Raw genomic sequence first — 56,182 nt, forward strand, 5'->3', positions numbered from 1 at the left:
TGTCCGTCTCGGTCAGCCCCGCCGCCCGGCCGGCGGCGCGGTGCGCCTCGCGGCAGGTGCCGCAACCGATCCACTCCTGGACGGCGAGCGACAGCTTCTCGCTCAGGGCGCGCGGGATCTTCACCCGCTTCATGGCCCGGGACAGGTTCAGATAGCCGTCGAGCAGCGCGGGCGAGTGTGCCATCGTCGACACCATCTCCCCGACCGAGCCGTGCCGTTCGGCGATGTCGGCGAGCAGCTCGCCGGCCCGGCCCGGCGCCTGGTCGGGGGTGAGCGCGGTCAGTCTTCTCGTGGACATGAAGCCTCCTTCGGGGTGCCCTCTGCATACCCTTGGGGGGTATGACGAACGGGAGGCGGGTCAGGTTCCCGGGGAAGATCACCCGGCCGGAGGGACGGCCCTCCCATCGACGCCCCCACAGATGAGGGTGAATCCGGCCGCTCGTGGCTCTCGCCGAGAGGTGGCCCTGACGGGGGTGAGGGCGTCTCGCCCTCGGGGCGCGTACGAACGGCAGGGCCGCCGCATCCGCTCGGCAAGGGCGTCCCGCCGCTGGGACCAGCGGAAACAGTGATCGGCGTGGCACACGCGCCCGGCCGCCCCACGGGGGGCGCCGGGCTGGCCGAATCGTCTCGTCCTGAGGCGGTACCAGCCCTCGGAATCGACCTGCTGGGCGGCGACCGGACGGGCCCGGAGCCCGTCCTCGTTCCGTACGTCCCCCAGGGCGCGGCCAGTTGTCGACAGGGTCGCCTTCGCGCCCGCCCGAAGGAGCGCCCGCCGGTGGCGGCCCCGCCCGCGTGGGCCCGTCACCCGACCGTGCGGGCCGCGCACTCCAGGAGCGTCGGGACCGCCGCCGCCAGGGCGTCCGTCCCGTGCGCGTACGGCAGGCGGAGCCTGTCCCGGAAGCCGTCCACCGGCGAGAAGGCCGAGCCCGGCACCACCGAGACGCCGTGCCGCCGTGCCAGCTGGGCGAGGGCCTCCGTGTCGGAGCCGGGGACCCGCACCCACAGTGCGGGACCGCCCGCCGGCCGGGTCCACTCCCAGTGCGGCGCCGTCGCGCGCAGCAGCGCCTCCGCCGCGTCCCGCTGCCCCCGCAGTTCCGCCCGGCGACGCGCGCGTGCCTCCGGAAGACGGTCGAGCAGACGCACGGCGACGAGCTGGTCCACGACCGAACAGGACAGGTCCACCGAGGTCTTGATCTTCGCCAGCCGGGACACCACCTGGGGCGAGGACCGGACCCAGCCCACCCGCAGACCTCCCCAGAAGAGCTTCGACAGCGTGCCGACGGTCACCGTCGACCCCATCGGAAGCTCCGCCACGAGCGGCACGGGAGCCGCGTCGTCCCGGGACGCCGTTCGCGGGCCGCCGACGCTCCCGCCAGGGCCGCCGTCTCCCTCATCGCCCAGGGCGAGTTCGGCGCAGGCCGTGTCCTCGACCGCGAACAGCTCCAGGTCCGTCAGGACCCGCTGCCACTCCCTGCGCGCCGCGCCGTCCAGACTGCGCCCCGTCGGGTTGTGCACCGTCGGCTGGAGGTACACGAGCCGGGGGCGGCCGTGGGCGCACAGCCGGCGCAGCGCCGCCGGGTCGGCTCCGTCCGCACCCCCGCCGGGACCGTCCCCGCCCACCGGGACGAGTCGGGCGCCACGCGCGCGCAGCGCCTCCAGGGCGCCCCGGTAGGTGGGGTTCTCCACGACCACCGTGTCGCCCGGCTCGACCAGTGCCTGCGCCACCAGCCACACGGCCTGCTGCGAACCCGAGGTCACCAGGACCTGGCCCGCCTCCGTCGGCACCCCCGCCGCCCGGTAGTACGCGGCGATGCCCTCGCGCAGGGCCGGGATGCCGTACGGGTGGTAGCCGTCGTCCCCGAGCAGCGCGCCCAGGTCGCCGCCGCTCAGGGCGTCCACGGCCTCGCCCACCGCGCCGAGCCCCGGCAGCGCGCCGCTCGACAGGTCGGCGGTGCCGGCGGTCCGCGAGCGGGCGTCGAAGCTCACGAGCCGCCCCTCGGACACGTACCCGTCGAGCGCCCCCGACCCCCGCAGCCGGGAGCCGCTGCCCCGCACGCTCTCCAGCCAGCCCTCGCTCTCCAGGAGCCCGTACGCGGCCGTGACGGTGGACCGGCTCACTCCCAGCACCAGGGCCAGTTCGCGCTGCGAGGGCAGGATGCTGCCGCCCACCACGTCGCCCCGCTCGGCCAGCTCGCGCAGGGCGTCCGCCAGCCGCCGTGGCAGCGGACCGGGCCCCTCCGACGACCAGCCGGTGAGCAGTCGGGACAAACGGGTCGAAGCAATCCTGGCCATGGCACCCATAGTGCGCCACGACGCAGGCCAATCCGGCCCGACTGGTCGTTGTCGCCGCAGGTCACACGACGGAGGATCGACGACGGCGGGACCGGGTCACGGGCCCGGGAAGCGGGACCGGAGAAGGGTGAGGGCATGGCGACCGTCGTGCTGGTCGGCACACTGGACACCAAGGGCGAGGAGTACGCCTGGCTGCGCGAGCGGCTCAGGGAGTACGGCAGCGACGTCCTGCTCGTCGACACCGGGATCATGCCGCCACCCGCCCACGCGCCGGTGGCGGACGTCTCCGCCGATGTCGTCGCGCGGGCCGGGGGCCACGACCTCGCCACACTGCGGGCCGCCGGGGACCGCGGTGCGGCCGTCGCCGCGATGGCCCAGGGCCTCAGCCGGGTCGTCGTCGACCTCTACCGCAAGGGCCGGCTCCACGCCGTGCTCGCCGCCGCGGGCAGCGGCGGCTCCGCCATCGCCGCACAGGCCATGCGGGCCCTGCCCATCGGCGTACCGAAGGTGCTCGTCAGCACCATGGCCGGGGGCGACGTCTCCCCGTACGTCGACAGCAGCGACCTCACCCTGATGTACAGCGTCGTCGACATCTCCGGCCTCAACTCCGTCTCCTGCCAGGTCCTCGGCAACGCCGCCGCCGCTGCCGCCGGCATGGCCCGCCGCTACGAGCGCAACCACGACGAGCCCGCGGGCCGGGGGCGGCCGGTCGTCGCGGCCACCATGTTCGGCGTGACGACCCCGGCCGTCGACGTGGCCCGCGCCCGGCTCGCCGAACTCGGCTACGAGGTCCTCGTCTTCCACGCCACCGGCGCGGGCGGCAGGGCCGTCGAGAAGCTAGCGAAGGACGGCATGCTCGACGGCGTCCTCGACCTCACCACCACCGAACTCGCCGACGAACTCGTCGGCGGCGTCCTCAGCGCGGGCCCGTCCCGGCTCACCGCGGCGGGCACGGTCGGCATCCCGCAGGTCGTCGCCCCCGGGGCCCTCGACATGGTCAACTTCGGCCCGGCCGCGACCGTTCCCGAGCGGTTCGCCGGGCGACAACTGCTCGTCCACAACGCGACCGTGACGCTGATGCGCACCACCGCCGAGGAGATGGCCGAACTCGGCACCGCCATGGGCCGCAAGCTCCGCGCCGCACGGGGCCCGTCCGAGGTCTTCTGGCCCCTGCGCGGCATCTCGGCCGTGGACGTGACCGACGGGCCGTTCGCGGACCCGGAGGCCGACCGGGCAGGCCTGGACGCCCTGCGCGCCGCAGTCCGTGGCGGCGAGGTCCGCGTCCACGAACTCGACGCCCACGTCAACGACCCCTCGTTCGCGGTCGCCATGGCCGACCGCCTCCACCGGCTGATCACCGAGCACGCGCGCGTGGCTGCCCACTGACCGGACGGGGAACCGCGTAACAGCCCCCGAAGAACCCCGAAGAACCCCGAAGAACCCCGAACAGTCCCGAAGAACCTCCGAAGCGCCCCCGCAGACCACCGAGGAGTGATCACCGTGACCACCATCAGCCGTCAGGACGTACTCGACCGGCTGCGCGCCCAGGTCGCCGCCGGCCGTCCGATCGTCGGCGCCGGGGCCGGCACCGGCCTCTCCGCCAAGTGCGCCGAGGACGGCGGCGTCGACCTGCTGATCATCTACAATTCGGGCCGCTACCGGATGGCCGGGCGCGGCTCGCTCGCGGGACTCCTGCCGTACGGGGACGCCAACGCGATCGTCAAGGACATGGCCCGCGAAGTGCTGCCCGTGGTCCGCGACACGCCCGTCCTCGCGGGCGTCTGCGGCACCGACCCCTTCCGCCGCATGGACCTCTTCCTCGACGAGCTCAAGGCCATGGGCTTCGCGGGCGTCCAGAACTTCCCCACGGTCGGCCTCTACGACGGCACCTTCCGCGTCAACCTGGAGGAGACCGGCATGGGGTACGGCCTGGAGGTCGACATGGTCCGCGCCGCCCGCGCGCGCGACCTGCTCACCGCCCCGTACGTCTTCGACCCGGAGCAGGCGGCCGACATGGCGCGTGCGGGAGCCGACGTGCTCGTGCCGCACGTCGGCCTCACCACCAAGGGAGCCATCGGCGCCGGGACGGCCCTGACCCTCGCCGCCGCCGCCGCGTCCGTCCAGGAGATGCACGACGCCGCCAAGCGCGTGAACCCCGACATCCTGGTGCTCTGTCACGGCGGGCCGATCGCGGAGCCGGAGGACGCGCGGTACGTCCTGGAGCACACCACCGGTGTCGTCGGCTTCTTCGGCGCCTCCTCCATCGAGCGCCTGCCCACGGAACGGGCCATCACGGAGCAGACCCGCGCGTTCAAGGCGCTGACCACCGGCTGACCCCGTCCGGCCGGCCCCGTTCGACGACCGCCGGACGTCAGTCCTTGCGGGGGCGGCTCTCCGTCACCCGGCCCTTCGCGTCGGCCTTCAGATAGACGGAGCCGTACGCGTCGGACAGGTACACGGTGATCCCCGCCTCGTTCCCGGCCAGCGTCGAGGCCGGGACGATGACGACGTAACGACTGGTCGGCTTGTCGACACCCAGTTCCTTGTCGGCGCGCTGGAGCAGCGTCGGCAGGGCGTCCCAGTTGAACGCGTCGAGGTCGGCGGGGACCGTGCCGGGGAAGGACGTACCCGATCCCTGACGGACCGCAACGTCCTCGCCCCGGTAGAGGAAGCGGTCATAGCGCTTCGTACTGCCCTTGACCAGGGACTCGGCGACCGCGTACTCCGGGTACACGACGAAGCCGGTGGCCTTCGTACCGCCCGAGGCCGCCTTGACGGCGGCGATGGCCGCGCGGACGCCGGCGGGCGTCAGCAGGTTGCGCGGGACGGGATCGGCCTCCGCCGTGGGCGTGGGCTGCGGCGTCGTCCGGGGACGCTGGGCGACCGGGCCCTGCTGCGAGGGAGCGCTGCTCGGCCCGCCGCCCGGATCGGCCGGCCGCCAGTCCCAGGTCATGGCGGCGACGGGAATGCCGACGGCGAGCACCACCACGGCGGCCGACCCCAGGAACCGGCGGGCGAACCCCCGCCGCCGGCCGTCGGCCCCACGGGCCGGGGAGACAGAGGCAGCCGAGGGCACGGTCACCGCACGGGGGTCGGGCGGGGCCGGTACCGGTGCAGGGGGTGGGGTCAGTGCGGATGCGGGAGACTCCGAAGGCGCGGGAGATTCCTGAGGCGCCGGAGACGGAGAAGACGCACGAGCCTCCGGAGGCGCCGGAGACGGAGAAGGCGTGGGAGTCTCCGGAGGCGCCGGAGTCGGCGAGAGCGCAGGAGTCGGCGAAGGCGCGGCAGCCGGGGGCGGCGCCAGCCGGAACGACGTGGCCTCGCTCCCGGCCTCCTCCTCTCTCTCCTCCTTCTTCTCTTCCTCCGCCTTCTCACGGCCGTCCGCTTCCCGAGCCCCGCCCTCCCCGCCCCACGTCGCCCTCTCGCCCAGCACTCGTTCGAGTTCCTCCGCGTCCGGCCGGGCCGCCGGGTCCCGTACCAGGAGGCGCGTCAGTACGTCGGTCAGCGCACCGGCCCGCGTCGGCGGCGGTACGTCGTCCGAGAGGACGGCCGCGAGCGTCGCGAGGGTGTTCTCGCGGCGCAGCGGGTGGTAGCCCTCCACCGCCACGTACAGGAGCATGCCGAGCGACCACAGGTCCCCCGCCGGGCCGCTGGCGGCCCCGCCGCGGATGCGTTCGGGTGCCATGTAGTCCGGCGACCCGATGATCGAGCCCGAGGCCGTCAGGACGGTCGACTCGTGGATCGCCGCGATGCCGAAGTCGGTGAGCACCGGCCGCCCGTCGGGGCGCAGCAGCACGTTGGCGGGCTTCACGTCGCGGTGCTCGATGTCCCGCGCGTGGGCGGCCCGCAGGGCGGCGAGCAGCCCGCAGCCGACGGCGGCGGCCTCGGCGGGCGTCATGGGGCCACGGTCGAGCCGGTCCTGCAGCGAGCCGCCGGTGACCAGCTCCATCACGAGCCAGGGGTAGGTCCCCTCGCCCGCGTCCACGATGTGGTGGATGGTCACCACGTTGGGGTGGTCGATCCGGGCCAGGGCGCGGGCCTCGCGCAGGACACGCGCGCGCAGCGTGCGGGCGCCCTCCACGTCGTGCTCGGCCATGGCGGGATCCGGCGGGCGTACCTCCTTGAGCGCCACGTCACGGTGGAGGGCCAGGTCGCGGGCGCGCCAGACCGTTCCCATGCCGCCGCCCCCCAGCCGTTCCAGCAGCTCGAAACGGCCGTCGATCACTCTGCTCACGCGCACACCCCTGTACTCCGATCCCCGGAGCGGCGGCCCACGGCCCGGCCCCGCCCACTTCGCCGTACACGTCCGTCCGACAGCGCCCCGCCGAGCTCGCGGACCTGCCCCCCCCGGGGCGTCGCGAGCGGCTTCGGCGGCTGTGACGGGCACGACCGTACCGCGTGGGGACGACACCTCCGCCGCCAGCCGATCGGCCGCACTGCGCAGCGCCCCCGGCCTGGTCCTCGGATAGGGTGATTCGGTAGGGATTGCACCCCCTGGGGCAGGCCGAGGCGTAGGGCGATGCGTTGGAGACTGACCAGTCGTCGAGCAGGGTTCCGCAGCCGCCCCGGGCGGCCGTCGGTGACGCGGGCGTGCTCCGTGAACTGCTGCCGATCGCCCTCTGGCGGGAGGACGCGGACGGCCGCATCGTCGAGTGGTCGCTCGCCGCGCAGGACCTCCTCGGCCACCGGCCGGAGCATGTGCTCGGGCGGCTCGCCACACCGCTGCTCGTCCCCGACGCCAACCGCGAGCTCGCGGACAAGCTCACCGACCGCGTCCAGGCGGGCGAGACCATGGTCGGCACGCTCCCCGTCCGGCACCGCGACGGGCACACGGTCGCCATGGAGATGTGGATCGTGCCCGCCGCCGACCCGCAGGGGCGGCCGGGGGCGATGCTCATCGCGGTCGAGACCTCCGAGGTCCTGCGGATGCGGGAGAACCTGGCGGCGATGGAGAGCCTCTTCACCCAGTCGCCGATCGGCCTCGCCCTCCTCGGCCCCGACCTGCGGTTCCTGCGGGTCAACGACGCCCTGGCCCGGATGAACGGGGTGACGGCGGCCGAGCACGTGGGCCACCGCCTCACCGAGGTCGTCCCCGGCGTCAACGCCGTCTCCCTCGAATCCCTGATGCGCCAGGTCCTCGACAGCGGGCACGCCGTCGTCGACGCCCGCCGGGTCGGCCGCACCCCCGCCGACCCCGACCGCGACCACATCTGGTCCTGCTCCTACGCACCCCTCGTCGACCGCACGGAGCGGCGGTCCCTGGGGATCATCGCCTCCCTCGTCGACATCACCGAGAGTCAGGAGGCGCACAGCGAGGTCGAGCGCGCCCGCCACCGCTTCGCGCTGCTCGCCGAGGCCGGGGCCAGGATCGGTACGACCCTGGACCTGCGGCAGACGGCCGAGGAGGCCGTCCGCTTCCTCGTACCGCAGCTGGCCGACTCCGCCGACGTACAGATGCTGGAGTCCGTCCTCGCACCGGACGACCCGGTCGCCTCCACGCGCGGGGTGCTGCGCCGGCTCGCGGCCCGCTTCCCCGACCCGACCGCCCCCACCTCGCTGCTCGCCGACGGGCAGACCTTCCAGATCCCGCTGGATTCCGTGTACGAGCAGGTCGTCGCGCGCGGACGCCCCACGAACCTCTACGCCTCCGACCTCCCGGAGCTCTTCACCGACCCGCGCACGGAGGCGCTCCGCGCCTACTTCGCGACCCGCATCGGTTCGGCGCGGCTGGTCCCCATGGTGGCCAGGGGAAAGGTGCTCGGTGCGGTGACGGTGACCCGGCTGCGGACCCGCGAGCCCTTCGACGCCCAGGACTGCGTCCTCATCGACGAGGTCGTCGCCCGCGCCGCGCTCAACATCGACAACGCCCGCCTCTACACCACCCAGCGCGAGGCCGCCCTGACCCTCCAGCGCAGCCTCACCAACAGCGCGCTGCCCGCCGTCACCGGGCTCGAACTGACCGGCCGCTATCTGCCGGCGAGCGCCCATGACGTCGGCGGCGACTGGTTCGACGTCATCGCGCTCCCCGGCGGACGGACCGGTCTCGTCATCGGCGACGTCATGGGGCACGGCATCCACGCGGCGGCCGTCATGGGCCAACTGCGCACGGCGGTACGGACCCTGGCCCGCCACGACATCCCGCCCGCGCGGATGCTCAGCTCGCTCGACGCCGTCGTGGCCGACCTCGGCGAGGACACGATGGCGACCTGCGTCTACGCGGTCCACGACCCGGCCACCGGGGGCTGGGGCATCGCCCGCGCCGGTCATCCGCCGCCCGCCGTGGCCACCCCGGACGGGTCGGTCACCTTCCTCGACGGACCGCCGGGAACCCCGCTGGGCACCGGCGCCCACGACTTCGGTACGCAGGAGGTGGCCCTGCCCTCCGGCGGGCTGCTCGTCCTCTACACGGACGGCCTCATCGAGGCCCGGGACCGGGACCTCGACGAGGGGATGCGGCAGCTCGGCCGGGCGCTGCGGCATCTCGACCGCCCCCTGGACGCGCTGTGCGACGAGATCCTGGGGCAACTGCTCGCGGCGCCCGCGCAGGACGACGTGGCGATGCTGCTGGCCCGTACGACCCGCTGAACTCCCTTACGGGAAAGGGAACCGCTTCCCGGGTCAGGCGCCCGGGTGCTGGACGCGGAACAGATCGCGGAGCAGCGCGATCTCCGCCCCGTGGTGCAGCAGCTCCTGGTTCATCCACCACACGATCTCCAGGAACGGGTTCTCGGCATCGCTGCCGTGGGGGTACGTGCTGTGCCCGATGGTGTCGAGCGCGGTGTCGTCCGCGGACACCAGCGCCGCCCGCCAGGCGTCGGCCGCCGTGTCGAAGGCGGCGACGGCGGTCGCGGCGTCGCCGCTGATCTCGTAGTCGTCGCGGGTCAGGCTGCGGGTGCCGGTCGTGTGGTCGGCGCGCAGCGCGAGCATCTCGCTGAGGTGGCTCAGCCGCCAGGCGATCGTCGTGAACGGCGGCGGGACGGGGTGCGGCGGGGACGCGGTCTCCCGGCCCCACGCGCCTACGCCGGTCAGGAGGGCGGCGGCGGGTCCCGGCCCCTCGCTGTGGAGGCGGACGGACCAGCAGCCCGGACCCGGTTCCCAGAAGTACTCCGCGTCGGTCATCGGACCGACCGCGACGTCCGTGCCGTTCCCGCTGTCCACCACCGGGCCCGTCATACGGTCGGTCAATCGCTGCCGGGCGAAGTCGAACTGCTCTAGGAGGGGCAGGAGTCGGGCAGGCAGGGCCATCGAACGCTCCGGGTCAGAGGGGCAGGGCGGTCGTACCTTGCCACAGGCCGTTCGTGTCCGCCTTCGATTTTCGGCCGGGTGTTCACGACCGAGCGTCCGGAGCGGATGGTGCGGCGGTGAGGGCCCGGAGAGGACGGTGCGGCGCCGAGCGCCCGCGGCGGACCGTTCGGGGCCGAGCGCCCGGACTGTATCGTTCGGGGCCGAGCGCTCAGGGCCGGTCGATGTGCACGCTGGTCGACTTCACGCGGGCGGTGGCCTCCACGCCGACCTCAAGGCCCAGCTCCTCGACCGCCTCACGGGTCAGCAGCGACACGAGCCGGTGCGGCCCCGCCTGGATCTCGACCTGCGCGGCGACATCGCCCAGTTTGACCGCCGTCACGATCCCGGGGAACGCGTTGCGCGCCGAGGTGTACGTCAGGTCCTCGTCGCCCTGCCCGCCCTGGCCGACCTCGACCGCGAAGGCGGCCAGATGGGGCCCTTCGATGAGGCGCCGGCCGTTCTCGTCGCGCCGGGTCGTCACCCGGCCGGCGTCGGCCCAGCGGCGTACGGTGTCGGGACTCACGCCCAGCAGACGTGACGCCTGCCCGATGGTGTAGGACTGCATGGGCGCCACACTAAGCGGTGCGAGAGCGCCCGACCGCTTCGACCAGCGGCAGCAGCCGATGGGCCACCCGCTCCCGCAGCGCGATCTCGGTGCGCGTGCGGACCACGCCCGGCAGCTGGATGAGCCGCTGGATCACGTCCTCCAGATGCCCGGCGTCCCGGGCCACCACCCGGGTCAGCAGGTCGCCGCCGCCGGTGATGGAGAAGGCCTCGACGATCTCCGGCACCCCGGCGAGCGCGTCGCCGACCTCGTCCAGATACCCCTGCGTCACCTCGACGTGCACGAACGCGAGGACCGGGTGCCCCAGCGCGGCGGGGGAGAGGACCGGACCGGTCGCGGTGATCACCCCGTCCCGCTCCAGACGGTCGATCCTCGCCTGCACGGTGCCCCGCGCCACGCCCAGCACGCGCGCGTACTCCCGCACGCTGGTCCGGGGCTGCTCGATGAGCAGCCGCAGGATCCGGGTGTCGAGCTCGTCGACCGCCATGCTCCGTCGTCCTCCTCCAGTACGGAAACACCCCATTCTGGTACGGATTCCACCGCGCGCCGAACTCGGGTGAGAAATTCCGTCCGGGGATGTCGAGAACCCGCGCCGTGCTCCGTCCCCGAGGTGAACGCGCCCACAATGGGCCGTACCGGCACCGAGGAGAACCATCATGGCCAAGTACCTGCTCCTGAAGCACTACCGCGGCGCTCCGGCCGCCGTGAACGACATCCCCATGGACCGGTGGACGCCGGAGGAGATCTCCGCCCACATCGCGTACATGAACGACTTCGCGGCCCGTCTGGAGAAGACCGGAGAGTTCGTCGACGGCCAGGCGCTCGCCCCCGAGGGAACCTTCGTGCGGTACGACGGAGAGGGCCGCCCGCCGGTCACCGACGGTCCCTTCGCGGAGACCAAGGACCTCATCGCCGGCTGGATGGTGATCGACGTCGACAGCTACGAGCGAGCCGTCGAGCTGGCAGGGGAGCTGTCGGCCGCCCCCGGGGCGGGCGGAGAGCCGATCCACGAGTGGCTCGAACTGCGCCCCTTCCTCTCCGCGCACCCCACCGCCACGGAGTGACCCCACGAAGGAGCGAAGCGCCGCTGTGACCTGCCCGACGACCGAGGACCCGCTGTGACCACTCCGCTGGACGAGGCCCTGCTCCGTGGCCTCACACCGAGCGTGATCGGGGTCCTCGTCCGCCGCGGAGCCGACTTCGCGGCGGCCGAGGACGCCGTGCAGGACGCGCTGGTGGAGGCCGTCCGCGTCTGGCCGGCCGACCCGCCCCGGGATCCGAAGGGCTGGCTGGTGACGGTGGCCTGGCGCCGCTTCCTCGACGCCACCCGGGCGGACACCGCCCGGCGCCGCCGGGAGGACCTCGTCGACGAGGAACCGGCGCCCGGTCCCGCGACCGGGACCGACGACACGCTCCAGCTCTACTTCCTGTGCGCCCATCCCTCCCTGACGCCGTCGTCCGCGGTCGCGCTCACGCTGCGCGCCGTGGGCGGGCTCACCACCCGCCAGATCGCGCGGGCCTACCTCGTCCCCGAGGCGACCATGGCGCAGCGCGTCAGCCGCGCCAAGCGCACCGTCTCCGGGGTGCGCTTCGACCGGCCCGGCGACGTCGGCACCGTGCTGCGCGTCCTCTACCTGGTGTTCAACGAGGGCTACTCCGGCGACATCGACCTCGCCGCCGAGGCCATCCGGCTCACCCGGCGCCTCGCCGCCGGGGTCGACCACCCCGAGGTGTCGGGGCTCCTCGCCCTCATGCTGCTCCACCACGCCCGGCGCGCCGGGCGGACCGCGCCCGACGGCGGTCTGGTGCCGCTCGCCGAGCAGGACCGCGGTCTGTGGGACACGGAGGCCATCGCCGAGGGCGTCGAGATCCTCCAGGCGGCCCTTGCCCGCGACCGACTGGGCGAGTTCCAGGCGCAGGCGGCGATCGCCGCGCTGCACGCCGACGCGCCCGTCGCCGAGGAGACCGACTGGGTGCAGATCGTCGAGTGGTACGACGAGCTCGCGCGGCTGACCGACAGCCCGGTCGTCCGGCTCAACCGGGCGGTGGCCGTGGGCGAGGCCGACGGACCGCACGCGGGTCTCGCGGCGCTCGCGGAACTGAGCGACGCGCTGCCCCGGCACACCGCGGCGGCGGCGTACCTCCATGAGCGCGCGGGGGACCTGGCGACGGCGGCGCGGCTGTACGCCGAGGCCGCCCACAAGGCGTCCAACCTGGCCGAACGCGACCATCTGACCCGCCAGGCCGCCCGTCTCAACGCCCACCGGCCGCGCTGAGCGACAACCGGGGGCCGGGGCCCCGGCCGACCAGGTGGTCCGTTGGTCCTCCTTTGGACAGGCCGGACGCCCGCAGGCTGGGCCAATGGCCCAGCATCCCTCCGTTGAGTTGAGCCAGAGGCCACCGAATGCTTTCCTTGTCGTATCCAGGTACTTTCGGCGCCGCGCAGCGCCGGGTCGGCGACGAGGCCGGTCCGGACCGCGGCGCCTTCGTCGTGTCCGCGCGCTCCCACCACCCCGGGAAGCCGCCGACGGGGCGGAAGGCAAGACAAGGGGGCGGTTCACCACCGTGCAGAGGATTTTCGTGGCGCCGGATCCGGGGCTCGTCAGGTTCAAGAACGCGTTCCGCGCCGTCGTCGGCATCGCTCTCGCCGTCGCCCTGGCGGAACTCGCCGGACTGTCGCTGACCGCGTCGATCACGGGCGGCCTGGCCGCGCTGCTCGCGCTGTTCACCGTGACGGACGCGACCGTGCACGCGCAGCGCGTGACCACCCTGCTCCTTCCGCTGGCCGGCTTCCCCGTCCTCGCCGTCGCGACCGCGCTCCACGACCTCACGCCGCTGCGGGACCTCGCCTTCCTCGCGGTGGTCTTCTGCGGCGTCTACGCCCGGCGCTGGGGCCCGCGCGGCCACGCGCTCGGGGTCTTCGCCTTCATGAACTTCTTCACGACCCAGTTCCTGCACGCCGTGCCCTCGCAGCTCCCCGAGCTCTTCGCGGCCGTGGTCATCGCCCTGGCCGCGGCGGGCGCGGTGCGCTTCGTCCTCTGGCCGCTGGAGCGGCGCACGCCGCCCGCCGCCGTGCCCGCCCCGCTGCCCGGCGTCGGACTCGCCCGGGTGACCACCCGGCAGGCGATCCAGGCGGCGGCGGCCTGCGCCGTGGCGCTCGGGATCGGGCAGGTGCTCTCCGAGGACCGCTGGTACTGGGCCGTCGGCACGACCTGGTGGATCTTCGTGAACACCGTGTCGCGGGGCGAGACGCTGGTACGCAGCTTCCGCCGGGTGCTCGGCACCGTGATCGGGATCGCCATCGGCATGGTGGTCGCCATCCCGCTCGACGGGGCGGCGGCGCCGACGGCCCTCCTGGTGGCGCTCTGCGTCTTCGGGATCTTCTACACCGCGCCCGTCTCGTACAGCTGGATGACGCTGTCCGTGACCGTGATGGCCGGTCTCCTCTACGGGCTCCTCGGCGTGCTGGATCCGGCACTGCTGGTGCTCCGGTTCGAGGAGACCGCCGTCGGCGCGGTCTGCGCGGCGCTCGCGGTGCTCCTGATCCTCCCGGTCACCACCCACGCGATCAACGACGTGTGGATCCAGCGGGCCCTGCGGGGCGTGCGGGCCGCCACGTCCGCGTCGCTGGGCCGCCTGTCCGGCGACCCGGACGCCGACCCGAGCCCGCACGCGGCGGAGCTGGAACTGCACCTCGGACGCGTACGGATGTCCCTGGCGCCGCTGGTCCACCCGCTGAGCCCCTTCCGTGGCCGCAAGGCCCGGGCCCGTCAGGTGCTCGCGCTCCTCGACGAGTGCGCGGACGAGGTCCGGGGACTCGCCGCGGTCGCGGCCGACCCGGCCGCCGGCCACGACGCCCGGCTCGCGGCGGCCTGCTGGCGCGTCGAGGCCGCAGTCGAGCGGCTGACCTCGTCGCGGGGCGGCCCCGGGGCGGGGGAGGAGGCCCCGACGGCCACCGCCGCCGGACCGGCCGCCGGACAGGCGGCGCTCGGCCACGTGAGCGGCCTGGAAAAGCTCCTGGCCGCCCTGGACGAACCCCTGCGAACCCCGCCGGGCTCCCTGCTCGTCCGCTCCTGACGGCACGGACCCGGACCGGGCGGGGCATGCACCGGCCCCGCCCGCAGACCCCCACCTCCCCCGTTCTGGTCTAGACCCCCTGCTACCGTCGGCCCGACGACGGCCGGTCGACCAACGACCGGCCCCGGGGACAGGGGAGGCGCCGTGGGCGGCACAGGGACGGTTCAGGGGCGGGACGCCGTACGGGCGTACATCGGGTCCTTCACCTCGGCGGGCGGGCTCGGCGTGCTCGCCGCCGACGTGGACGCGGAGACGGGCGCGCTGACCGTCACCGGCGGCAGCGACGCCGTCGCGGACCCCTCGTTCCTCGCCCTCGCCGGCACCGTGCTGCACGCCGTGTCCGAGACGGAGGCGGGGGCCGTCGCCGCCTTCGACATCACCGGGCCCGCACCCCGCCCGCTCGGCCCGCCCGTCCCCGTCGACGGCGCCGCGCCCACCCACCTCGCGCTCGCCGCCGGCCACCTCCTCACCGCCAACTACACCTCCGGCAGCGTCACCGCGCTGCCCCTGGCCGAGGACGGCACCGCCCGCCCCGCCACGACGGTCCTCCGGCACGAGGGCAGCGGCCCCGTCACCGCCCGCCAGGCCGGCCCGCACGCCCACCAGGTGCTCCCCGACCCCAGCGGCCGGTGGGTGGTGAGCGTGGACCTCGGCACCGACTCCGTACGGATCTGCGCCCTGGACGCCGGGACGGGGGCGCTCACCCTCCACGGCGAGACCGCGCTGCGCCCCGGCACCGGCCCGCGCCATCTGGTCTTCCACCCGGCGGGCGCGTACGCCTACGTCCTGAACGAGCTGGAGCCCACCCTCACCGTCTGCCGCTGGGACGCCGAGGCGGGCGTGCTCGAACCGCTCGGCGAGACCCCCGTGGTCCCCGAGGGCGCCACGATCCCCAGCTACCCCTCCGAGGTGGTCGTGGCCCCCGACGGCCGCTTCCTCTGGGCGGCCGTGCGCGGTGACGACACCCTCGCGGTGCTGGCCCTCGACGGGGACGGCGCCGCCGCGTCGTTCCTCGCCTCCGTGCCCTGCGGCGGTACCTGGCCCCGCGACCTCACGCTCGACCCGGCCGGCCGGCGCCTGTACGTGGCGAACGAGCGGTCCGGTGACGTCACCTGGTTCACCCTCGACCCGGAGAACGGGACCCCGGCCCGCGCGGGTGCGATCGAGGCCCCGGCGGCCTCCTGCGTCGTCCTCGGCTGAGCCCCCCACCAGCGCCGCCCGTACGTCGAAGGGCTCGCACCGGACTTCCGGACGCTGTTGGTTAATTCGGGCCGGGCCTGTTGCTTCGCCCCGTCGACCGGTTGGTCGGTGGGGCGAAGTGCTGCGAAGTGGCTGGTGCGGGTGCGGGCCCGGGGCGCTTCGGTGAGGTGGGCGTCGATCCGGGCGAGGTTGATCGCGGCGCCGGTGAGCTGGTGTTGCAGGGCCGTCTTGGCCAGGCCCCGGTAGCGGGATCTGCGCAGGCCGCAGCGCCCGACGGCTTGGGAGATGGTGCCTTCGGCCCCGGCACGGATCTTGTAGCGGGCCTTCCACTCGGCGGTCTGCTGAAGAGCGCGGGTCCGTTGCGGGGCCTGGTGCTCGTCGTGCTGCCGCAGGGTGAGTTCCCTGCGTTCGGCCTTGGGTGAGCTGACGCAGTCACGCAAGGCGGGGCAGTGGCGGCAGTCGGCCGGGGAGAATCTGACCCGGATCACGGGGAGCTGCTGCTGAGAGGCGCGCAGGGCCCACTGGGTGCTGGTGGCTCCGTTCGGGCAGGTGACGTGTTGCCGGTCCCAGTCGATGGTGAAGGCGTCCTGTCCGTAGCCGCCGCCGTTCTTCGTCTGGGCGACGGTGACGGCTTGCAGTGGCCCGTGCAGCTCGATGCCGTGATCGCGGCGGGCGGCCGCGATCTGGGCGGCGGTGGCGTATCCGGTGTCGACCCAGTGCTCGCCGGGCAGGCAGTCCCGGTCGGCGAGGCCGGTGTGGATCGTCTCGCTCATCACGCTGTCGGGGACGGTGGCGACGGTGGTGGCCACGTTCGTGATCAGGTTCGGGGTGTCCGGCTCGCAGGTCTCGGTGAGATGAGCCTTGTATCCGTCCCACAGGATGTCGCGTTTCTTGCTGCCCCTTGCTTCGGGGTCATAGGGGGTGACCAGGCGTGTTGCGCCCGGCGGGCGGTCTTTTGGGGCCCGCCGCCTCACCTCGCCCCCGGTCAGGTGGAAGTGCTGGACCCACATCCGCCGCAGACTCCGACAGTACCGAGAAGTCGAAACCCGGATCAGCCAGTTCCAACGCGAGGGCGTATGTGAAGTCGATCCTGGCCCGCACCGCCTCGGCGGCCTGCCGGTCGGTGAGCCCTTCGACGAACTGCAACACCAGCACCAGCCGCCCCGGTGACCAGGCGGGCTTCCCCCGCGCCGGGAAGAGGTCCGCGAACTCCTCGTCGGTGAACAACGGCCCCAGCTCGTCCCGGACCCGGATGGCCAGGCTCCCCTTCGGGAACGCCGCCCGCGTCACCCGCACCGTCTCCACCGGAAATCTCCCCCGGCCCGCTCGGCTGCACAGACATCGACACCCACCCCATACGACAACGTCGGCTCCCAAGACCACAACCAGGTCTTGGGAGCCGACGTCACGCCCGGGCCCGAATTAACCAACAGCGTCCGGACTTCCGGTGCGGGCCCTTCGACGTACGGGCGAGGTGGCGCGGACCTCAGAGCGAGGCGGCGCCCTGCGGCTGCTGCGGCGGGATGCCCAGCGCGGCCGTGTACTGCGAGAGCACCAGCTTGCCGATCGCCGGGTAGGCCCCCAGCGGCTCGGCGGCGGCGCAGCCGGCCTCCTTCGAGGCGATGTCGAGCAGACCGTCGGCCAGCTCGGGGCCGATCAGGTGCGGGGCGAGCGCCAGGTTCTCCGCACCGGCGGCACGCAGCTGGTCGGCGACGGAGGCGATCGAGCCCTCCTGGTCGAGCGCGGCGGCCATCACCGGGACGGCGAGGCGCGCGGCGAGCAGCATGCCGGTGATCCCGGCGGCCTGGACGGCCTCCTCGCCGCCGACCGTGGCCAGGATGATGCCGTCGGCGGCCGTCGTGACCGTGAACAGCCGGGCGCGGTCGGCGCGGGCGAGCCCCGCCTCGGAGAGACGCACGTGCAGCGCCTCGGCGAGCAGCGGGTGCGGGCCGAGGACGTCGGTCAGCTCGGCGGTGTTGCCCGCGTCCATGACGCCCTGGCGCACCTGGCGCGTCTGGGCGCTGTCCGGACCGGCGAGCAGCGGGACGACGACCGCGGCAGGGCCCGTCGGGGCGGTGACCTCACGGCCGGCGGCCACGGCCAGCTCGTACCGCTCGGTGCGCAGCGCGGCGGCGGCCGTCAGCACGGTCGCGAGCGAGGGGTACTCGGTGTCGTCGCCGTCGAGGAAGGCGATCAGGGCGTCGAGGCCGGGCAGCTCGGAGCGGGCGATGCTCACGACCTCCTCGGCGAGCGAGCGTATGGCGGCGGAAGGCGCGCCGGGCACAGCGAGAACCAGTGCGGGAGCGCCCTCGGGCGCCGCCGCGGGTTCGGGGCGACGGTGCCGCCCGGACTGACGGGGTCGAGGCATTCGTACAGGCAGGCCGGAAGCAGGCCCAGTGGGGGAGCTCATGGCCCGGCATGCTACTGGTTTCGCCCGGCGCGCCGTCGGCTGAGGTACGGTCACGCGCCTTCTGCCCCCCTATGTCCCCCCTTGCCGGTGACAGGGCGGCTTGCACCGCCTCCGACCTGGGAGGATGGCACCGGTCACGCCGCGCCGACGCCGAACAGCCGCAGCAGCGAGGCGTCCTGCGGCAGTCGCGGCGTCCCGGTGGCGAGCGCCGCCGCGAGCGTCATGGCCCCGGCCAGCGGATCGCCCGCAGCGTCCACGGTCCGGGCGTGCGGGAGCCGCTCCCGGAGCGCCGCCCGCAGGGGTACGAGCAGGGGCTCGCCCATCTTGAACAGCCCACCCGTCAGTGCCACCTGCGCCTCCGGTCCCACCGGGCAGACGGCTTCGGCGGCCTCGGCGATGTGCACGGCCGCCCGCGCGAGGATGTCCGCCGCCACCGGATCCGCGGCGGCGCACCGCCCCACCTCCGGGGCGAAGGACGCGAGCACCGCGGGCCGGTCCGTACGGGGGTAGAGGGCGCCCGGCAGTCCCGCCGCCGGCCCGAACAACTGCTCGGCGCGGGCGAGCAGCGCCGCCGAACCGCCGCTCCGCCCGTCGTACGCGCGCATCGCCGCCTCCAGGCCGGCCCGGCCGATCCAGGCGCCGCTGCCGCAGTCGCCGAGGAGATGGCCCCAGCCGTCGGCCCGCCGCCAGGAGCCGAGGTCCGTGCCGAGTGCGATCATGCCGGTGCCGCCCGCGACGACCGCGCCCGGCCGCTGCCCCAGAGCTCCGGCGTACGCCGTGACCGCGTCGGCGGCGAGGGCGAGCCGCCGCACCCCCAGGGCCTCGGCGTACGCCCCCGGCAGCTCAGCCCGCAGTTCGTCCCCGAGGGTCGCCATCCCGGCGGCGCCCACCGCGACCGCGAGGAGCGGACGCCCGCCGTGGGCTCCGGTCAGGGACCGGACGGCGGGAAGGGTCTGGTCCAGGAAGTGCCGGGCGGAGATCCCGCCGGGGCCGGTCCGCACCGGCTCGCGGAAGGCGAAGGTGCCGAGGACGGTGCCGGTCGCCGCTTCGGCGAGGGCGATCCGGAGTCCCGAACCACCGGAGTCGACACCGACGACCAGGCCGTCGGAGGGGGCGGAGGGCTCGGCGGGGGCGGAGGACTCGCTGCGCTCGGTCACGCTGTCACTGTAGGCCGGTAGAGTGACGGACCGTGACAGCGCGACCGTTGAACGAACTGGTGGAGCCCGGCTGGGCGGAGGCCCTCGCCCCCGTGGCGGGGCGTGTGGCGGAGATGGGCGCCTTCCTGCGGGCGGAGATCGCCGCCGGCCGGACGTACCTGCCGTCCGGGGCGAATGTGCTGCGGGCCTTCCAGCAGCCCTTCGACGACGTGCGGGTCCTGATCGTGGGTCAGGACCCCTATCCGACACCGGGGATGGCGATGGGGCTCAGCTTCTCCGTCGCGCCGGAGGTCCGGCAGCTCCCCGGCAGCCTGGAGAACATCTTCCGGGAGCTGCACACCGACCTGGGGATGCCCCGTCCGTCGAACGGCGATCTCACGCCGTGGACCCGTCAGGGCGTCCTGCTGCTCAACAGGGCGCTGACCACCGCCCCGCGCAAGCCGGCCGCCCACCGGGGCAAGGGCTGGGAAGAGGTGACGGAGCAGGCGATCCGCGCGCTCGCCGCCCGGGGCAAGCCGCTGGTGTCGATCCTGTGGGGCCGGGACGCGCGCAACGCCCGCCCGCTGCTCGGTGATCTGCCGGCCGTCGAGTCCGCGCATCCGTCCCCGATGTCGGCGGACCGGGGGTTCTTCGGCTCCCGGCCGTTCAGCCGCGCCAACGAGATGCTGCTCGGCATGGGCGCCCAGCCGGTGGACTGGCGCCTGCCCTGAGGCAGGGTCCGCCCGCCCCGGTGCCTGACCCGGGCCGCACAGATCACCGGCACGTGGCAGGGAGCGCCCCGGCACATGGCCGGGGGTGCTCAGATCACCGCCGCCCGGACACACAGCACGTCCGGCAGGTGCTCGGCGAGGAGCTGCCAGCTGTCGCCGTCGTCGGCGCTCGCGTACACCTCGCCGTTGCGGTTGCCGAAGTACACGCCCGCGGGGTCCGCGTCGTCCGTGCACAGCGCGTCCCTGAGGACCGTGCCGTAGTGGTCGCCGCCGGGCAGCCCCTCGGCCAGCGGCTCCCAGGTCGCCCCGGCGTCGCTCGTACGGTAGACCCGGCACCGCCGTCCCGCCGGGACCCGGTCGGAGTCCGCGGTGATCGGGAAGACATAGGCGGTGTCCCTGCGGTGCGGGTGCGCGGCGACCGCGAAGCCGAAGTCGGACGGGAGCCCCGAGCCGATGTCGGACCAGTGGGCGCCCGCGTCGTCGCTGCGGAAGACGCCCCAGTGGTTCTGGAGGTAGAGCCGGTCCAGGTCGCCCGCGTCCTGGGCGATCTTGTGGACGCACTGCCCGAACTCGGGGTGCGGGTCCGGCAGGAACACGGCGGACACCCCGTCGTTCGAGGGTGCCCAGCTGTCCCCGCCGTCCTGTGAGCGGAACACTCCGGCGGTCGACACCGCGACCGTCAGCGCCGCCGGGTCGCGCCGGTCGGTGACCACGGTGTGCACGGCCTCGCCGCCTCCGCCGGGCACCCAGCGGGCGCGCGTCGGGTGCTCCCACAGCGGGCGGACCAGCTCGAAGGACTCGCCGCCGTCCGCCGACCGGAAGAGGGCCGCCGGTTCCGTCCCCGCGTACACGACGCCGGGGGAGTGCTCCGGTGCCGGGTGCAGCTGCCAGACCCGCTCGAGGGAGGCCCCGGTGTCCTCGGGGAACTTCACGGCGGGCCGCTCCGGCTCCGTCCACGTCCTGCCGAGGTCGTCGGAGTGGAAGACGGACGGCCCCCAGTGGGAGCTGTCCCCGCCGACGAGCAGACGCGGGGTGGGCCCGCGTGTGTCGACGGCGACGGAGTACACCGCCTGCGCGGGGAAGGCCGGATCGTCGAACTCCCATCGGCCGTCGTGCCTGCGGCCGATGAAGAGCCCCTTGCGGGTGCCTACGGTGAGGAGTACGTCGGGCATGGCTGCCACCTCCAGGACGCCGTTGTCGCGGATACGGGCCAGTCTGCACCCGCCCACTGACAACGGCCCCCGGACACTCCCGCGCGCCGCCGCCGGCCCGCGTCCCGCGCGGGACGCCCGGGTCAGATCGCCCAGGCGTACTGCGACGGGGCGTGGGTCGCGGCGCCGAGTTCGCGGGCGGCGCGGCGGGGCCAGGAGGCGTCGCGCAGCAGCTCGCGGCCGAGGAGGACGGCGTCGGCCTCGCCGTTGGCGACGATCTTCTCGGCGTGCTCGCTCTCGGTGATCAGACCGACGGCGGCCACCGGCAGTCCGGTCTCCGCCTTGACGCGGGCGGCGAAGGGCACCTGGTAGCCGGGGCTTAGCGGGATCTGGGCGGGTCCGCCGTTGCCGCCGCTGGAGACGTCGAGGAGGTCGATGCCGTGCTCGCTAAGGAGCGCGGCGAACCGGACGGTCTCGTCGGGCGTCCAGCCCCGCTCCTCCAGCCAGTCGGTGGCCGAGATCCGGAAGAAGACGGGGAGGTCCTCGGGCCAGACCGCCCTGACGGCGTCGACGACCTCCAGGGCGAACCGGGTCCGGTTCTCGAACGAGCCGCCGTACTCGTCGGTGCGGTGGTTGCTGTGCGGGGAGAGGAACTCGCCGATGAGGTAGCCGTGCGCGCCGTGCACCTCGACGACCTGGAAGCCGGCGTCGAGGGCGCGGCGGGCCGCGTCCGCGAACAGGCCGGTGATCTCCCGGATCCGTTCCACCGTCAGCTCGGTGGGCACGGGGTGGCCCTCGGCGAACTCGACGGGGCTGGGGGCGACGGGCTGCCAGCCGGGGCCGCCCTCGGGGACGGGGCCGCGGCCCTCCCAGGGGCGCTTGGTCGAGGCCTTGCGTCCGGCGTGGCCGATCTGGATGCCGGGCACGGTGCCGTGTTCCTTGAGGAAGCCGGCGATCCGCCGGAGGCTCTCGGTCTGGGTGTCGTTCCAGAGGCCGAGGTCCGCCGGGCTGATCCGGCCCTCGGGGGCGACGGCGGTGGCCTCCACGAGGATCAGCCCGGCGCCGCCGGTGGCGCGGGAGCCGTAGTGGGCGAAGTGCCAGTCCGTGGCGACGCCCGCGTTCGGACCGGTCGTCTCCGCGGAGTACTGGCACATGGGCGCCATCCAGACCCGGTTGGGCACGGTGAGGGACCGCAGGGTGTAGGGCTCGAACAGGGCGACGCTCATGACGGACTCCGTTTCGGGGTGCCTGGAAGGACGCTAGTACGATATCTCTCGTAGTACGGGATCTGTCAAACTACGAGAGTCCTCGTACAATGAGCGGTACCCCGGATGAAGTGGAGCCGCCACCATGACGACGACCACCAGCCCCCGCGAGCTGGAACACCCCGAGCGCGACCAGATCCGCCTGGAAGCGGTTCTCCATGCGCTCGCGGATCCGGTGCGCCTGCAGATCGTGTGGGAGATGGCGCGGGAGGGCGTCGGACTGAGCTGCTCGTACTTCGACCTCCCCGTCACCAAGTCCACGACGACCCACCACTTCCGGGTGCTCCGCGAAGGCGGCGTCATCCAGCAGACCTACCGGGGCACGGCGAAACTCAACTCCCTGCGCCGCGACGACCTGGACGCCCTCTTCCCGGGCCTCCTCGACAAGGTGCTCACGGGGGTGGCCGCCCAGGCGGCTCGCGAGGGCGGCGCGATCTAGAAGACTGAGGGCCCTTCGGGTCATGGGCGGCGGCGGTGCGGTCGCGCCGCCGCCCGGCCGAGGAGCCGGCCGGGCGGGCGCGCGAGCTGTCGGACCGTCGGCGCCGTTCCTACAGCGACCGCATCCGGTTGATCTCCGAGGTCTGCTGGGCGATGACGTCGTTCGCCATCTCCTCCACGAGGACGTTGTTTCCCTCGGTCAGGACCTCGGCCGCCATCGTCACCGCGCCCTCGTGGTGCGTGATCATCAGTTTCAGGAACAGCGTGTCGAAGGCCTTGCCCTTCGCCGCGCCCAGTTCCTTCAGCTGGGCCTCGGTGGCCATGCCCGGCATCGAGTGGTGGTCGTGGCCCGTCTGTTCGCGTGGGCCACCGTTGGTTTTCAGCCAACCTTCCATCGCGCCGATCTCCGGCTTCTGCGCCGCCGCGATCCGCTCGGCCACCTTCTTCACCTGGGGGGAGCCCGCCCGGTCCGGGACGAGGGCCGTCATGGTGAGGGCCTGCCGGTGGTGCACGATCATCATCTGCGCGTAGCGGAAGTCCGCTCCGTTGGGGCTCTCGTCGGGGAGCAGGCGTGCGGCCTCCTCCGGGGATATCCGCCGGGCCGGTTCACCCGGCTTCCCCGGCGCCACCACCGTGTTCCCGGTCGACGCCCCGGCCTGCGGGTCCCCCTTGTCGGGAGCCGACTCGCAGGCGGTCAGGGCGAGCACGGCGACGGCGGACAGGGCCACGGCGACGACGGCACGCTGACGGCGGATCAACAACGCGACCTCCAGGTGTTCTTGCGGGGACAGTGACCGTTCCTAGCACTTTTCTCGCGGTGGCCGATCAAAAACCTTCATTACGTCTGCGTTGCCATCTGTTGAGATGTGCACGGCAAGGAAGATACTGCCGGGGTCCAACACCCGTTCAATGCTGAACGGATACCAGGGAGGACGGAGTGACTTCGTTGCGTACCCCGCGTACCCCATCCATCACGCGTGACCCGCGTGCTCGGGTCAGACGTCTGGGCGTGGCATCCGCCGCGGCCGGGCTGCTGGCCACACTGCTCACGACCGGCCCCGCGGCCGCCACCCCCGACCCGGGAGACGCCCTCGTGCAGGGCAAGGTCACCTCGCAGCAGGCGGCCGACGCGCGCTCCGCCATCCAGAGCGGCGAGATACCCGGCGTGGACGAGATCGTCCACAGCTCCAACATCGAGCACCTCGCGAACATCCCCAAGGACGCCCTCCAGAGCCTCAACACGGACCTCGCGTTCCAGGGCAAGTACGCCTTCGCAGGCAACTACGACGGCTTCCGGATCTACGACATCAGCAACCCGAAGGCCCCGAAGAGCGTCGCGCAGGTCCTCTGCCCCGGCTCCCAGAACGACATCTCCGTCTCCGGGAACCTGCTGTTCCTCTCGACGGACTCCTCCCGGAGCGACAACTCCTGCGCCAGCACCACGCAGCCCGCCTCGGTCAAGGAATCCTGGGAGGGCATGAAGATCTTCGACATCAGCGACATCGCCAACCCGAAGTACGTCGCCGCCGTCGAGACCTCCTGCGGTTCGCACACCCACACCCTGGTGCCGAAGCGCAAGGACGTGTACGTCTACGTCTCCTCGTACTCGCCCAACGCCGCGTTCCCCGACTGCCAGCCCCCGCACGACGGCATCTCGGTCATCAAGGTGCCCCGCAAGGCGCCCGAGAAGGCCGCGGTCGTCAACTTCCCCGTCCTCTTCCCGGGCGAGGGCCCGGACGGCGGCGGCAACCCGGGCGGACCCACCAACCCGGGCGTCTCCAAGACCACGGGCTGCCACGACATCACCGTGCTGCCGGAGAAGAACATCGCCGCCGGCGCCTGCATGGGTGACGGCATCCTCTTCGACATCGAGGACCCCGAGCACCCGAAGGTGATCGACCAGGTCCAGGACAACGTCAACTTCGCGTTCTGGCACTCCGCCACCTTCAACCAGAAGGCGAACAAGGTCGTCTTCACCGACGAGCTCGGCGGCGGCGGCGCGGCCACCTGCAACGCCGAGGTCGGCCCCAACCGCGGTGCCGACGGCATCTACGACATCGTCGGCAAGGGCAAGAAGAGCAAGCTCGTCTTCCGCAGCTACTTCAAGATCCCGCGCCACCAGGCCGACACCGAGAACTGCGTCGCCCACAACGGCTCGCTGATCCCGGTCAAGGGCAAGGACCTCATGGTCCAGGCCTGGTACCAGGGCGGCGTCTCCGTCTGGGACTTCACCGACTCGGCCAAGCCCAAGGAGATCGCCTACTTCGAGCGCGGCCCGCTGTCCGCCACCACCATGTCGACCGGTGGTTCCTGGTCCGCGTACTACTACAACGGCTACATCTACTCGAACGACATCGCCAAGGGCTTCGACGTCCTGAAGCTCTCCGACCGCCGTACCGACCCCGCGAAGCGGATCCGGATGGACGAGCTCAACGTCCAGACGCAGCCGGACTACTCCGACTTCGACGACTGACCCGGCCCGTGAAGGCCGGCTGACGGCCTGAACGCCGGCGTGCCGTCGGGCGGACCCCCGCCCGGCGGCACACCCGCCTCCCAGTCCAGCCCGTACCGGTGGAACAGCTCCGACCGCAGCCGCGCGATCGGCATCCCCGCGCCCGGCAGCAGCACCGCCACCACCGCGCCCATCAGCAGGGCGCGCAGCAGCGGATAGTCGGTGTCCACGTCCTCGGAGCCGTACCGCGTGACCGTGTCCCGCAGCAGGAACGCGAGCCGCTGCTGCTCCTCGCACTGCACGAACCCCTCGGCCTGCAGGATGCCCGCCATATGGGTCCGCATCAGCGTGGGGCGCTCCGCCGCCAGGCCCAGGATCGCGTCGATCGCGCGGGCCAGCCGCTCCCGGCCGTCCTCCGTACGAGGCTCCCGCTCCAGCGCCTCCTCCAGCGTGAGGTGCATCAGCCGGTGCACCGCCGCCTGCAGCAGCTGCCGCTTGCCGGGGAAGTAGTACGAGATCAGACCACGTGCCGTGCCCGCCCGCTCCGCGATGTCACCGAGGGTGGTCGCCTCGTAACCCCGGGTGTCGACCAGCTCTGCCGTGGCCTGCAGAATGCGCTCCCGTGACCTGCGGCGAAGCTCTTCATTGACCGATGGGCTACGCGGGGACATGCTGGACTCCTGCGTTGACTGGCTGCCAGCCAATATACTCGGCGCATCCCGTCGGCATGCCCGTGTGGCATCCCGCCGGGGATGCCGTCTGTTCTGGGCGACACGGGGGATCGTCCAGAACAGGCGGCTTCATCGTTCCTCTTCCATTCTGCTCCCGTCGTCGGCGGGAACCGCGCGCCCGTCCCGCCGCTCGCTCCAGCGGTACGTGAGGACCGCCACGGCCACGCAGCACCAGCCGAACAGCCAGCCCCCGAGCACGTCCGAGGGCCAGTGGACGCCCAGGTAGACCCGCGTCCACCCGACCCCCAGGACGGACACGACGGAGGCGCCCGCGAGCGTGCCCCAGCCGCGCCACTCGTCCCGCCAGTGCAGCGAGAGGACCCAGAGCAGCAGCCCGAGGGTCACCGTCGCGGTCATCGCGTGCCCCGACGGGAACGCGGAGTACCGCGCCGAGTCGACCGGATCGACCCAGTGCGGCCGGTCCCGCCCCACCAGCGCCTTCAAGGCCTGCTGGAGCCCCATGGCCAGCAGGCTGGTCCCCACCACCCACAGGGCCATCCTCCGCTTCTTGCGCCACCACAGCAGCAGCGCGGTCGCCCCGGCCAGGGCACGCATCGTCCACGGGTCCCACACCCAGTCGCTGAGGACGCGATTGAGGTGGGTGAACCCGGGATGGGCGACGGCGTGCCGGTGGAGGGCGTCGGCGACCGACCGGTCGAAGGAGAGCAGCGGGGTCCAGCCCACGGCGACGAGCACGAGCAGCAGGACGGCCAGAACCCCGGTGACCACGGCGGAGGTGCGCATGCGTCGATCCTGCCCGACGATCCGCACCGGGCGATCGTCACCCCGGTCCCCGCGCGCCGTCGCGGGCGCCGAGGCGCGCGCCCAGGACGGGCCCGCTGTCGCCATCGGCCGCTATCCCAGTGCGCTGAGCGCCGGCACGAACGCCACGAGGACCGGGACCACCGGCACCAGGGACGCGGCGGCCGTGAGCCGGAGCCGGCGGCCGGCCGTGAGCCGGGGCGCGGCGGTGAGCAGCCGGTTCACCCGCAGCGGAAGGTCCGTGTACGGGCCGGACGCGGGGCCGAACACCCCCCGGTCCTCGTTGAGTTCGACGAGGGCGAGCGCGATCGTCAGCCGCCCGAACCGGCGGGAGGCCACGTCGTCGGCGGCCAGCTCCACCAGCCGGTGCATCTCCCCGCGGAAGGCCGCGAACACCGGGATGCCCGGGAATCCGGCCGCCAGCGCCCCGGAGCAGTGCAGCAGCCAGTCGTGCCGGGCGCGCGCGTGCCCCTGCTCGTGCGCCAGGACCGCGTCCAGCTGACGTCCTTTCAGTCGCCGCAGCGCCGCCGTGGTGATGACCAGCCGGGGTGTCGCCCCGGACATCCACCAGGCGTCCGCCCGCTCGCCCTCCAGAATCACGAGACGCTCGCCGCCCGCCTGTTCGCCGGGCAGCAGGGGCGCGCGGACCAGCAGATCGCAGCGGCGCTGCCGCCGCCGGGCGCGGGCCCCGCTGATCTCGCGGCCCAGCATCGCCCCGGTCCACACCCCGCCGGCCGCCAGGGCCACCGCGAGCACCGCGGACCACGGCCCGGTCGTGCCCAGCTCGTAGGCGTCGACCACCGCGCGCGGAGCGGGGGCGAAGACCTGCCCCCGGACGGCCTGCCAGGCGGTCGACGCGCTGAACGTCATGGAGAGCGCGAAGCTCAGCAGCACGGCGGCGACCACGCACTGCCAGACCCACAGGGCCACCACGGGTTCTCGCTCCACCCAGTCGGCCCGCGACAGCAGCCGGGGGGCCGCGAGGGCGGTCAGGAGGCCGAGCAGGAACAGCGCGAGGGAGACCCACATGGGCGTCACTTTATGAGCGGGATACGGGTCGGGGGTACGGCCTCGCGAAGCAAGTGACGTACGACACGGTTTGGTTGCCCGTACTGCGTGCCTCTGGGTCTCTCTGCGCCCCTCTGCGCCGTGAGGTGCTGACCGTCACCGGCCCGCCCGGCGCCGCCGCGCGCTCACACGGTCAGCAGCATGCCCAGCATCGCGAGTGCCATCGACAGGCGGCAGGCGAGGGTCAGTTCCGGTCGTCTCGCCCAGGCCGGGCCGGCCCCGCCGACGGCCACCGAGGGTGCCCCGGCGGGCACCGGGCCGCGCACGGCCGCCGGTGCCACCACGGGCACGAGTCTCGCGCCCGTGTGGAGCACGTACACCCCGTAGTAGAGGAGAAGCCCGCCCGTGAGCACGGGTATGCCGCCCGCCGTGCCCGCCGTGTGCCCCGCGTGCGCCCCCGCACCGGCCGAGGCCATCGCCACCGCCATGTAGACCATGGCGAGCGAGCCGACCAGATGGTGCAGATGCCGACGGCCGTGCCGGACCGCCATCAGGGCGTGCAGGGCCGCCCCGCCGAACACCGCCGCGTACACCGCCCAGCTCCACTCCGGAGGTGAGAGCACCGCCGCCGGCAGCGCCATGGACGCCATCCCGAAGCCCATCACCGCCTCGGCGCCCGCAGAACGCCGCTCCTCCCCGGCGCACGCCCGCATCCGCAGCAGGCAGTACACCCCCGTCGCCACGCACAGCGCGACCATCAACCACCCCGAAAGGGCCGGTCCGTGCACGGCACACCTCCCCCTCGACGCCGTCACCTCCAGGGAGGCATGCCCGCCACCGGACGGGCACACGCGGGCGCACAGGCGCGCACAGGCGTACGAAGGGGAGTGAACGGCTCGCGTTAGGCTCGGCACGATCGCGCACGACGATCGCCAGCGCCCGAGGGGAGCCCCCGTTCACATGGACACCGCCACGTCGCACGAGACCGGCCGTATCAGCTACCGCGAGGCGGTCCTGGACGATGTCCCGGCCCTCGTCCCGCTCGTCGAGTCGGCCTACCGGGGCGACGCCAGCCGGGGCGGCTGGACCACGGAGGCGGACATCCTCCAGGGCCAGCGCACCGACCCCGAGGGGGTGGCGGCCGTGATCACCGCGCCCGGCAGCCGCCTCCTGGTCGTCGAGCGCGACGGTGAGCTCGTCGCCTGCTGCCAGCTGGAGCACCGGGGTGAGGCCGCGTACTTCGGCATGTTCGCCGTCCGTCCCGAACTCCAGGGCGCCGGTCTCGGCAAGCTGATCATCGCGGAGGCCGAGCGCCGGGTGCGCGAGGCCTGGGACGTGAGCGAGATGCACATGACGGTGATCTCCGTACGCGAGGAGCTCGTCGCCTGGTACGAGCGGCGCGGCTACCGGCGTACCGGGCGGATGACCCCCTTCCCGTACGGCGACGAGCGCTTCGGGCTGCCCCAGCGCGGCGACCTGGAGTTCGAGCTCCTGGTCAAGACACTGGGCTGACTCCGGGCCGCTGCCAGGGCCGGGCCGCATGGCGGAAGGGTGGCTTCAACCCTGACCGACAGGAAAAACTTCTGTCGACAGGGGGGTCACGCAGGATAATTTCTCTTGCCTCCCCTTGTGGTGAAGAACCGTCGATGGTTACGGTGTCTTGACGCGAGGTTCTCCTGTGGAGGAAGAGGCATGACGGAAATTCTTGTGCAGGACGTGACCGGTGGGGGGATATCCACCGACGCCCGGGTGATCGACCACCCCGCCTGGCCCGAGCTCAAGAATGCCGTGGAGGAGATCCGCGTCTGGCAGAGCGCGGACGGCTCCATCGACTTCGAGCGCGAGGGCGCGCCCGCCCGCGCCCTGACCGAGCTGACCCTCGACCGCGTCATCGCCGCGGTCGAGCAGCTCTCCCCGCTCGTCCCGCACGACGGCGCCTACCACCAGGCCCTCGTCTCCGACCTGCGCGCCTGGGGCGGGGGCGGCTTCGCCGTCCCGGACTTCCTGGACTCGCTGCTGGCCTTCCAGCCGGCCGCCGACCGCGTGGACGGGCTCCAGCACCTCGTGCTGTTCCCGATGTACACGCAGAACGGCAACCCGGACCGCAACCTCGAGGCCGTCGTGCTCCGCATGGTGTGGCCGGAGTGGCTCTCCGAGCTGGAGCGCACCCGCTACGACAACCCGCTCTTCTGCGGCATCACGTTCGAGGACTTCACCGCCGGGTACGACACCAACTCGGCCGTCCTCTTCCCGGAGACCATCGCCGTGCGCGAGGCCCCCGAGCGCTTCACCTGGGGCGGCATCTTCTGCGACCGCGAGGCCGCGCGCTTCCGCAAGGTCACCGAGGCCGCAGTCGACACCCTGGGCATCGAGCTGCCTGAGGACATCGCCGCCATGATCGGCGACCAGACCCGCTGCGAGCAGGCCTTCGTGCTCTGGGACATGGTCCACGACCGCACCCACAGCCACGGCGACCTGCCCTTCGACCCCTTCATGATCAAGCAGCGCCAGCCGTTCTGGATGTACGGGCTCGAAGAGCTCCGCTGCGACCTCACCGCCTTCAAGGAGGCCGTGAAGCTGGAGGCCGAGGGCAACGCGCACGGCCGTGACGTGCAGTACGCGGTCCTCTTCGACCGGATGTTCCGCTTCCCGCTCTCCGGCGACCGCAACCGCAACTACGACGGTCTCGGCGGCCAGCTCCTCTTCGCGTACCTCCACAAGAACGACGTGGTGCGCTGGACGGACAACACGCTCAAGATCGACTGGCAGCGGGCCCCCGAGGTCACCAACCAGCTCTGCGCCGAGATCGAGACCCTGTACCGCGACGGCATCGACCGTCCGAAGCTGGTCCACTGGTTCAAGGCGTACGAACTGGTCTCCACCTACCTCGCCCCGCACCCGGGATCGAAGTGGGCCAAGGGTCCCGACGCCCTCGACCTGTCCCTCCCGCCCCGCAAGCTCGTCGACGACGTGCTTCCGGACGAGTTTCCGCTCAGCATGTTCTTTGAGGCCCTCGCCAAGAAGCTGAAGGGCGTGATCGCCGATACGAAGGGGATCACCGCCGCCGACGTCTCGCGGACCGAGCGGGCCGCCGCGTGAGCGCGCGAACCGAGGACACGGAGGAGGCGTCGCCCATGAACGCCAACGGAAACGGCGGGCCGCTCGACGGGGCCGTCATCGCGGTCGCCGGAGCGGCCGGCCCCGCGGGCCGCGCGGCCCTGCTGCGGCTCGCCGAGGCGGGCGCCACGGTGGTCGCGTCCGACGCGGACCCGGCGCGCCTCGCGGAGGCCGTCGACGCCGCCCGCTACGCGCACGGTGGAGCCAAGGTCGTCGGCGACACCGTCGACCTCCTCGACCTGGACGCCACGCGCGACTGGGCCGCCAAGACCGAGAAGGAGTTCGGCCGGATCGACGGCCTGGTCCACCTCGTCGGCGGCTGGCGCGGCAGCGCCTCCTTCACCGAGACGGACCTCGCGGACTGGGGCTTCCTGGAGAAGCTCCTCATCCGCACCGTCCAGCACACCTCGCTCGCCTTCCACGACGGACTGCTGCGGGCCGGCGGACGCGGGCGCTACGCCCTGGTCAGCCAGGTCGGCGCGCACAAGCCGCTGGCCAACAACGCCGCGTACAACGCGGGCAAGGCCGCCGCCGAGGCCTGGACCCTCGCCATGGCGGACTCGTTCCGCAAGCTGGGGGGCGACGACGGCCCGCAGGCGGCGGCTGCCATCCTGGTGATCAAGGCACTGGTGCACGACGCCATGCGCGCCGAACGCCCCAGCGCGAAGTTCGCGGGCTTCACCGACGTGAAGGACCTGGCCGACGAGATCGCCGGGCTCTGGGACAAGCCCGCCCAGGAAGTGAATGGACAGCGTCTGTGGCTGACCCCCAAGCCGTGACCCCGGCCCTCGGCCCCCGGACCGACGCACGTCGTCACCACGACCCGTCGGTCCGGGGATTCGCCAGCGACAACTACGCCGGCGCCCACCCCGAGATCCTCGCGGCGCTGGCCCTCGCCAACGACGGCCACCAGGTCGCCTACGGCGAGGACCAGTACACCGAGCACCTCCAGCGGATCATGCACAGCCACTTCGGCCCCACCGCCGAAGCCTTCCCGGTCTTCAACGGCACCGGAGCGAACGTGACCGCCCTCCAGGCGCTCACCGACCGCTGGGGCGCCGTGATCTGCGCCGAGTCCGCCCACATCAACGTGGACGAGGGCGGTGCCCCGGAGCGGATGGGCGGCCTCAAGCTGCTCACCGTGCCGACCCCGGACGGCAAGCTCACCCCCGAGCTGATCGACCGGCAGGCCTGGGGCTGGGAGGACGAGCACCGGGCGATGCCGCAGGTCGTCTCGATCACCCAGAACACCGAGCTGGGCACCGTCTACACGGTGGACGAGATCCGCGCGATCGTCGAGCACTCCCACGCCAAGGGGATGAAGGTCCACCTCGACGGGGCCCGGATAGCCAACGCCGCCGCCTCGCTCGACGTGCCGATGCGCGCGTTCACCAACGCGGTGGGCGTCGACGTCATCTCGTACGGCGGCACCAAGAACGGCATGCTCTTCGGTGAGGCGATCGTCGTCCTCAACCCGGACGCGGTCAGCCACATGAAGCACCTGCGCAAGCTGTCCATGCAGCTCGCGTCGAAGATGCGCTTCGTGTCGGTGCAGCTGGAGGCCCTCCTCGCGAAGGACCTGTGGCTGCGCAACGCCCGCCACGCCAACGCGATGGCCCAGCGCCTCGCGGCCGGGGTGCGCGAGGTCGACGGGGTGGAGATCCTCTACCCGGTGCAGGCCAACGCGGTCTTCGCCCGCCTCCCGCACGACGTGACCCGGCGGCTCCAGGAGCGCTTCCGCTTCTACTTCTGGGACGAGACGGCCGGCGACGTCCGCTGGATGTGCGCCTTCGACACCACGGAGGACGACGTGGACGCCTTCCTCCAGGCCCTGAAGGAAGAGCTGGCCCGCTGAGCACCACCGGGTGAAGCGGTGCACGGACGTACGGCCGGACGGAAGTCATCGACTTCCGTCCGGCCGTTTCCGCGTGCTCCCCTCGCCGGCGGGCGGGACCATGAGTCGCAGTTCACTGAAGTGCACTATCCAGTGCCCTACACTGGACCTCACCGGCCGTTCCGGACACGCTGCGCGCGGCACCCGACCGGCCGTACCCCTGGCGGACGCTCCCCACGGAGCTCTCCGGCCCCGGACCCCGGCGAACGGCGGATCATGACTCTCACGCTCACTGTCTCCGACGAGGTGCGCACCCTCGTCCCCGGCTTCACCTCACTGGTGATCGAGGCCCACGGGCTGGTCAACGGCCCCAGTGACGAGACCAGCTCGGCCCTCCTCGACGAGGCCGCGCGACGGCTCGCCGAGCGGCTCGACGGCCGCACCCCGGACCAGGACCCGCACATCGCCGCCTGGCGCGCCGCGTACAGCGCGTTCGGCGCCAAGCCCTCCCGTACCCGCAACTCGGCGGAAGCGCTGGCCAAGCGCGCGCTGGCGGACGGCGGACTGCCCCGTATCAACCGCCTCGTCGACGCCTACAACGCGATCAGCGTCGCGCATCTGACCCCGGTCGGCGGCGAGGACCTGGGCCGGATCCGGGGCGCGATGCGCCTGCTCAGGGCCGTCGGCGACGAGCCCTTCGTCACCACGGCCGGCGGGGTGGAGACGGTGGAGCACCCGGAGCCGGGGGAGATCGTCTGGTGCGACGAGGAGGGCGTCACCTGCCGCCGCTGGAACTGGCGCCAGGGCCCGCGCACCCGGATCGACGACGACACGACCGACGCCGTCTTCCTGCTGGAGGCGCTCGCCCCGATGACGCCGGCGGAGCTGGTCGCCGCGGGGGCCGAGCTGGCCGCTTCCCTGGAGAAGGTGAGCCCGGGGGCCCGGATCACCGTGCGGGACCCGGGGTAGCGGCTCCGGTCGCCGGGTGCGCCCGCCGGGGCTCCGGGGGTGCCCTGCGGGGCGCAGGGACCCGCAGTAACGGTTCTTCGTTCGAACGGTGGTGTGCGCGCCCGCGCGCTGCCGTCAGCCGGCTTCCTTGACCTGGGCCGGCGTCGGAGCCGTACCCCCGAGGTGCGCGGGCACCCACCACGTGTCACCCGCGTCCTTGGGGCGCACCGGGTAGGCGCGCTGCGCGGCCTCCAGGAGCTCCTGGCAGCGCTCGCGCAGCCGCCGCGTGATGGCGCCCGCGTACTGGTCGGCGGGGGCCTCCACGGGCTCGCCGACGCGGATCGTCACCGGGATGTGGCTGCGCTTGAAGTTGCGCGGCCGGCCCTTGGTCCAGATGCGCTGCGTGCCCCAGAGCGCCATCGGGATCAGCGGGACGCCCGCCTCCTGCGCGAGGCGCGCGGCACCCGTCTTGAAGCCCTTGAGGGTGAACGACTGGGAGATGGTCGCCTCGGGGAAGACGCCGATGATCTCGCCGGCCCGGAGCGACTCGAGCGCGTGCTTGTAGGCGTGCTCGCCGGCCGAGCGGTCCACCGGGATGTGCTTCATGCCGCGCATGAGCGGTCCCGAGACCTTGTGCCGGAAGACCGAGTCCTTCGCCATGAAGCGCACCAGGCGCTTCTGCGGGAGCGCGGCCAGGCCCGTGAAGATGAAGTCCAGATAGCTGATGTGGTTGCTCACGAGCACCGCGCCGCCGGTGCGCGGGATGTGCTCCGAACCCTGCGTGTCGATCTTCAGGTCGAGCGCCTTGAACAAGGTCAACGCGGCGCCGATGACCGGCCGATACACGAGTTCTGCCATCTGAGAGGAACCCTTCTTCTGTGCCTGGGGAGGGCTCTCCCGGCGGAAGTTACGCGGCCGTAGGTTTTCGGCTTTGGGCAGATCGTGCCCCATGTGGGCCGCCGTGACCAGTCCAGGCGGCTTCGTGCAGGGAGATTCTCGTCACTCGCGGTGGCCGTGGCGGGAATCGAACGCTGCCGTGCGACGCTGCACCTGACGACGGGGCCGGAGCGACCGGCCGGACGGAACCCGAAGAGAACGCGGCGAAGGTAGGTGACACGAGTGACCGAAGTCCTCGGATCCGAGGTGCTCGGGGCCCCGCTGGGGGAGCGAGCCACCCTCGTGCAGTTCTCCACCGCCTTCTGTCAGCCCTGCCGCGCCACCCGCCGTACCCTCGTCGAGGTCGCCGCGATGGTGCCGGGCGTGGGCCATGTGGAGATCGACGCCGAGGAACGGCTCGATCTCGTACGCGCACTGGGCATCGGGCGGACCCCCACGGTGCTCGTCCTCGACCGCGCGGGCCGCGTCGTCCGCCGGGCCGCCGGGCAGCCGCGCACGGCGGACGTCATCGCCGCCCTGGGGCGTGCGGTCTGACCTCGTGACACTTCTCCCACATCCCGGTACGCACTTGACTGCACGCGGCAACGATCGTCACCCTGACGGAGTGCCCCCAGAACTCCTTCTCTACGGCCGGACCCATGTGGACCTGGCCCGCAACGCGAGCGCGCGCTGTCCGGGCGTCTGACGACCCCAGGACCTCTCCCATGCCGCCCCCGCAGAAGGACAACTCCATGACGGTTACGCCGGACCTCCGACCCCGTACGGTTCCCACGATCGGCGCACCCCGCCAGGCCTCCCCGGATCTGCTCCGCTCCGTCTTCCGCCGCCACGCGGCCGGTGTCGCGGTCGTCACCGCGCACGGCGAGCACCCCGTCGGCTTCACCGCGACCTCGCTCAACTCCGTCGCCGCCGAACCCCCGCTCATCTCCTTCGGGGTGGGCACCTCCTCCTCGAGCTGGCCCGTCATCGCCGAGGCCGAGCACATCGGCGTGCACATACTCGGCGAGCACCAGGAGGACCTGGCCGCCACCTTCGCGCGCAGCGGTGCCGACCGGTTCGGCGAGGGGACCCGCTGGAGCGTGGGCCCCGAGGGCGTGCCCGTGCTCGACGGCGTGCTGGCCTGGCTGGTGTGCCGCGTGGTCGCCCGGGTGCCCGCGGGGGACCACCGGATCGTCATCGCCCAGGCGGTCGCCGGGGACCCGGACGGGGCGGGCCGGCCGCTCCTGTACCACCACGGCCGCTTCAACGCGCTGCGCGACTGAGAGTTCCCCCGCGCGCCACTCTCCGCGCATGGGCCAGATCACATGCCTGAGCGCTTGCTCACTGGTAACAAACTGGGTGTACTGGCGAGTAATATTTCGGTCGGGGCGTCCGGCGCCCCGACCGGAAACCCGCCCTTCAGGCGCCTATGCTGCGAGCAACAAGGCAGCCCAGTTATGACGATGCAGTAGGAGAGCCGGCGTGAGCTTGAGGATCGTTGTCTGTGTGAAGTACGTGCCCGACGCCACCGGCGACCGGCACTTCGCCGATGACCTGACCGTCGACCGCGACGACGTCGACGGCCTGCTGTCGGAGCTCGACGAGTACGCGGTCGAGCAGGCCCTGCAGATCGCCGAAGAGGCCGACGACGCCGAGGTCACCGTGCTCACGGTCGGCCCCGAGGACGCCAAGGACGCGCTGCGAAAGGCGCTCTCCATGGGCGCCGACAAGGCGGTCCACGTCGAGGACGACGACCTGCACGGCACCGACGTGATGGGCACCTCGCTGGTGCTCGCCAAGGCGATCGAGAAGACCGGCTACGACGTCGTCATCGCCGGCATGGCCTCCACCGACGGCACCATGGGTGTCCTCCCGGCGATCCTGGCCGAGCGCCTGGGCGTCCCGCAGGTCACGCTGCTCTCCGAGGTCAAGATCGAGGGTGGCCCCAACGGCACTGTCACCGGCCGCCGTGACGGCGACACCGCCTCCGAGCAGCTGGAGGCCTCCCTCCCGGCCGTCGTGTCCGTGACCGACCAGTCGGGCGAGGCGCGCTACCCCTCCTTCAAGGGCATCATGGCCGCCAAGAAGAAGCCGGTGGAGTCCCTGGACCTCTCCGACCTGGGCATCGAGGCCGAGGAAGTGGGCCTGGAGGGCTCCTGGACGGCGGTCGACTCCGCCGCCGAGCGTCCGGCGCGCACCGCCGGCACGATCGTCAAGGACGAGGGCGAGGGCGGCAAGCAGCTGGCCGAGTTCCTCGCGAGCCAGAAGTTCATCTAGCCGATTCCCCGGGGCGCGGCCCCGGGACCGGCGGGCTCGCGCAGAGCCATCAGACCGCCCCCTTCCCGTTCGCAGGAGATTGAAGTCCCATGGCTGAGATTCTCGTCTACGTCGACCACGTCGACGGAGCCGTCCGCAAGCCCACCCTGGAGCTGCTGACCCTCGCCCGCCGCCTCGGCGACCCGGTCGCCGTCGCCCTGGGCAACGGCGCCGCCGACACCGCCGCCGCGCTCGCCGAGCACGGCGCGGTGAAGGTCCTGACGGCCGACGCCCCCGAGTTCACCGAGTACCTCGTCGTCCCGAAGGTCGAGGCCCTCCAGGCCGCCTACGAGGCCGTCTCCCCGGCCGCCGTGCTCGTCCCGTCCTCCGCCGAGGGCAAGGAGATCGCGGCCCGCCTCGCGGTCCGCATCGGCTCCGGCATCATCACCGACGCCGTGGACCTGGAGGCCGGTGACGAGGGCCCGGTCGCGACGCAGTCCGCGTTCGCCGCCTCCTTCACCACCAAGTCCCGTGTCTCCAAGGGCACCCCGGTCATCACGGTCAAGCCGAACTCGGCCCCCGTCGAGGCAGCCCCGGCCGCCGGCGCCGTCGAGGCCCTGTCCGTCTCCTTCTCGGAGCAGGCGCACGGCACCAAGGTCGTCGGCCGCACCGCGCGCGAGTCGACCGGCCGCCCGGAGCTGACCGAGGCCGCGATCGTGGTCTCCGGCGGCCGTGGCGTCAACGGTGCCGAGAACTTCACGATCATCGAGGCGCTCGCCGACTCGCTCGGTGCCGCCGTCGGCGCCTCGCGCGCCGCGGTCGACGCCGGCTGGTACCCGCACTCCAACCAGGTCGGCCAGACCGGCAAGTCGGTCTCGCCGCAGCTGTACATCGCCTCCGGCATCTCCGGCGCGATCCAGCACCGCGCGGGCATGCAGACCTCGAAGACGATCGTCGCGATCAACAAGGACGCCGAGGCGCCGATCTTCGACCTCGTCGACTACGGCGTCGTGGGCGACCTGTTCGACGTCGTCCCGCAGCTGACCGAAGAGGTCAAGACCCGCAAGGGCTGACCTGCGGTTCTGTCGGGCCCGGGGGCCGTACGGTGTTCACTCGCCGTGCGGCCCCCGGTCGTTTCGGACAACCATTGACTCAGGTCCCGACGGCCTACTAACTTCGCTATGCGGATTGTTGATTCCGTGCAGCGGAAAACAGGAGGATGTGGGATGGGTCAGCAGGAGAAGGTGTCGACGAGCCTCGCGGGCGCGGTCAGCGAGGGCATCAGTGACTCCCTCGCAGCGGTGGACGCAGAGCTGGACCGGCGTTACCCGGGGGACCCCGGCACCCGCCAGCCCGTCCACACCGTCTACGTACCGGGCAACGTCTTCGACGCCGGAACCATCCGCTCCTGGGGCGATCAGGCCCTCGCCGCCCTCGACGAGCACGCCCCCGACGCCGCCTCCTTCGCCGCCGTCCTCGGCCTGACCGACGACCTCGCCGAGGACGTCTACCGCCGCGTCCGGGCCAAGCTGGAGCGCGAGCCCATCGAGGACCTGCGGGTCGACTTCGAGGACGGCTACGCGGGCGCCGACGAGGACCAGGACGCCGCCCGCGCCGCCCGGCTGATCTCGGAGGCGTACCGGAACGGCACGGCCGCCCCCTACATGGGCATCCGGATGAAGTGCATGGAGTCCGCCGTACGCGACCGGGGCATCCGCACCACCGATGTCTTCCTCACCGGCCTCCTGGAGAACGGCGGCCTCCCCGACGGGCTCGTCCTCACCCTCCCCAAGGTCACCTACCCCGAGCAGGTCTCCGCCTTCGTCCGCCTCCTGGAGGCCTTCGAGAAGGCCCACGGTCTCGACGCCGGCCGCCTCGGCTTCGAGATCCAGATCGAGACCAGCCAGTCCATCCTCGCCACCGACGGCACCGCCGCCGTCGCCCGCATGATCGGCGCCGCCGAGGGCCGCGCCACCGGTCTGCACTACGGCACCTTCGACTACAGCGCCTGCCTCGGCGTCTCCGCCGCCTACCAGGCCAGCGACCACCCCGCCGCCGACCACGCCAAGGCGATCATGCAGGTCGCGGCCGCGGGCACCGGCGTCCGCGTCTCCGACGGCTCCACCAACGTCCTCCCCGTCGGCACCACCGAGCACGTCCACGAGGCCTGGCGCCTGCACTACGGCCTCACCCGCCGCGCCCTCGCCCGCGCCTACTACCAGGGCTGGGACATGCACCCCGGCCACATCCCCACCCGCTACGCCGCCGTCTTCGCCTTCTACCGCGAGGGCTTCGAGGCCGCCGCCAAGCGCCTCTCCGCCTACGCCAACCACGCCGGCGGCGACGTCATGGACGAGCCCGCCACCGCCAAGGCCCTCAGCTCCTACCTGCTGCGCGGCATCGACTGCGGCGCCCTCGACACCGCCGAGGTCGACGCGCTCACCGGCATGGACCGCGCCGCGCTCGACCGCTTCGCCGCCCCGCGCCGCGGCGACCTCACCGCCTCCGCCGAGTAGCCCGCGAAAGCCGTCCCGAGCTGATCGGACCACGGTCTCGAACCAGCCAACTGCCCCGTACCCTGTATGAGTTCACGCGCTGTGCGCGCATGTGCTCGACAGGGAACGGGGCATCGGTGTCATCGGGGGAGAACGAACGGCTCGCGGGCCGCTACAGAGTGGTGCGCCAGCTCGGGCGCGGCGGCATGGGGGTCGTCTGGCAGGCCGTCGACGAGGTCCTCGGCCGTGAGGTCGCCGTCAAGGAACTCCGCACCTACACGGACGCGGGCGCACCCGAACTGGCCGATCTGCGCCTGCGGATGACCCGCGAGGCGCGCGCCGCCGCCCGCGTCCGCCACCCCGGAGTCGTCGCCGTCCACGACGTCACCGAACACCAGGGCCGGCCCGTCATCGTCATGGAACTCGTCGACGGGCCCTCCCTCGACGACGTCCTCGGCACCCGGGGCACCCTCGAACCGGCCGAGGCGGCCCGGATCGGCGCCCACGTCCTCGAAGCACTCGCCGCCGCGCACGACGTGGGCGTGCTGCACCGGGACGTGAAGCCGGGCAACATCCTGCTCGACTCCTCCGGCCGGATCGTCCTCACCGACTTCGGCATCGCCACGATGGAGGACCCGGGCGACGGCTCCGCGACCCATCTGACCCGCAGCGGCGAGATCGTCGGCTCCCTCGACTACCTCGCCCCCGAGCGCGCCAGGGGCCAGGACCCGGGCCCCGCCTCCGACGTGTGGGCGCTGGGCGCGACCCTGTACGCGGCCGTCGAGGGCGGCTCGCCCTTCCGCCGTACGTCGACCTGGTCGACGCTCGCGGCCATCGTCACCGAACCCCTCCCGGAACCCCGCCGCGCGGGACCGCTCGCCCCGGTCCTGCTCCGCCTCCTGGACAAGGACCCGGCCGCCCGGCCGACGGCCCGCGAGGCGGCGCGGCTGCTGGGCGCGGTGGGGGAGACGGCTCCGGATGCGCACGCGGTGGGGGCGGTGGGGGCGCCCAATTCGGAGGCGCCCGTTTCGGAGGCGCCGGGTGTGCAGACGCCCCTTGCGGGGGCGCGGGACGTGGGCGTGAAGGACGCGGGCGCGCAGGCCGTGGAGGCATCCGCGCCGAACCCGTACGGGGGTTCCGCAGGGCCGAACCCCTACGGGGGCTCCGTGGAGGCGAACCCCTACGGGGGTTCCGTGGAGCAGATCCCCTACGGGGGTGCCGCGGCGCCCAGCCCCTACGGGAGTTCCGTGGAGCCGAACCCGTCCGCCGTGCCCGACGCCGGCCCGACCGCGTCTCCGGCGCCGGCCGTCGCGCCGCCCACCGGGGCCTTCGGCCCGGCCCTCCCCGTACCACCGCCCGTGCACCTCGACGCGGGCTCGGCCGGCCGTGCCGGGACGCGGGCCGCCCGCCGCGCGGGCACGAATCCCCGCCGGGGGAACGTGCTGGTCGCGGCCTCCGTGGCCGCCGTCCTGCTGGCCGGAGGCGGGCTCACGTACGCCCTCATGGAGAGGGACTCCGGGGTCCAGGCCTCGGACGGGACGCCGGGCGACGGCGGCCGGGGCGCCGCCGGGGGCGACCAGGGCCGCGTACTGGACCCGGGGACCAGCGGCGTACCGTCGCCGGGTCGGTCGAGCGGCACCGCCCCGCCCTCCGCCGGGGACCCCTCGGGGCCCGGCCCGTCCAACTCGGCCGACGGCACCGACCGCCCCGACCCCGACCGTACGGACCCGGCATCGGACCCGGACTCCGGGGGCACGGAGTCGCGCGGCCCCGGCACCGGAACCGTGGCCGGCTCCGACGGACGAGGCGGCGGTACGACCGCACCGCGCTCGCCCGGCACCCGCACGCCCACCACGGGCGGCTCGTCCGGGGGCGGTGACACGGCCGCGCCCACCAACGGGGCGCCGCCGCCCGCCACGGGCTGCGCGCCGGCCGGCTCCTCCGCCACCTGCCAGGTCGTACGGAGCGCCACGAGCACCCGCTACGACGGCGGGGAGATGGGAACGGTGGGATCCGGCCCGCACGTCTTCTTCTGCCAGGTCGACCTGGACCGGAGCGAGACGTACGGCGGACGCACCAGCCGCTGGTTCGCCAGGACGGACGACGACAGCGGCAACACCAACGTCTACCTCAGCGTCCTGCACCTGTCGGGAGGCGCGGGCGGCGGCCCGGTGGAGGGACTGCGGGTCTGCTGAGCGCCCGTCCGGCGTGCGGTTCTCAGCAGTGCCGTTCAGCGGTCGTCGGCACGGCAGTGCTCCGTGACGGTCAGTGCGGCGTGATCTCGCCCGAGCCCCGGGCGAGGAGCGTCGTGCCGAGGACCACCCGCTCCGGCGCCTCGTCGACCCCGTCGAGCCGCCGGAACAGGCGCTCCGCCGCCGTTCGGCCGAGCGAGGCGGGGTCCTGCGCGACGACCGTGACACCGAGCAGGTCGGCCAGTTCGATGTCGTCGAAGCCGACCAGGGCGACCGGCCGGTCGTGCCCGGCGAGTGCGCGGACCACCGTGACGGTGACCCGGTTGTTCCCCGCGAACAGGGCCGTCACGGGCTCCGGCGCCGCCAGCAACTCCCGTACCGCCGTGCTCACCCGCTCCGGATCCGTGGACCCCAGCGCGATCCGGTCCTCCCGGACGGGGAGGCCCGCGTCCTCCATGGCCGCGCGGTAGCCGCGCAGCCGCTCGGCCGAGGTGTGGATGCGGGGGCGGTCGCCGATGAAGCCGATCCGCCGGTGTCCGTGGGCGATCAGATGCGCCACGCCGTCGCGCGCCCCGCCGAAGCTGTCCGAGAGGACGGCGTCGGCCTCGATCAGCCCCGCCGGACGGTCGACGAAGACGGTGGCGACACCCGCCCTGATCTCAGGCTCCAGATAGCGGTGGTCGTCACCGGCGGGGATGACGATCAGGCCGTCGACCCGGCGCGCGCACAGGGCGAGCGCCAACTCCTGCTCCCGGTGCGGGTCCTCGGCGCTGGACCCGTTGATGAGCAGCGACCCGTGCGCCCGCGCGACCTCCTCGACCGCCCGGCTGAGCGGCCCGTAGAACGGGTCGGCGAGATCCTCCAGGACGAGACCGACGGTCGCGGTCCGGCCCTTGCGCAGCACCCGCGCGCTGTCGTTGCGGCGGAAGCCGAGGATATCGATGGCCTCCCGGACCCGGCGCTCGGTGTCCGGGGTGACCCCCGGCTCGCCGTTCACGACCCGGGACACCGTCTTCAGGCCGACACCCGCGCGCGCGGCGACGTCCTTCATCGTGGGCCGGTTGCCGTAGCGGTGCTCGGAGTGGCGGGCGATATCGGCCACGGTGCGCGGTTCCTTCGTCGTGGGGCGGGATCGGGCATCGCCTGCAAGGCGCGGTCCGATCGTGTCACTGGCCGAAGCATAGAGTGTGGACAACGTTGTCACGGCGGGGGAGACTGTACGGGAAACCGCCCCGCGAGACGGACATCCCCCGGGTCCGACCGCCGCCGACTGGAGAACCCCGCGCCCATGCAGACCGATTCCGCGACGGTCCCGGCCGAGCGCCGATTCCCTTCCGACGGCCTCGCTCTCGACGGCGGTCTCGCTCCCGTCGACGGCCCCGCTTCCCACGACGGCCTCGTCGTCGCCCTCGACATCGGTGGCACCAAGATCGCCGGAGCGCTGGTCGACGCCGGGGGCGGCATCCGGCTCCGTGCGCGACGGCCCACGCCCGCGCGTGGGGACGGCGAGACGGTGATGCGAGCGGTGGAGGCCGTACTGGGCGAACTCTCCGGATCGCCCCTGTGGGCCTCCGCCGGGGCCGTCGGTATCGGCAGCGCGGGCCCCGTCGACGTGCACCGGGGAACCGTCAGCCCGGTCAACGTGCCCGGCTGGCGCGACTTCCCGCTGGTCGAGCGGGTCCACCGGGCGACGGGCGGGCGACCGGTCACGCTGGTCGGTGACGGCGTCGCCATGACGGCCGCCGAACACTGGCTCGGGGCGGCCCGGGGCCATGACAACGCCCTGTGCCTGGTGGTCTCCACGGGCGTCGGCGGCGGTCTGGTCCTCGCCGGCCGGGTTCACCCAGGCCCCACCGGCAACGCCGGTCACATCGGCCACATCGTGGTGGACATGGACGGAGACCCCTGCGCCTGCGGCGGACGCGGCTGCGTCGAACGCGTCGCCAGCGGCCCGCACCTGGCCCGCCGCGCCCTCGACGCCGGCTGGCGGCCGGGACCCGACGGCGACGTCTCCGCCGCGGCCGTGGCCGCCGCCGCGCACGCCGGCGACCCCGTCGCCCTCGCCAGCTTCGCACGCGCGGCGCAGGCCCTGGCGGCGGGCATCGCCGCCACGGCGGCGCTCGTCGAGATCGACATCGCGGTGGTCGGCGGCGGGGTCGCGGGCGCGGGCGAAGTCCTCTTCGCCCCGCTCCGGAGCGCCCTCGCCACCTACGCCACGCTCTCCTTCGTCCGGGACCTGACGGTCGTCCCGGCCGTCACGGGCACGGACGCCGGCCTCCTCGGCGCGGCAGCGGCGGCGCGCGCGGAGGACGGGGGAGACCCGCCCTCCTAGGGACGGGGGAGACCCGCCCTCCTAGAACCTGTCGTCGAACTCCCGCCTTCCCCACGACGCCTGGCACGCACTCTCGCCGCACCGGGCGAAAGGCCCGAGTGCGTCCGGGCTTCCGCCGGCACGCCGAGAGCACGCACGCTCCGGACGCCGCGGGGCCGCCCTTCGGGCGACGACGGGAGTTCGACGACAGGCCTTGGGCCGCCTCACTCCTCCCGTAGCCGCTCCGTCGTGCGTTGCTCGACGATCACCAGGAAGGCGTCCGACTCCAGGTCCATCACGACCCGGGCCGGTACTCCCTCGTCCCGCCGCGCTCCGGCGAATTCCTCCGCCGGCCAGCTGCCCCGCGGGCCGCCGGCCGGGAAACGTTCGAGAACCGTACGGCTCATCTCCGCACCCCCTCGTGCTTGCGGAACTCAACGACGGCGGCCCGAAAGTGTCACGCACATGCCGAGAAGCCTGGACGTGTGTTCGTGGGTTTCCGTGGCAGGGTGTTGCGGGCAAGCCACAGGGGGTGCCGGTCCACGATCAGGTGCACCTTCCGGTCGAAGTGACCGACGAGCCGGGCGAGGAAGCGGCACATGACCTGTGCGTCGAAGGTGTCGGTGAAGACCATGAAGTGCGTCCGGCCCTTCGTGCTGATCGCGGACATCGCGTTCACGGAGAACCGGTTCCCGGTGCGGCGGACGACCGGAGTTTGTCCCTGTTCGCCCCAGGTGCGGCCGGTGACCTGGTCCGAGCGGATCCCGACCTGGTCGCCGAAGAGGACTTCGGCGCCTTCCGCCTTCGCCCTGGCCCGGATCGCCGGCCAGGTCTCCTCGCGCCAGACGCGGACAGCCTCCGGATCCTGCTCGACAGCCCGCTTGTCCGGCCGCTGGAAGGTCAGACCCCAGCGTTTGAGGTACTTGCCCACCCCGGGCTCGGTGAACCGGACCCGGTACAGCTTGAAGATCAGCTCGCCTATCTGCCTCCGCGTCCACAGCTGACCCGAAAGCCCCAGGTCGGAGGGGATGTGAGCGAGGACGGCCTGCCGGACGGCGGCCTGCTCGGCCTCGGAGAGAACCTGATGCTCGCCCACACGACGACCTCGCGGGCGCGACAGCAGTGCGTCCCGGCCGCCCACCTGCCACTTCGCCCACCAGTTGTCCACGGCCTTGACCGACACCTTGAACAGGGCGGCGACCTCTCCCCGGTCCCGGCCCTCCACCGGCGCGGACACCGCCAGCAACCGCACGGCCTCCTGCGCGTCCGGCGACCAGGCCCGCGCATCCCCCACCAGATCACTCACACACCATCAACGAGCCTGAACTCAAAGCGTTTCGGATCAATAGGACATCCTGCGGCCTCAAGGCCACCTCCAGCGTCCGTAGGGGTAACCAAGGTTAAGGGCGTTCAGACACCCCGACCTCGTCGCCCCGCTGCACCGTCTTGTCGACGAGATCACCAGCGGGTTCGCCTTCCCCGCAGAGTGACAGGGCTCAGAAGCCGTGGTCGTCACCGGGAAGGTGCGCGAGGGGCATGCGCCAGCTGGAGATGGTCTCGTCGAGCGAGGGTACGGCGTAGTGAGGTTTCACCTGGCGTGAGCGGGCCGAGGCCCGGCGAACGCGAGTTCGCCGGAGCGTCGCCCGCGAGGCACTACGGTGGACACCGCCTCAGCACCCGTGGCCGGCACTCTGACAGGACTACCGTTCCGAGCCGGTCGCGGCCCGGAGCCCGGCCCGCACCTATGGGCAAGGCACACAGCTCTGGCGGGGTACGGCCGCCCATGTCAGAGGTCCGGCTCCGCCGGCTTCTCCGTCCGGGACGCGCAGATCTCGATGACCTCCAGCTGATGGTCCGAGGTGAGCTGGTCGAAGAACTGCGCGTCGCCGTATGCGGCCTGCTTGGCCTCCAGGGCCTGCTCGGCGGAGGCCGCGACCAACCCCACCCACGCCGCGGTGCACCAGGGCGTGGTGCCTGCGGCGAAGACATGGGCGCGCCCGTGGTCGAAGCACCACGCGTGAAGGTCCGCCGGACTGCCGCTCATGCTCTCAACTCCTACCGCACGCGGGACCGACGCCGCTGACAGGCGGCGCCTGAAGGGGAGTCTGCCAGCAGGGGCCGACATTCTGAGCGCCACGCCAGGGCGGCGCTCACCATCCCCGCCCCGTCCCGCGGCGCGCGGGACGGCCGCACCGACGGCGCCGCGGCCGCCGTGCTGCGCCCCGGGCTGCTGGCCGAGCACCTCGATAGGGGTGCTGCGCCAGACAGGTGTGCTGCTGTGGTGTCCTTCGGCTGAACCAGGCGGCCTCGGGGCCATCCGCACTTCACCGTTCACCTGGCGCCTTGCGTCCGGCCGGAGTTCGGGTTCAGGGTGTGGCCCAGTACCGGGCCCAGGCCCGGGCGGCGCGGATCGTCTCCTCAAGCCCGGTCATCCCGTAGGCCTGCCAGGCTTCCCAGGACCGCGCTTCTGCCTCGGTGAGGATCACGACGGCCTCTCGGGGGGCGGTGGCGAACGCGGGGACGGTGCGTGTCCAGGCGGCGGCCTGTTCGGGGGTCTGCTTGCCGTCCAGGACGAGCCGCATCCCCCACAGGGCGGTGTCGATCCAGGCGGGCCCGCGCATCGCCCACGCCCAGTCGATCATCCATACCCGCCCACCGCGTTCGACCATGAAGTTGGAGGCGGCCGGGTCGGAGTGCACGAGCCGGTCCCCGGTCAGGAGGATCTCGTCGGCAGGGTCGCAGTACTCACCCCACCGCTCCCATGGCGTGAGCCGCACCTCCTCAGGCGCGGGAGTGTGGCTCAGCTCGCCCAGGACCGCGGCGATCGCCTCCAGATGGCCGCTGTCGTCGCCGAACCACGCCCACGCGCTGGCGTTGGCGCCTTCGAAGCCGAGCAGGAGCCACCCGCCGGCCTCCTCCTGCCACAGCAACCGGGGGGCGCTGGCAGGCAGGTAGGGATTGACGGCGGCCTCCGCCTGCAATTCGCCGATCCGGTCGTGGTCGAGCGGCAGCCCCTTGACGAACACCATCTCCGTGCCCGAGCCCGAGGGCCAGAACAGGGAGGCGAGTGCCGAGCTGGTGCCGTTCTCCACCTCGGCACGCGGGCAGTCCAATCCGACCCGGGCGGCGATCGCCTGCCGGGTCGCCTCAGGGAGCTCGTCGAAGGGGAGCCGGTCGACACGCATGACTCAGCGCCTGGGCGGGGGCTGCTGCGGGTTGCTCGGCGGGAACGGCGGGTTCTTGTCGGGCCGGGTGGGCGGGCCGGTGGACGGCCGCCCTGGCGGGGGCGTGGAGGTGGGCCCGGGGGTCGGGCGGCGATCGAGCACAGAGATCGTCATGGCGGCGAACGTACCCGCCGGCACCCGCCGGGCGCCTGGTGTTGGGCGCATATGGCCGGTTGGTGCCGGTCCGGGGCGCCGGGAGTGGCCCGCGCAGGATTCCACTGGCCTGCCAGGAGACCGGCGGCGGCGCCGGTGGCGCCGCGCTGTGCTCGGAAGGGCGAGCCGAGTATCGGACGGTACTGCCGGCGGCAGGCCCGGACCGCGCGGAGCCCGGTCGGTCGCTCACTCGCCCGAAGACCTTCGCGGGACAAGCCTCAGGCGGCATGAGTGGCTGTGCGCTTAGCGAATGAGCCCTGCGGCGTGTCCGATGTGACATGAGGCTGCTTGGGCGGCGCGCTTTTCATGATCAGTTCATGGAGTACACCGGTGGTCGATGCCCGGGCGCTTGCAGGTCTTCCGGGCGCCAGTGCGGTCAGGCATGCGTCTCTGCGGCGCAGGAGTGGGTGTAGCTGGTGTCGTTGAGAGCGGCCGTCCAGACTTCCCGGTTGAACCACTTGGTGATGTCCGGCTGCATCGCGGTGATTTCGGCCATCTCCCGCGAAAGTCCGCTTTTACCGGAAGGCCTCACCCCGATCGTTTCAGAAGGATTCCGGTGAGGACCCAACCATGAGTCGCATGCTGGTCGTGCTCCGCTATCGGAACGGCGAGCCGGAGCCTCTCGACATGGATCTCGTACGGGACACCCTGGCGCCGTACATCGGCACTGCCGGAGAGGACCTCAGGGACGGGGTGTTGATCCGGACCGCCGAAGGCTACGAGGTCAAGCTGGACGTCAGCGATGTCTGCGTCTCCGTCAGCCGCTACCCGGCCGGGCAGTTCTTCGACGTCCTGGCCGAGCTGGTCGACCGCCTTGGGGCGACCGTCCTCTCGTCGGACCAGCCGGTGACCATCCGCCAGGAAGAGGACCGGGCGCATCTGTCCGAGGACATCCGTGAAGGAGCCGTCGTCGTCGCAACGACGGGACCGGCCCTGGAGGGCCACTTCACCGGCTCCTGACCGGGAGCCCCCCTTCTCGTGGCGTCAGTCCTTCGCGTCCGCGATCCGCTTCAGCTGAGCGTCGACCAGCAGCGCCGGGATCGTGGCCTGCTTGGGGCCCAGCATGTTCACGCCGTAGAAGGCGGCGACGACGCCGCTGCGGATCACCGTGTACGTCATGGGCACCTTCTGCTTGCCGATGTCGCCGGTGATTTGGTCGGCGACGGCCTCGTTGGAGCCGGCGCCGAGCTTGGGGGCGGGGAGGTTCTCGACCTTGCCGTAGGTGAGGCCGAGGGTCTTGACGCCCTGGGGGCAGGCGGTGATGGCGGCGCGGAGGTCGGTCATGACGCGGGTGGCGTGGGCTTCGGAGCGGGAGGCGAGCCATATGGAGCCGACGGTGGCGTCGGTGGGCTGGAGGGAGCGGTGGGAGGTGCCGACCGAGGGGAGGTGGGTGAAGCCGCCGATGAGGCTGGTACACGCCTCGCGTGACCGCTGACCAGCGGAAACGGCCGCGACTCGGCCAGGTCGCGGGGGCCGGTCCGCATATGGTCCGGATCTTGGTCGGCAGGGCGAGGGGGTTGCGCCCCGGAACTCGATTCCGACGAACGCCACGACCATCTGCGCTACCGCATCGACACCACCTGCTCCGGGTTCGCCCGGGCGGCGGTTGCGCTGGGTCGGGTGGTGAGCCGTACGCCGCCCTCCCTTGCGGGCTTATGCCGGCCGGGCGCCCTTGTGGACGGGCGGACCGTCGACGTCGAGGGTGAGGGTGCCGTCCGGGTCGTACGCGACGCGCGAGCCAAAGCCGCGGCCGAGTCGGCCCAGGATCTCCTGAAGCCATCGGCAGTCTTCCGCCGATGCCCTTTGAAGCCGCATTCGCCGGCTCTGGAGGGGCACGATGCGCAGTTCGCGGAGCCTGCCGGTGTCGGGCTCGAGCGAGGGGAAGTAGAGCAGTCGCAGGTCGTCACGGTAGTCCTCGTATCCGGTGATGCCCTCGTAGTCGTTGACCAGGTCGCCGCAGCCGTAGGCGATGAGCCTGCCCCGGTACAGCTCCAGCGGCCGGGGATGGTGCGAGGAATGCCCGTGGACCACGTCCACGCCGCCGTCGACGAGCGCGTGCGCGAAGCGGACCTGGTCGCGGGGGACGGTGTAGCCCCAGTTGGAACCCCAGTGGATCGAGGCGACGACGATGTCGCCCGGTCGTTGCACCTGCCGGATCCGGGCGACCACCGCGGCCGCCGCGGTGTCCGAGGCCTCGGACACGTAGTCGATCCCGCTTCGGTCGGCCGTGGCGGCCCAGCTCGGCGGGATTCCGCTGGACGGCATGCCGAAGGAGTGGACCAGGATCCGCCGACCGCCCTCGACGGGGACGCTCGCCGGGCGCCGGGCCCCCTCCGCGTCGCGTCCTGCCCCCGCTGAGGCGAATCCGGCGCCCGCCAGTGCGTCGAGGGTCTCCGCGAGCCCGCGGCGGCCGAAGTCGAGGACGTGGTTGTTCGCCAGGACGCACACGTCGGGACGGGCGGGGGTCAGGCAGGGCAGGTTGGCGGGATGCATGCGGTAGTGGACCGCTTTGCCCGGTGCGAAGTCGTTGCTCCGCGTGATGCTGGTCTCCAGGTTGAGCACCACGGCGTCGGGCGCGGCCCGCTCGAGGATCCGCAGTGTGTCGCCCCAGGGCCAGGAAAAGTCGACCGGGCGGGGAATCGGGCCGTTCGCGGCCTCCGCCAGCTCGACGTAGGACCGGGCGTCACGAACGTACGTCTCCGCCAGCGTGGGATCACCGGGGTGCGGAAGTATCTGGTCGACACCCCGCCCGAGCATCACGTCGCCGGCGAGGCACAGCGTGATCAGATCACCCTGCATCCGTCCAGGCTAGAACCCTGCCACCGGGATGTCACGGGACCGTGACGTCGCCACGGTCTGCCGTGGGCTCGATGGGGACGGTGGCGGAGGAGGTCGACGACGCGGGTGGCCGTGATCCACTCGGTGAGTTTCACGTCGCTGCCGCCGGCCGGCGTCAGCAATGCGGCGAAGCCGCCATGACCCAGCCGTGTGGACACGCCAGGCGGCGGCCTGCAACCCGCGCCTCCCGCTCTCTCTGCTCGGCGAGGCGCTTCATTCGGGGTTGTAGGCGCAAGTAGGACGGTGACGGTGAGTAGGACGTGGTGCGGGTCTGCGTGTCCCTTCTCGGCTGGGGCGCGAGTGGGTTTGACGGAGACGACCATGAGGCCCCATGCCAGAGGGACTGGAGCCCGCTACCCCGAGGAGATCTTCTTGAAATCGTCGCCCTCGGTGCGCTGACCTGCACGGATCGCTTTGCGAGGTGTGCTGACCTGCGACTTTGCTCGTTTCTGGGGCTTTCACGGTGGCGCCGATTTACGCAGTCGATTCTCCCCAGCCGCTCCCCCGGGGCGGCTTCATTCTCCCCGGATTCTCCCCAGAGGGCGCCGCTTCGGGAGGAGTATCGCCCCTGGCAGAGCGGGATTTCCGGCTAGATGAAGCGGCTACGGATCGTATGGGAAGGGCGACTGGCCGGGGAGGGCACGCAGCGTGCGCACCTCCCCGCCTGCGCCTGGCTACGTGGCCGCGCCGGGCGAGGGCACGCGTCCACCACCAACCGGCTCGGCCTGGAGTACGTCGGATTGCCCGTCGAGCGGTGCGCATTCGCAGACGATCATGTGGAGAACCTTCCGTCGGCTGCCGAGTTGGGGATCACCACCATCCACGTCACGGACGAGGACGCGGCCGTGGACGGGTGGCCAAGCGATAGCCAGGTGCCGTGCCGCAGTCACCTCCGCACATGCAGCAGTCCCGTGCGATCGGGGATGCAGATGACCTGCTGGCCGTTGTCGGTCAGCAGCGCGATCATCAACGCTGCCCCGCCGGCATTGAGGTCGATCGCCCAGGTCGGGTCGCTTGATCCGCTTCGACGCGACGGAGGGAACCGCGCTTTGCGCCGCGAGCGCCCGCACGCCCGCGGCACCGCTGCGGGTGGTCCGAGACTCAAGATTGCACCTGCGCGGATTCCGTGGGTAGCCCGCTGACCTTGCGCAGGAGCGACCCCGCGGGAAGCACGACGTACTCAGGACGGCTTCGGGTGCGAGAGAGGCCGACCGCTGGCGAGGGCGCGCTCCACCGCGTCCCGAGCAGGCTCCTGTCGGGTGAACACATCCTGTCCGATCACTGTGGATTCCCACGCCTGTGCCGGAGATGAGGAGCGGGTCAGCAGCCAGGTGGTCAGAAGCTGTTCCGGGTCCGGTAGGAGCTGTCCGCTCCAACTCGTCAGAGAGCCCACATCGCCGTGTTCGTTGCGCCAGGCGATGGTCCAGCCGAGAGCGATGCCGTGCCCCGGCTCCGTTGGCCCGCCATGGCGGCCGATGAGGAGGTATGTGCCGGGCGCGTGTCCCACGGCCGTGAGATACGTCCCGCTGATGCCTCCCACCGGGTCCGATCGCAGGTGCATGCGCGAGCCGAACTCGTTGTACCAGTCGCCGTCGATGATCACGGGGCTCTCCCAACACGTCGATGCTCCAGCAGTCATGCCGGACATGCACCGGTTCCTGCCTCTCAATCGATTGGACCGTAATGCCGAGAACGTTCTAGGCGGCGCAGACATGCCGATACTGGGAAGCGGGGGGCACGCGGTTACGGCGAGTGTGGCCTGTCGGCGGCCGCTGACCAGGAGCTCGGCGAGATCCTTGACACACGTCTTTGCTGGGGACGGGTCGTAGGGATCCATGGGAGGCCCGGCCTTCAGGATGTCCTGGACCGGTGCGGCCAACTCAGGCCCGGGCACCTGTCGCTGAGAACTGCGTCCGCGTCGCCGTCGGGGCCCGGACGGCCCTGGCGGGCGCAGTCGGCGCATGCTTTCCTGAAGGTGAGGAGAGGTCCTCCTGGAAGGACGCGGGGGAACGGACGTCGGGCCGCGCATCGCGCAATCAGGATCCGCGAGAAGCGGATGGGCCCCTCCTCCCGACGTGCCCGTGTCATGAGGTCCGGGCGGACCACGGCCAGGCCCGACCGGCCCTACCCCGCCTCCGCCTTCCCGTGTGAGCGTGGCAGCGAGGCATCTCGCATCCCGAAAGGCGGTGGGGGCCATGGAGACGCCCCTCGTGCTCGGAGTGGACGGTTCCGACGCCAGTCTGACGGCGACGGACTGGGCCGCCGACGAGGCCGTACGCCTGGGACTCCCGCTGCGTATCGTGCACGCCTCGCGGTGGGAGCGGTACGAAGGCTCCGTACCGGCCTGGAGCCTGAACCGCCCTTCCGGCCAGGTGCTCGCCGAGAACATCGCCACCACCGCGGCCGAACGTGCCCTGCGTCGCGCCCCGGGCCTGAAGATCACGACGGAAGTCCTCGCCGAGGACGCGGCGAGCGCTCTGCTCAGGGAAGGACGCTCGGCCGAGGCGATCGTCGTCGGATCCCGGGGCCGCAGCGAACTCGCCGACCTCCTGCTCGGCTCCGTCGGACTCATCGTGGCAGCCCGTTCCCACGGTCCCGTCATCGTCGTGCGCGGCCACCGGCACGCCCTGGAGGCGCGCCACGACAGCATCCTGCTCGGCATCGGCGAGCACGACGTGGACTCGCCCGCCGTCCGGTTCGCCTTCCGCGAGGCCGCTCTCCGGCAGGCCGACCTGGATGTCGTCCGCGCCTGGAGGCGCCCGTCCCACGAACCGGTCGACCATCCCCTGCTCACAGGTGACGCCTCGCACCACGAGGAGCAGCAGGCGACCGTGCTCCTCGACAAGGCCGTGGAGGCCGCTGCCCGGGCGTATCCAAGGGTGCGGCTGCGGCGCACCACGGTCGAGGGCCCCGCGTACAAGACGCTCGTCGCGCGGTCGACGGCGGCCGACCTGCTGGTCGTCGGAGCACGGCGCCGCGAGGGCCACCTCGGCATGGAGCTGGGCCGGGTCGCCCACCGGGCCCTGCACCACGCCGCCTGCCCGGTCGCCGTCGTCCCGCAGCGCCACCGCGCTCCGACCGGGGGTGAACGGTGATGACCGGCGCCACTCCGCACGCTCGCGGCGACATCGGCCGCCGGGTCGCCGCCCGGCGTGAGGCTCTCGGCCTGACCAGGGACGAGGTGGCCGAACGCGCAGGTTCGGCACCGAGCTACATCCAGTACCTGGAGGAGCGGGTGGCCACCCCGGGCATCGCCTTCATGGCTGAAGGCCTCGTCCACGTGGTCGGTCTGGCCCCGCGCCGTGTCACCGGGCGGCGCATCGTCGTCGAGGGCGCTCCCGGGGGGTGAGGGGCATTCGGACGGCCCGGCGTAGATGGCCCGGCGCGGTCGGGCGCCGGTGCCTGGCCATGGGGGCCGGGCGTGTGACCGAGCGCGGGCGGCGCGCGGGGTCGTGCTGTCCCGCGCAACCGTCCGCGCGCTCGCCGGTTCCCGTGTGAACGCGAGAGAGGGCTGCTCGGCCATTCGTCGACGTGGCCGAGGCGGAGTGGACGCTCGCGCAGGACCGTGGTCTGTGCGGCCCGGTCCGCCGCGGAGATGCCAGCGAGCCGTCAAGACCGATGACGACCTGGGCTGCCATGGCGGGCCTTCCCGCGGGGGCGTCCTGGCTGTTCCGTGCGGAGGGGGCTGGGAGGGCTCGAAAGAGACCGAAGGGCCCGGAGCCCGGTCGCGGGTGTACCGGAGTGGTGCCAGCGTGGAAGGTGCCGCACCTGGGGGCGGGCGTATCCCCGACCTTGGGACGTACTGCCGAGGAGGAGCGATGAGCAGCGACTTTCCCGTCCACCCGGAGCTCGGCACCGTCATTGTGGGGGTCGACGGTTCCCCGTCCGCCCGGACGGCCGCCCTGTGGGCCGCCGACGAGGCGGCGCGGCGCGGCCAGTCCCTGTACCTCGTGCATGCCGCCGATACCGACCGGCGCGCTGTGTTCGTCCGTGCGGAGACGCTTCAAGCGATCCGGGAGGCCGGCCGTGACCTGCTCGACGAGACGGCCGCTGCGGTCGAGAAGGAGCACCCCGATCTGACCGTGGTCAAGGAACTCAGCAAGCTGGAGCCGGTCGCCGCCCTCAGCGCGACCGCCGGCCGCCGGGGCACGATCGTCGTGGGAAACCGGGGCCTCGGCGGATTCGCCGCGCTGATGCTGGGCTCGGTCGGACTGGGCGTCGCCGCCCGCGCCACCGTTCCGGTGATCGTCGTGCGCGACCATGGCGACCGGCCGGAGATCGGTACCGTCACCGCGGCCGTGCACGGGGCCTCCGACCTCAGCTGGCTGCGCGTCGCGGCGGCCGAGGCCGAGGCGCGCAAGGCCTCGCTGAGGCTGCTGAGCGTGTGGAACGTGCTCACCCACGTCGGCAGCGTCGCGACCATGCTCGACGACCTGGACGAGATCGCCCTGACACGGGTCCAGGAGGTGAGGGAGATCGCCGATCTCGTCCGGCACTCCCACCCGGGCCTGACTGTCAGCCACCACGTCGAGACGGGCACCAGCACCCCGGGCATCCTCGTCGACGCCAGCGCCCACACGGACCTTCTCGTCATGGGCACCGAGCACCGTGCCCTGGGCGTGGCACCTGCCCTCGGACGGGTCGCCCACGTCGTTCTGCACCACGCCCACTGCCCCGTGCAGATCGTCCCGTCCGACTTCACAGCCTGGGAACGCCGGGAGGAGCAGGAGCGGTGAACGAGATCGTGCATGGAGTCGATCCGCGCGATCCGTCGATCCCCGCGCTCGTCTGGGCCGCCGACGAAGCAGTACGCCGCGGACTGCGGCTGCGTCTCGTCGTCGCCGTGCCCCCGGTCCACGACTGGCTGGGTTACGACGTGGGTGGTCGTCTGAGCGCTCTGCGACTCCGGGCCGAGTCGGCGCTCGCCAACGCCGAGGACCTGGTCCGCGAGCTGCGCCCCGGGCTGCCGACCCAGGCGGAGCTGGTCGACGGGACCCCAGCGGAGGTTCTTGTGGCCAGGACGCCGCACGCCGATCTGGCCGTGGTCGGCTCACGGCACCTGGGCCGGGTCGCCGAGCTCCTCAGTGAGGGTTCCGTGGTCGTCCCGCTCACCCTGCGTGCCGAATGCCCCGTCGTCGTGATCAGCGAACCGGAGCGCGCCGCCGTCCACCCGCCGTTCATCGTAGTCGGCGTGGACGGCAGCAGCAACTGCCGGGCGGCCGTCGGCTTGGCCGTGTCGGAGGCGAGCCTGCGCGAGGCACGCCTGCGCGCCCTCTGGGTCTGGTCCCGCCCTCTGCTCTCCCACGACGACGTCGCCCAGGGTCTGTACGAACGCAGTCGGTTGCTCGCCGAGTCGGTGGCGGGCTGGGCCGAGCGGTACCCGGACGTCGACATCGAGCAGGAGATCGTGCGCGGCCACCCCGTCGAGGAGCTCACCCGCGTCTCCCGGGAAGCCCTGGCGCTCGTCGTCGGCCGAAGGGGCCATGGCGACGACTCCGCCGTGCGGCTCGGCTCCACTGTCCACGGGCTTCTGCACGGAGCGGCCTGCCCGGTCGTCACCGTCCCACCGCCCCGGGCGAAAGGGACCGTCGGCACCGCACACGGGGCCGACCGGGCCCGGCCGCGCACGGACCGTCCGGCCCCTACCGGTTGATCCCCTCGGCACTGGGGTGGCCCCCTTCCGAGGGGGAGGGTGGGAGGACGACAGCCCCTCGGACCGCGGTCCGGGCCCCGGAGAGGTGAGGACGATGCAGCACATCCGGATCAGCCGCCGGCCCCAGCCGCCCCGTCGGCCCAGCCTCCTTGACCTGCGGACGCCGTCCGGCCGCCCGCTCCCGTACTGAGACCCGGCCCGAGCCGTGGAGGACATCGTGAGCGCCATCAGGGACCTGGAGTCCAGGGTCGTGCCGTTCACCGCGCTCGGCCGGAAGGATGTCGGCCGGGTCGGCGGCAAGAACGCCTCCCTGGGGGAGCTGACCACGCGGCTCGGTGCGGCGGGTGTCCGTGTACCACCGGGCTTCGCCACCACCGCCGAGGCGTACCGGGAGCTGCTCGCCGGCCATGGGCTGCGCGAGGCGATCGAGGCGCAGATCGGACGCCTTCACGACGGCGCACCGCTCGAAGAGGTCGGTTCCGGTATCCGTTCCCTTCTCCTCGCCGAGCCCCTGCCCGAGCCCCTGCGGGACGAGATCGTCGGAGCCTACCGGCGGCTGGCCGAGGAGTGCGGCCGGACGGATCCCGACGTGGCGGTGCGCTCCAGCGCCACCGCCGAGGACCTGCCCGAGGCGAGCTTCGCCGGCCAGCAGGAGACGTACCTCAACGTGCGGGGCGCCGACCCGCTCCTGGACGCGTGCCGTCGCTGCTACGCCTCGCTCTTCACCGACCGGGCCATCGACTACCGCGAGCGCATGGGCTACGACCACCTCACCGTCGCCCT

At 72.7% G+C, this 56,182-nt stretch carries 53 protein-coding genes and 1 pseudogene (2 of these 54 only partly in view); 28 read left to right on the top strand and 26 right to left on the bottom strand.

Annotated elements, in window-relative coordinates; all coding sequences use genetic code 11:
- Positions 1-298, bottom strand: the 5' portion of a protein-coding gene (locus ABT154_RS24880; RefSeq protein WP_351859166.1) for a carboxymuconolactone decarboxylase family protein. It extends 245 nt beyond the left edge of the window; only the first 298 of its 543 coding nucleotides appear in the window; the start codon lies at positions 296-298; the stop codon falls past the left edge of the window.
- 503 nt (positions 299-801) lie between these two features.
- Positions 802-2,292: an aminotransferase-like domain-containing protein gene (locus ABT154_RS24885; protein ID WP_351859168.1), complete on the bottom strand. Its 1,491-nt coding sequence runs from the start codon at positions 2,290-2,292 to the stop codon at positions 802-804.
- A 135-nt stretch (positions 2,293-2,427) separates the two neighbouring features.
- Here ABT154_RS24885 and ABT154_RS24890 point away from each other — a divergent pair, with 135 nt between their 5' ends.
- Positions 2,428-3,678, top strand: a complete 1,251-nt coding sequence (locus ABT154_RS24890) for a Tm-1-like ATP-binding domain-containing protein (RefSeq protein WP_351859170.1) — start codon at positions 2,428-2,430, stop codon at positions 3,676-3,678.
- Between the two features lie 114 nt (positions 3,679-3,792).
- On the top strand, positions 3,793-4,626 hold the full coding sequence (locus ABT154_RS24895; protein ID WP_351859172.1) for a phosphoenolpyruvate hydrolase family protein: 834 nt from the start codon (positions 3,793-3,795) through the stop codon (positions 4,624-4,626).
- A gap of 37 nt (positions 4,627-4,663) precedes the next feature.
- Here ABT154_RS24895 and ABT154_RS24900 read toward each other — a convergent pair whose 3' ends face one another.
- Positions 4,664-6,526, bottom strand: coding sequence for a serine/threonine-protein kinase (locus ABT154_RS24900; RefSeq protein ID WP_502969578.1), 1,863 nt, complete (start codon positions 6,524-6,526; stop codon positions 4,664-4,666).
- 290 nt (positions 6,527-6,816) lie between these two features.
- Here ABT154_RS24900 and ABT154_RS24905 point away from each other — a divergent pair, with 290 nt between their 5' ends.
- Positions 6,817-8,877 carry a SpoIIE family protein phosphatase gene (locus ABT154_RS24905; RefSeq protein WP_351859174.1) on the top strand — a complete coding sequence of 687 codons (2,061 nt, stop codon included), beginning with the start codon at positions 6,817-6,819 and terminating at the stop codon, positions 8,875-8,877.
- A gap of 33 nt (positions 8,878-8,910) precedes the next feature.
- On the opposite strand, the gene ABT154_RS24910 is transcribed toward ABT154_RS24905, so the two are convergent.
- From ABT154_RS24910 to ABT154_RS24920, 3 genes are all read right to left on the bottom strand, one after another.
- Entirely contained in the window at positions 8,911-9,537 is a 627-nt protein-coding gene (locus ABT154_RS24910; protein ID WP_351859176.1) for a DinB family protein, read from the bottom strand.
- Between the two features lie 208 nt (positions 9,538-9,745).
- Positions 9,746-10,141, bottom strand: coding sequence for a TOBE domain-containing protein (locus ABT154_RS24915; RefSeq protein ID WP_351859178.1), 396 nt, complete (start codon positions 10,139-10,141; stop codon positions 9,746-9,748).
- Positions 10,142-10,151: 10 nt separating this feature from the next.
- Positions 10,152-10,628, bottom strand: coding sequence for an Lrp/AsnC family transcriptional regulator (locus tag ABT154_RS24920; RefSeq protein ID WP_351859179.1), 477 nt, complete (start codon positions 10,626-10,628; stop codon positions 10,152-10,154).
- Between the two features lie 169 nt (positions 10,629-10,797).
- On the opposite strand from ABT154_RS24920, the gene ABT154_RS24925 reads away from it, so the two are divergent.
- The 4 genes from ABT154_RS24925 to ABT154_RS24940 all read left to right on the top strand — a co-directional run bounded on the left by ABT154_RS24925 (position 10,798) and on the right by ABT154_RS24940 (position 15,418).
- A complete protein-coding gene (locus ABT154_RS24925; RefSeq protein WP_351859181.1) occupies positions 10,798-11,205 on the top strand; it encodes a YciI family protein in 408 nt (135 codons plus the stop codon).
- Positions 11,206-11,271: 66 nt separating this feature from the next.
- Entirely contained in the window at positions 11,272-12,417 is a 1,146-nt protein-coding gene (locus tag ABT154_RS24930; RefSeq protein ID WP_351859261.1) for an RNA polymerase sigma factor, read from the top strand.
- Positions 12,418-12,715: 298 nt separating this feature from the next.
- Entirely contained in the window at positions 12,716-14,218 is a 1,503-nt protein-coding gene (locus ABT154_RS24935) for an FUSC family protein (protein ID WP_351859263.1), read from the top strand.
- A 144-nt stretch (positions 14,219-14,362) separates the two neighbouring features.
- A complete protein-coding gene (locus tag ABT154_RS24940) occupies positions 14,363-15,418 on the top strand; it encodes a lactonase family protein (protein WP_351859183.1) in 1,056 nt (351 codons plus the stop codon).
- A 71-nt stretch (positions 15,419-15,489) separates the two neighbouring features.
- Here the strand turns inward: ABT154_RS24940 and ABT154_RS24945 are convergent.
- The 3 genes and pseudogenes from ABT154_RS24945 to ABT154_RS24955 all read right to left on the bottom strand — a co-directional run.
- Positions 15,490-16,760 (bottom strand): annotated as a pseudogene (locus tag ABT154_RS24945) (transposase); the annotation flags it as partial.
- A gap of 144 nt (positions 16,761-16,904) precedes the next feature.
- Positions 16,905-17,828: a sirohydrochlorin chelatase gene (locus ABT154_RS24950; protein WP_351859185.1), complete on the bottom strand. Its 924-nt coding sequence runs from the start codon at positions 17,826-17,828 to the stop codon at positions 16,905-16,907.
- A gap of 134 nt (positions 17,829-17,962) precedes the next feature.
- Complete coding sequence (locus ABT154_RS24955) at positions 17,963-18,985, bottom strand: N-acetylglucosamine kinase (protein WP_351859187.1); 1,023 nt, start codon at positions 18,983-18,985, stop codon at positions 17,963-17,965.
- Between the two features lie 32 nt (positions 18,986-19,017).
- Here ABT154_RS24955 and ABT154_RS24960 point away from each other — a divergent pair, with 32 nt between their 5' ends.
- Positions 19,018-19,695, top strand: a complete 678-nt coding sequence (locus ABT154_RS24960) for a uracil-DNA glycosylase (RefSeq protein ID WP_317876464.1) — start codon at positions 19,018-19,020, stop codon at positions 19,693-19,695.
- Between the two features lie 89 nt (positions 19,696-19,784).
- Here the strand turns inward: ABT154_RS24960 and ABT154_RS24965 are convergent, their stop codons facing one another.
- On the bottom strand, positions 19,785-20,867 hold the full coding sequence (locus ABT154_RS24965; protein WP_351859189.1) for a WD40/YVTN/BNR-like repeat-containing protein: 1,083 nt from the start codon (positions 20,865-20,867) through the stop codon (positions 19,785-19,787).
- 122 nt (positions 20,868-20,989) lie between these two features.
- Positions 20,990-22,072, bottom strand: coding sequence for an NADH:flavin oxidoreductase/NADH oxidase (locus ABT154_RS24970; protein ID WP_351859191.1), 1,083 nt, complete (start codon positions 22,070-22,072; stop codon positions 20,990-20,992).
- A 124-nt stretch (positions 22,073-22,196) separates the two neighbouring features.
- Between ABT154_RS24970 and ABT154_RS24975 the strand changes: the two genes are divergently transcribed.
- Entirely contained in the window at positions 22,197-22,550 is a 354-nt protein-coding gene (locus tag ABT154_RS24975) for an ArsR/SmtB family transcription factor (protein WP_351859193.1), read from the top strand.
- Between the two features lie 109 nt (positions 22,551-22,659).
- Here ABT154_RS24975 and ABT154_RS24980 read toward each other — a convergent pair whose 3' ends face one another.
- The gene (locus ABT154_RS24980) at positions 22,660-23,310 is read right to left on the bottom strand and encodes a DUF305 domain-containing protein (protein ID WP_351859194.1); all 651 of its coding nucleotides are present in this window, start codon (positions 23,308-23,310) and stop codon (positions 22,660-22,662) included.
- A 176-nt stretch (positions 23,311-23,486) separates the two neighbouring features.
- Here ABT154_RS24980 and ABT154_RS24985 point away from each other — a divergent pair, with 176 nt between their 5' ends.
- Positions 23,487-25,022 carry an LVIVD repeat-containing protein gene (locus tag ABT154_RS24985; RefSeq protein WP_351859196.1) on the top strand — a complete coding sequence of 512 codons (1,536 nt, stop codon included), beginning with the start codon at positions 23,487-23,489 and terminating at the stop codon, positions 25,020-25,022.
- On the opposite strand, the gene ABT154_RS24990 is transcribed toward ABT154_RS24985, so the two are convergent.
- The 4 genes from ABT154_RS24990 to ABT154_RS25005 all read right to left on the bottom strand — a co-directional run bounded on the left by ABT154_RS24990 (position 25,001) and on the right by ABT154_RS25005 (position 28,290).
- Entirely contained in the window at positions 25,001-25,672 is a 672-nt protein-coding gene (locus tag ABT154_RS24990; protein ID WP_351859198.1) for a TetR/AcrR family transcriptional regulator, read from the bottom strand. The two genes, ABT154_RS24985 and ABT154_RS24990, sit on opposite strands and share 22 nt — an antisense overlap.
- A 129-nt stretch (positions 25,673-25,801) precedes the next feature.
- Positions 25,802-26,476, bottom strand: coding sequence for a phosphatase PAP2 family protein (locus ABT154_RS24995; RefSeq protein ID WP_351859200.1), 675 nt, complete (start codon positions 26,474-26,476; stop codon positions 25,802-25,804).
- 111 nt (positions 26,477-26,587) lie between these two features.
- Positions 26,588-27,523, bottom strand: a complete 936-nt coding sequence (locus ABT154_RS25000) for a M56 family metallopeptidase (protein WP_351859202.1) — start codon at positions 27,521-27,523, stop codon at positions 26,588-26,590.
- 164 nt (positions 27,524-27,687) lie between these two features.
- On the bottom strand, positions 27,688-28,290 hold the full coding sequence (locus tag ABT154_RS25005) for a DUF5134 domain-containing protein (protein WP_351859204.1): 603 nt from the start codon (positions 28,288-28,290) through the stop codon (positions 27,688-27,690).
- Positions 28,291-28,462: 172 nt separating this feature from the next.
- Between ABT154_RS25005 and ABT154_RS25010 the strand changes: the two genes are divergently transcribed.
- The 5 genes from ABT154_RS25010 (at position 28,463) to ABT154_RS25030 (ending at position 33,422) form a co-directional block, all read left to right on the top strand.
- On the top strand, positions 28,463-29,014 hold the full coding sequence (locus tag ABT154_RS25010) for a GNAT family N-acetyltransferase (RefSeq protein WP_351859205.1): 552 nt from the start codon (positions 28,463-28,465) through the stop codon (positions 29,012-29,014).
- A gap of 180 nt (positions 29,015-29,194) precedes the next feature.
- The gene (locus ABT154_RS25015) at positions 29,195-30,601 is read left to right on the top strand and encodes a DUF6421 family protein (protein WP_351859207.1); all 1,407 of its coding nucleotides are present in this window, start codon (positions 29,195-29,197) and stop codon (positions 30,599-30,601) included.
- A 35-nt stretch (positions 30,602-30,636) separates the two neighbouring features.
- Positions 30,637-31,398, top strand: a complete 762-nt coding sequence (locus tag ABT154_RS25020) for an SDR family NAD(P)-dependent oxidoreductase (protein WP_351859209.1) — start codon at positions 30,637-30,639, stop codon at positions 31,396-31,398.
- Positions 31,395-32,474, top strand: a complete 1,080-nt coding sequence (locus ABT154_RS25025) for a threonine aldolase family protein (RefSeq protein ID WP_351859265.1) — start codon at positions 31,395-31,397, stop codon at positions 32,472-32,474. Before ABT154_RS25020 ends, ABT154_RS25025 begins: the two co-directional genes overlap by 4 nt.
- A 255-nt stretch (positions 32,475-32,729) precedes the next feature.
- Complete coding sequence (locus ABT154_RS25030) at positions 32,730-33,422, top strand: B3/B4 domain-containing protein (protein WP_351859211.1); 693 nt, start codon at positions 32,730-32,732, stop codon at positions 33,420-33,422.
- Between the two features lie 114 nt (positions 33,423-33,536).
- On the opposite strand, the gene ABT154_RS25035 is transcribed toward ABT154_RS25030, so the two are convergent.
- Positions 33,537-34,259 carry a lysophospholipid acyltransferase family protein gene (locus tag ABT154_RS25035; protein WP_317877146.1) on the bottom strand — a complete coding sequence of 241 codons (723 nt, stop codon included), beginning with the start codon at positions 34,257-34,259 and terminating at the stop codon, positions 33,537-33,539.
- Between the two features lie 261 nt (positions 34,260-34,520).
- Here ABT154_RS25035 and ABT154_RS25040 point away from each other — a divergent pair, with 261 nt between their 5' ends.
- The 6 genes from ABT154_RS25040 (at position 34,521) to ABT154_RS25065 (ending at position 41,223) form a co-directional block, all read left to right on the top strand.
- Positions 34,521-34,832: a TlpA family protein disulfide reductase gene (locus tag ABT154_RS25040; RefSeq protein WP_351859213.1), complete on the top strand. Its 312-nt coding sequence runs from the start codon at positions 34,521-34,523 to the stop codon at positions 34,830-34,832.
- 197 nt (positions 34,833-35,029) lie between these two features.
- Positions 35,030-35,560, top strand: a complete 531-nt coding sequence (locus ABT154_RS25045; protein WP_317877144.1) for a flavin reductase family protein — start codon at positions 35,030-35,032, stop codon at positions 35,558-35,560.
- Positions 35,561-35,759: 199 nt separating this feature from the next.
- Positions 35,760-36,554: an electron transfer flavoprotein subunit beta/FixA family protein gene (locus ABT154_RS25050; RefSeq protein WP_351859215.1), complete on the top strand. Its 795-nt coding sequence runs from the start codon at positions 35,760-35,762 to the stop codon at positions 36,552-36,554.
- An 89-nt stretch (positions 36,555-36,643) separates the two neighbouring features.
- Positions 36,644-37,606, top strand: coding sequence for an electron transfer flavoprotein subunit alpha/FixB family protein (locus tag ABT154_RS25055; protein ID WP_351859217.1), 963 nt, complete (start codon positions 36,644-36,646; stop codon positions 37,604-37,606).
- Between the two features lie 153 nt (positions 37,607-37,759).
- Positions 37,760-39,049, top strand: coding sequence for a DUF6986 family protein (locus tag ABT154_RS25060; protein ID WP_351859219.1), 1,290 nt, complete (start codon positions 37,760-37,762; stop codon positions 39,047-39,049).
- An 89-nt stretch (positions 39,050-39,138) separates the two neighbouring features.
- On the top strand, positions 39,139-41,223 hold the full coding sequence (locus tag ABT154_RS25065) for a serine/threonine-protein kinase (RefSeq protein WP_502969579.1): 2,085 nt from the start codon (positions 39,139-39,141) through the stop codon (positions 41,221-41,223).
- Positions 41,224-41,293: 70 nt separating this feature from the next.
- On the opposite strand, the gene ABT154_RS25070 is transcribed toward ABT154_RS25065, so the two are convergent.
- Positions 41,294-42,322 carry a LacI family DNA-binding transcriptional regulator gene (locus ABT154_RS25070; RefSeq protein ID WP_351859223.1) on the bottom strand — a complete coding sequence of 343 codons (1,029 nt, stop codon included), beginning with the start codon at positions 42,320-42,322 and terminating at the stop codon, positions 41,294-41,296.
- 186 nt (positions 42,323-42,508) lie between these two features.
- On the opposite strand from ABT154_RS25070, the gene ABT154_RS25075 reads away from it, so the two are divergent.
- Positions 42,509-43,552, top strand: a complete 1,044-nt coding sequence (locus ABT154_RS25075; protein ID WP_351859225.1) for an ROK family protein — start codon at positions 42,509-42,511, stop codon at positions 43,550-43,552.
- Positions 43,553-43,755: 203 nt separating this feature from the next.
- On the opposite strand, the gene ABT154_RS25080 is transcribed toward ABT154_RS25075, so the two are convergent.
- The 5 genes from ABT154_RS25080 to ABT154_RS25100 all read right to left on the bottom strand — a co-directional run bounded on the left by ABT154_RS25080 (position 43,756) and on the right by ABT154_RS25100 (position 46,869).
- Complete coding sequence (locus tag ABT154_RS25080; RefSeq protein WP_351859227.1) at positions 43,756-43,938, bottom strand: DUF8839 family protein; 183 nt, start codon at positions 43,936-43,938, stop codon at positions 43,756-43,758.
- 50 nt (positions 43,939-43,988) lie between these two features.
- Entirely contained in the window at positions 43,989-44,837 is an 849-nt protein-coding gene (locus tag ABT154_RS25085; RefSeq protein WP_502969580.1) for an IS630 family transposase, read from the bottom strand.
- 480 nt (positions 44,838-45,317) lie between these two features.
- Positions 45,318-45,575 (bottom strand): hypothetical protein, encoded by a 258-nt coding sequence (locus tag ABT154_RS25090; RefSeq protein WP_351859228.1) that lies wholly within the window; start codon positions 45,573-45,575, stop codon positions 45,318-45,320.
- Positions 45,576-45,897: 322 nt separating this feature from the next.
- Complete coding sequence (locus ABT154_RS25095; RefSeq protein WP_351859230.1) at positions 45,898-46,716, bottom strand: aminoglycoside phosphotransferase; 819 nt, start codon at positions 46,714-46,716, stop codon at positions 45,898-45,900.
- Positions 46,717-46,719: 3 nt separating this feature from the next.
- The gene (locus ABT154_RS25100; RefSeq protein ID WP_351859232.1) at positions 46,720-46,869 is read right to left on the bottom strand and encodes a hypothetical protein; all 150 of its coding nucleotides are present in this window, start codon (positions 46,867-46,869) and stop codon (positions 46,720-46,722) included.
- A gap of 609 nt (positions 46,870-47,478) precedes the next feature.
- On the opposite strand from ABT154_RS25100, the gene ABT154_RS25105 reads away from it, so the two are divergent.
- Positions 47,479-47,868 (top strand): hypothetical protein, encoded by a 390-nt coding sequence (locus tag ABT154_RS25105; protein ID WP_351859234.1) that lies wholly within the window; start codon positions 47,479-47,481, stop codon positions 47,866-47,868.
- 24 nt (positions 47,869-47,892) lie between these two features.
- Here the strand turns inward: ABT154_RS25105 and ABT154_RS25110 are convergent, their stop codons facing one another.
- From ABT154_RS25110 to ABT154_RS25120, 3 genes are all read right to left on the bottom strand, one after another.
- On the bottom strand, positions 47,893-48,192 hold the full coding sequence (locus ABT154_RS25110; RefSeq protein WP_351859236.1) for a hypothetical protein: 300 nt from the start codon (positions 48,190-48,192) through the stop codon (positions 47,893-47,895).
- Between the two features lie 369 nt (positions 48,193-48,561).
- The gene (locus ABT154_RS25115; protein ID WP_351859238.1) at positions 48,562-49,707 is read right to left on the bottom strand and encodes a CapA family protein; all 1,146 of its coding nucleotides are present in this window, start codon (positions 49,705-49,707) and stop codon (positions 48,562-48,564) included.
- 1,219 nt (positions 49,708-50,926) lie between these two features.
- A complete protein-coding gene (locus tag ABT154_RS25120; RefSeq protein ID WP_351859240.1) occupies positions 50,927-51,349 on the bottom strand; it encodes an avidin/streptavidin family protein in 423 nt (140 codons plus the stop codon).
- A gap of 592 nt (positions 51,350-51,941) precedes the next feature.
- Between ABT154_RS25120 and ABT154_RS25125 the strand changes: the two genes are divergently transcribed.
- From ABT154_RS25125 to ppsA, 5 genes are all read left to right on the top strand, one after another.
- On the top strand, positions 51,942-52,841 hold the full coding sequence (locus ABT154_RS25125) for a universal stress protein (RefSeq protein WP_351859242.1): 900 nt from the start codon (positions 51,942-51,944) through the stop codon (positions 52,839-52,841).
- Entirely contained in the window at positions 52,841-53,095 is a 255-nt protein-coding gene (locus ABT154_RS33975; protein ID WP_502969581.1) for a helix-turn-helix domain-containing protein, read from the top strand. Before ABT154_RS25125 ends, ABT154_RS33975 begins: the two co-directional genes overlap by 1 nt.
- 469 nt (positions 53,096-53,564) lie before the next feature.
- Positions 53,565-54,482 (top strand): universal stress protein, encoded by a 918-nt coding sequence (locus ABT154_RS25135; RefSeq protein WP_351859244.1) that lies wholly within the window; start codon positions 53,565-53,567, stop codon positions 54,480-54,482.
- A complete protein-coding gene (locus tag ABT154_RS25140) occupies positions 54,479-55,399 on the top strand; it encodes a universal stress protein (RefSeq protein WP_351859246.1) in 921 nt (306 codons plus the stop codon). Before ABT154_RS25135 ends, ABT154_RS25140 begins: the two co-directional genes overlap by 4 nt.
- A 217-nt stretch (positions 55,400-55,616) precedes the next feature.
- On the top strand, positions 55,617-56,182 hold the 5' portion of the coding sequence (ppsA, locus tag ABT154_RS25145) for a phosphoenolpyruvate synthase (RefSeq protein WP_502969582.1). It continues 1,864 nt past the right edge of the window; 566 of the gene's 2,430 nt are visible here — the first part of the coding sequence; its start codon is at positions 55,617-55,619; its stop codon lies beyond the right edge, outside the window.

Origin of the sequence: Streptomyces sp. NPDC001728 (genome assembly GCF_040297565.1) — a bacterium.
Classification (GTDB): Bacteria; Actinomycetota; Actinomycetes; order Streptomycetales; family Streptomycetaceae; genus Streptomyces.

Excerpts from the sequence above, each read along its gene's own strand:
- ABT154_RS24950 (WP_351859185.1), bottom strand. The coding sequence starts at position 17,828 with ATGAGCTCCCCCACTGGGCCTGCTTCCGGCCTGCCTGTACGAATGCCT.
- ABT154_RS25110 (WP_351859236.1), bottom strand. The coding sequence starts at position 48,192 with ATGACCGACCTCCGCGCCGCCATCACCGCCTGCCCCCAGGGCGTCAAG.
- ABT154_RS24910 (WP_351859176.1), bottom strand. The coding sequence starts at position 9,537 with ATGGCCCTGCCTGCCCGACTCCTGCCCCTCCTAGAGCAGTTCGACTTC.
- ABT154_RS24995 (WP_351859200.1), bottom strand. The coding sequence starts at position 26,476 with ATGCGCACCTCCGCCGTGGTCACCGGGGTTCTGGCCGTCCTGCTGCTC.
- ABT154_RS24920 (WP_351859179.1), bottom strand. The coding sequence starts at position 10,628 with ATGGCGGTCGACGAGCTCGACACCCGGATCCTGCGGCTGCTCATCGAG.
- ABT154_RS25035 (WP_317877146.1), bottom strand. The coding sequence starts at position 34,259 with ATGGCAGAACTCGTGTATCGGCCGGTCATCGGCGCCGCGTTGACCTTG.
- ABT154_RS24965 (WP_351859189.1), bottom strand. The coding sequence starts at position 20,867 with ATGCCCGACGTACTCCTCACCGTAGGCACCCGCAAGGGGCTCTTCATC.
- ABT154_RS25135 (WP_351859244.1), top strand. The coding sequence starts at position 53,565 with ATGAGCAGCGACTTTCCCGTCCACCCGGAGCTCGGCACCGTCATTGTG.
- ABT154_RS25125 (WP_351859242.1), top strand. The coding sequence starts at position 51,942 with ATGGAGACGCCCCTCGTGCTCGGAGTGGACGGTTCCGACGCCAGTCTG.
- ABT154_RS25095 (WP_351859230.1), bottom strand. The coding sequence starts at position 46,716 with ATGCGTGTCGACCGGCTCCCCTTCGACGAGCTCCCTGAGGCGACCCGG.
- ABT154_RS25045 (WP_317877144.1), top strand. The coding sequence starts at position 35,030 with ATGACGGTTACGCCGGACCTCCGACCCCGTACGGTTCCCACGATCGGC.
- ABT154_RS25000 (WP_351859202.1), bottom strand. The coding sequence starts at position 27,523 with ATGTGGGTCTCCCTCGCGCTGTTCCTGCTCGGCCTCCTGACCGCCCTC.
- ABT154_RS25030 (WP_351859211.1), top strand. The coding sequence starts at position 32,730 with ATGACTCTCACGCTCACTGTCTCCGACGAGGTGCGCACCCTCGTCCCC.
- ABT154_RS25075 (WP_351859225.1), top strand. The coding sequence starts at position 42,509 with ATGCAGACCGATTCCGCGACGGTCCCGGCCGAGCGCCGATTCCCTTCC.
- ABT154_RS24915 (WP_351859178.1), bottom strand. The coding sequence starts at position 10,141 with ATGCAGTCCTACACCATCGGGCAGGCGTCACGTCTGCTGGGCGTGAGT.
- ABT154_RS25060 (WP_351859219.1), top strand. The coding sequence starts at position 37,760 with ATGGGTCAGCAGGAGAAGGTGTCGACGAGCCTCGCGGGCGCGGTCAGC.
- ABT154_RS25065 (WP_502969579.1), top strand. The coding sequence starts at position 39,139 with ATGTGCTCGACAGGGAACGGGGCATCGGTGTCATCGGGGGAGAACGAA.
- ABT154_RS33975 (WP_502969581.1), top strand. The coding sequence starts at position 52,841 with ATGACCGGCGCCACTCCGCACGCTCGCGGCGACATCGGCCGCCGGGTC.
- ABT154_RS25010 (WP_351859205.1), top strand. The coding sequence starts at position 28,463 with ATGGACACCGCCACGTCGCACGAGACCGGCCGTATCAGCTACCGCGAG.
- ABT154_RS25100 (WP_351859232.1), bottom strand. The coding sequence starts at position 46,869 with ATGACGATCTCTGTGCTCGATCGCCGCCCGACCCCCGGGCCCACCTCC.
- ABT154_RS25020 (WP_351859209.1), top strand. The coding sequence starts at position 30,637 with ATGAACGCCAACGGAAACGGCGGGCCGCTCGACGGGGCCGTCATCGCG.
- ABT154_RS25105 (WP_351859234.1), top strand. The coding sequence starts at position 47,479 with ATGAGTCGCATGCTGGTCGTGCTCCGCTATCGGAACGGCGAGCCGGAG.
- ABT154_RS24970 (WP_351859191.1), bottom strand. The coding sequence starts at position 22,072 with ATGAGCGTCGCCCTGTTCGAGCCCTACACCCTGCGGTCCCTCACCGTG.
- ABT154_RS25090 (WP_351859228.1), bottom strand. The coding sequence starts at position 45,575 with ATGAGCGGCAGTCCGGCGGACCTTCACGCGTGGTGCTTCGACCACGGG.
- ABT154_RS25015 (WP_351859207.1), top strand. The coding sequence starts at position 29,195 with ATGACGGAAATTCTTGTGCAGGACGTGACCGGTGGGGGGATATCCACC.
- ABT154_RS24925 (WP_351859181.1), top strand. The coding sequence starts at position 10,798 with ATGGCCAAGTACCTGCTCCTGAAGCACTACCGCGGCGCTCCGGCCGCC.
- ABT154_RS25115 (WP_351859238.1), bottom strand. The coding sequence starts at position 49,707 with ATGCAGGGTGATCTGATCACGCTGTGCCTCGCCGGCGACGTGATGCTC.
- ABT154_RS24890 (WP_351859170.1), top strand. The coding sequence starts at position 2,428 with ATGGCGACCGTCGTGCTGGTCGGCACACTGGACACCAAGGGCGAGGAG.
- ABT154_RS24990 (WP_351859198.1), bottom strand. The coding sequence starts at position 25,672 with ATGTCCCCGCGTAGCCCATCGGTCAATGAAGAGCTTCGCCGCAGGTCA.
- ABT154_RS25080 (WP_351859227.1), bottom strand. The coding sequence starts at position 43,938 with ATGAGCCGTACGGTTCTCGAACGTTTCCCGGCCGGCGGCCCGCGGGGC.
- ABT154_RS24885 (WP_351859168.1), bottom strand. The coding sequence starts at position 2,292 with ATGGCCAGGATTGCTTCGACCCGTTTGTCCCGACTGCTCACCGGCTGG.
- ABT154_RS24975 (WP_351859193.1), top strand. The coding sequence starts at position 22,197 with ATGACGACGACCACCAGCCCCCGCGAGCTGGAACACCCCGAGCGCGAC.
- ABT154_RS25055 (WP_351859217.1), top strand. The coding sequence starts at position 36,644 with ATGGCTGAGATTCTCGTCTACGTCGACCACGTCGACGGAGCCGTCCGC.